This is a genomic window from Kocuria sp. BT304, from assembly GCF_003290245.1.
Lineage (GTDB): Bacteria > Actinomycetota > Actinomycetes > Actinomycetales > Micrococcaceae > Kocuria > Kocuria rhizophila_A.
The window spans coordinates 2,526,513-2,583,870 of record NZ_CP030039.1 but is presented as its reverse complement, the minus strand read 5'-3'; the positions used below and the strand labels follow the sequence as shown (position 1 = coordinate 2,583,870).

46 protein-coding genes, 3 rRNA genes and 1 riboswitch (2 of these 50 only partly in view) are annotated in these 57,358 nt (G+C 70.3%); of the genes, 26 read left to right on the top strand and 23 right to left on the bottom strand.

Going from position 1 to position 57,358, the window contains the following annotated elements; all coding sequences use genetic code 11:
- From DNL27_RS11320 to rrf, 6 genes are all read left to right on the top strand, one after another.
- Positions 1 to 247, top strand: the 3' end of a protein-coding gene (locus DNL27_RS11320; protein ID WP_112235600.1) for a 3-hydroxyacyl-CoA dehydrogenase NAD-binding domain-containing protein. 1,853 nt of this gene lie to the left of the window's left edge; the window shows 247 of its 2,100 coding nt (coding positions 1,854–2,100); the start codon falls outside the window, past its left edge; the stop codon is at positions 245 to 247.
- 29 nt (positions 248 to 276) lie between these two features.
- A complete protein-coding gene (locus tag DNL27_RS11315; protein ID WP_012399163.1) occupies positions 277 to 1,536 on the top strand; it encodes an acyl-CoA dehydrogenase family protein in 1,260 nt (419 codons plus the stop codon).
- A 43-nt stretch (positions 1,537 to 1,579) separates the two neighbouring features.
- Positions 1,580 to 3,295, top strand: coding sequence for an AMP-binding protein (locus DNL27_RS11310; RefSeq protein WP_112235599.1), 1,716 nt, complete (start codon positions 1,580 to 1,582; stop codon positions 3,293 to 3,295).
- A 439-nt stretch (positions 3,296 to 3,734) separates the two neighbouring features.
- Positions 3,735 to 5,265 (top strand): 16S ribosomal RNA (locus DNL27_RS11305).
- Positions 5,266 to 5,636: 371 nt separating this feature from the next.
- Positions 5,637 to 8,761, top strand: a 23S ribosomal RNA gene (locus DNL27_RS11300).
- Positions 8,762 to 8,937: 176 nt separating this feature from the next.
- Positions 8,938 to 9,054, top strand: a 5S ribosomal RNA gene (gene rrf / locus DNL27_RS11295).
- The 16S, 23S and 5S rRNA genes sit together here, the layout of an rRNA operon.
- 66 nt (positions 9,055 to 9,120) lie before the next feature.
- Here the strand turns inward: rrf and DNL27_RS11290 are convergent.
- The 5 genes from DNL27_RS11290 to DNL27_RS11270 all read right to left on the bottom strand — a co-directional run bounded on the left by DNL27_RS11290 (position 9,121) and on the right by DNL27_RS11270 (position 16,057).
- Complete coding sequence (locus DNL27_RS11290; RefSeq protein ID WP_112235598.1) at positions 9,121 to 10,365, bottom strand: cystathionine gamma-synthase; 1,245 nt, start codon at positions 10,363 to 10,365, stop codon at positions 9,121 to 9,123.
- 125 nt (positions 10,366 to 10,490) lie between these two features.
- Entirely contained in the window at positions 10,491 to 11,810 is a 1,320-nt protein-coding gene (locus DNL27_RS11285) for an aminotransferase class V-fold PLP-dependent enzyme (RefSeq protein WP_112235597.1), read from the bottom strand.
- A gap of 80 nt (positions 11,811 to 11,890) precedes the next feature.
- A complete protein-coding gene (gene metE / locus DNL27_RS11280; RefSeq protein WP_112235596.1) occupies positions 11,891 to 14,329 on the bottom strand; it encodes a 5-methyltetrahydropteroyltriglutamate--homocysteine S-methyltransferase in 2,439 nt (812 codons plus the stop codon).
- 162 nt (positions 14,330 to 14,491) lie between these two features.
- Positions 14,492 to 15,487: a methylenetetrahydrofolate reductase gene (locus DNL27_RS11275; protein WP_012399158.1), complete on the bottom strand. Its 996-nt coding sequence runs from the start codon at positions 15,485 to 15,487 to the stop codon at positions 14,492 to 14,494.
- Between the two features lie 44 nt (positions 15,488 to 15,531).
- Positions 15,532 to 15,648: riboswitch (SAM riboswitch) on the bottom strand.
- Between the two features lie 79 nt (positions 15,649 to 15,727).
- Positions 15,728 to 16,057, bottom strand: a complete 330-nt coding sequence (locus DNL27_RS11270) for a hypothetical protein (protein WP_012399157.1) — start codon at positions 16,055 to 16,057, stop codon at positions 15,728 to 15,730.
- Positions 16,058 to 16,295: 238 nt separating this feature from the next.
- Between DNL27_RS11270 and DNL27_RS11265 the strand changes: the two genes are divergently transcribed.
- From DNL27_RS11265 to DNL27_RS11205, 13 genes are all read left to right on the top strand, one after another.
- Positions 16,296 to 17,321: a hypothetical protein gene (locus DNL27_RS11265; protein WP_162627134.1), complete on the top strand. Its 1,026-nt coding sequence runs from the start codon at positions 16,296 to 16,298 to the stop codon at positions 17,319 to 17,321.
- Positions 17,322 to 17,366: 45 nt separating this feature from the next.
- Positions 17,367 to 18,236: a fructosamine kinase family protein gene (locus DNL27_RS11260; RefSeq protein WP_012399155.1), complete on the top strand. Its 870-nt coding sequence runs from the start codon at positions 17,367 to 17,369 to the stop codon at positions 18,234 to 18,236.
- Between the two features lie 156 nt (positions 18,237 to 18,392).
- Positions 18,393 to 19,022 (top strand): MarR family winged helix-turn-helix transcriptional regulator, encoded by a 630-nt coding sequence (locus DNL27_RS11255; RefSeq protein ID WP_012399154.1) that lies wholly within the window; start codon positions 18,393 to 18,395, stop codon positions 19,020 to 19,022.
- Positions 19,019 to 20,167, top strand: coding sequence for a polyprenyl synthetase family protein (locus DNL27_RS11250; protein WP_012399153.1), 1,149 nt, complete (start codon positions 19,019 to 19,021; stop codon positions 20,165 to 20,167). The genes DNL27_RS11255 and DNL27_RS11250 overlap by 4 nt, the downstream gene beginning before the upstream one ends.
- A gap of 11 nt (positions 20,168 to 20,178) precedes the next feature.
- Positions 20,179 to 21,078 (top strand): squalene/phytoene synthase family protein, encoded by a 900-nt coding sequence (locus DNL27_RS11245; protein ID WP_112235594.1) that lies wholly within the window; start codon positions 20,179 to 20,181, stop codon positions 21,076 to 21,078.
- Positions 21,075 to 22,940, top strand: coding sequence for a phytoene desaturase family protein (gene crtI, locus DNL27_RS11240; RefSeq protein ID WP_012399151.1), 1,866 nt, complete (start codon positions 21,075 to 21,077; stop codon positions 22,938 to 22,940). The genes DNL27_RS11245 and crtI overlap by 4 nt, the downstream gene beginning before the upstream one ends.
- Complete coding sequence (locus tag DNL27_RS11235) at positions 22,940 to 23,509, top strand: lycopene cyclase domain-containing protein (protein WP_112235593.1); 570 nt, start codon at positions 22,940 to 22,942, stop codon at positions 23,507 to 23,509. The genes crtI and DNL27_RS11235 overlap by 1 nt, the downstream gene beginning before the upstream one ends.
- Positions 23,506 to 23,859 carry a lycopene cyclase domain-containing protein gene (locus DNL27_RS11230; RefSeq protein WP_012399149.1) on the top strand — a complete coding sequence of 118 codons (354 nt, stop codon included), beginning with the start codon at positions 23,506 to 23,508 and terminating at the stop codon, positions 23,857 to 23,859. Before DNL27_RS11235 ends, DNL27_RS11230 begins: the two co-directional genes overlap by 4 nt.
- Positions 23,849 to 24,724: a prenyltransferase gene (locus DNL27_RS11225; protein WP_041297728.1), complete on the top strand. Its 876-nt coding sequence runs from the start codon at positions 23,849 to 23,851 to the stop codon at positions 24,722 to 24,724. The genes DNL27_RS11230 and DNL27_RS11225 overlap by 11 nt, the downstream gene beginning before the upstream one ends.
- 149 nt (positions 24,725 to 24,873) lie before the next feature.
- Entirely contained in the window at positions 24,874 to 25,236 is a 363-nt protein-coding gene (locus DNL27_RS11220; RefSeq protein ID WP_012399147.1) for a GntR family transcriptional regulator, read from the top strand.
- Positions 25,233 to 26,180 carry an ABC transporter ATP-binding protein gene (locus DNL27_RS11215; protein ID WP_112235592.1) on the top strand — a complete coding sequence of 316 codons (948 nt, stop codon included), beginning with the start codon at positions 25,233 to 25,235 and terminating at the stop codon, positions 26,178 to 26,180. The genes DNL27_RS11220 and DNL27_RS11215 overlap by 4 nt, the downstream gene beginning before the upstream one ends.
- Positions 26,180 to 26,893, top strand: coding sequence for a hypothetical protein (locus DNL27_RS11210; RefSeq protein WP_112235591.1), 714 nt, complete (start codon positions 26,180 to 26,182; stop codon positions 26,891 to 26,893). The genes DNL27_RS11215 and DNL27_RS11210 overlap by 1 nt, the downstream gene beginning before the upstream one ends.
- Before the next feature lie 140 nt (positions 26,894 to 27,033).
- The gene (locus tag DNL27_RS11205) at positions 27,034 to 27,849 is read left to right on the top strand and encodes an alpha/beta fold hydrolase (protein WP_112235590.1); all 816 of its coding nucleotides are present in this window, start codon (positions 27,034 to 27,036) and stop codon (positions 27,847 to 27,849) included.
- A 125-nt stretch (positions 27,850 to 27,974) separates the two neighbouring features.
- Here the strand turns inward: DNL27_RS11205 and DNL27_RS11200 are convergent, their stop codons facing one another.
- Positions 27,975 to 28,952, bottom strand: a complete 978-nt coding sequence (locus tag DNL27_RS11200) for an LLM class flavin-dependent oxidoreductase (protein ID WP_012399143.1) — start codon at positions 28,950 to 28,952, stop codon at positions 27,975 to 27,977.
- A gap of 281 nt (positions 28,953 to 29,233) precedes the next feature.
- Here DNL27_RS11200 and DNL27_RS11195 point away from each other — a divergent pair, with 281 nt between their 5' ends.
- The 4 genes from DNL27_RS11195 to DNL27_RS11180 all read left to right on the top strand — a co-directional run bounded on the left by DNL27_RS11195 (position 29,234) and on the right by DNL27_RS11180 (position 32,201).
- Positions 29,234 to 29,944 carry an alpha-ketoglutarate-dependent dioxygenase AlkB gene (locus DNL27_RS11195; RefSeq protein ID WP_012399142.1) on the top strand — a complete coding sequence of 237 codons (711 nt, stop codon included), beginning with the start codon at positions 29,234 to 29,236 and terminating at the stop codon, positions 29,942 to 29,944.
- Positions 29,945 to 30,085: 141 nt separating this feature from the next.
- Positions 30,086 to 30,613, top strand: coding sequence for a flavin reductase family protein (locus DNL27_RS11190; protein ID WP_112235589.1), 528 nt, complete (start codon positions 30,086 to 30,088; stop codon positions 30,611 to 30,613).
- A 221-nt stretch (positions 30,614 to 30,834) separates the two neighbouring features.
- A complete protein-coding gene (locus DNL27_RS11185) occupies positions 30,835 to 31,494 on the top strand; it encodes a flavin reductase family protein (RefSeq protein WP_204360293.1) in 660 nt (219 codons plus the stop codon).
- A gap of 152 nt (positions 31,495 to 31,646) precedes the next feature.
- Complete coding sequence (locus tag DNL27_RS11180) at positions 31,647 to 32,201, top strand: YceI family protein (protein ID WP_112235588.1); 555 nt, start codon at positions 31,647 to 31,649, stop codon at positions 32,199 to 32,201.
- Between the two features lie 111 nt (positions 32,202 to 32,312).
- Here the strand turns inward: DNL27_RS11180 and DNL27_RS11175 are convergent, their stop codons facing one another.
- The gene (locus DNL27_RS11175) at positions 32,313 to 32,639 is read right to left on the bottom strand and encodes a hypothetical protein (RefSeq protein WP_012399138.1); all 327 of its coding nucleotides are present in this window, start codon (positions 32,637 to 32,639) and stop codon (positions 32,313 to 32,315) included.
- Entirely contained in the window at positions 32,636 to 33,331 is a 696-nt protein-coding gene (locus DNL27_RS11170; protein ID WP_012399137.1) for a cell division protein CrgA, read from the bottom strand. The genes DNL27_RS11175 and DNL27_RS11170 overlap by 4 nt, the downstream gene beginning before the upstream one ends.
- A 188-nt stretch (positions 33,332 to 33,519) precedes the next feature.
- Between DNL27_RS11170 and DNL27_RS11165 the strand changes: the two genes are divergently transcribed.
- On the top strand, positions 33,520 to 34,161 hold the full coding sequence (locus DNL27_RS11165; RefSeq protein ID WP_012399136.1) for an aminodeoxychorismate/anthranilate synthase component II: 642 nt from the start codon (positions 33,520 to 33,522) through the stop codon (positions 34,159 to 34,161).
- A 125-nt stretch (positions 34,162 to 34,286) separates the two neighbouring features.
- On the opposite strand, the gene pknB is transcribed toward DNL27_RS11165, so the two are convergent.
- The 8 genes from pknB to DNL27_RS11125 form a co-directional block, all read right to left on the bottom strand.
- Entirely contained in the window at positions 34,287 to 36,224 is a 1,938-nt protein-coding gene (pknB, locus tag DNL27_RS11160; RefSeq protein WP_112235587.1) for a Stk1 family PASTA domain-containing Ser/Thr kinase, read from the bottom strand.
- A gap of 5 nt (positions 36,225 to 36,229) precedes the next feature.
- A complete protein-coding gene (locus tag DNL27_RS11155) occupies positions 36,230 to 37,966 on the bottom strand; it encodes a serine/threonine-protein kinase (RefSeq protein ID WP_112235586.1) in 1,737 nt (578 codons plus the stop codon).
- Positions 37,963 to 39,405 carry a penicillin-binding protein 2 gene (locus tag DNL27_RS11150; RefSeq protein ID WP_112235585.1) on the bottom strand — a complete coding sequence of 481 codons (1,443 nt, stop codon included), beginning with the start codon at positions 39,403 to 39,405 and terminating at the stop codon, positions 37,963 to 37,965. Before DNL27_RS11150 ends, DNL27_RS11155 begins: the two co-directional genes overlap by 4 nt.
- Positions 39,402 to 41,180: an FtsW/RodA/SpoVE family cell cycle protein gene (locus tag DNL27_RS11145; protein ID WP_112235584.1), complete on the bottom strand. Its 1,779-nt coding sequence runs from the start codon at positions 41,178 to 41,180 to the stop codon at positions 39,402 to 39,404. The genes DNL27_RS11150 and DNL27_RS11145 overlap by 4 nt, the downstream gene beginning before the upstream one ends.
- Complete coding sequence (locus DNL27_RS11140) at positions 41,177 to 42,760, bottom strand: PP2C family serine/threonine-protein phosphatase (RefSeq protein WP_112235583.1); 1,584 nt, start codon at positions 42,758 to 42,760, stop codon at positions 41,177 to 41,179. Before DNL27_RS11140 ends, DNL27_RS11145 begins: the two co-directional genes overlap by 4 nt.
- A gap of 3 nt (positions 42,761 to 42,763) precedes the next feature.
- Complete coding sequence (locus DNL27_RS11135; RefSeq protein WP_012399130.1) at positions 42,764 to 43,279, bottom strand: FHA domain-containing protein; 516 nt, start codon at positions 43,277 to 43,279, stop codon at positions 42,764 to 42,766.
- 1 nt (position 43,280) lies between these two features.
- The gene (locus DNL27_RS11130; RefSeq protein WP_112235582.1) at positions 43,281 to 44,102 is read right to left on the bottom strand and encodes a DUF3662 and FHA domain-containing protein; all 822 of its coding nucleotides are present in this window, start codon (positions 44,100 to 44,102) and stop codon (positions 43,281 to 43,283) included.
- 154 nt (positions 44,103 to 44,256) lie between these two features.
- Complete coding sequence (locus DNL27_RS11125; protein WP_112235581.1) at positions 44,257 to 46,395, bottom strand: NADPH-dependent 2,4-dienoyl-CoA reductase; 2,139 nt, start codon at positions 46,393 to 46,395, stop codon at positions 44,257 to 44,259.
- Between the two features lie 187 nt (positions 46,396 to 46,582).
- On the opposite strand from DNL27_RS11125, the gene DNL27_RS11120 reads away from it, so the two are divergent.
- Positions 46,583 to 47,200 carry a Dps family protein gene (locus DNL27_RS11120; protein WP_012399127.1) on the top strand — a complete coding sequence of 206 codons (618 nt, stop codon included), beginning with the start codon at positions 46,583 to 46,585 and terminating at the stop codon, positions 47,198 to 47,200.
- A 267-nt stretch (positions 47,201 to 47,467) separates the two neighbouring features.
- Here the strand turns inward: DNL27_RS11120 and DNL27_RS11115 are convergent, their stop codons facing one another.
- From DNL27_RS11115 to DNL27_RS11085, 7 genes are all read right to left on the bottom strand, one after another.
- Positions 47,468 to 49,165, bottom strand: coding sequence for a DASS family sodium-coupled anion symporter (locus DNL27_RS11115; protein ID WP_167528088.1), 1,698 nt, complete (start codon positions 49,163 to 49,165; stop codon positions 47,468 to 47,470).
- 313 nt (positions 49,166 to 49,478) lie between these two features.
- Positions 49,479 to 50,675, bottom strand: a complete 1,197-nt coding sequence (serA, locus tag DNL27_RS11110) for a phosphoglycerate dehydrogenase (protein WP_112235580.1) — start codon at positions 50,673 to 50,675, stop codon at positions 49,479 to 49,481.
- A 445-nt stretch (positions 50,676 to 51,120) separates the two neighbouring features.
- Complete coding sequence (locus DNL27_RS11105; RefSeq protein WP_112235579.1) at positions 51,121 to 52,236, bottom strand: glycosyltransferase; 1,116 nt, start codon at positions 52,234 to 52,236, stop codon at positions 51,121 to 51,123.
- 5 nt (positions 52,237 to 52,241) lie between these two features.
- Positions 52,242 to 52,778 (bottom strand): DapH/DapD/GlmU-related protein, encoded by a 537-nt coding sequence (locus DNL27_RS11100; RefSeq protein ID WP_012399122.1) that lies wholly within the window; start codon positions 52,776 to 52,778, stop codon positions 52,242 to 52,244.
- 87 nt (positions 52,779 to 52,865) lie between these two features.
- Positions 52,866 to 54,554, bottom strand: a complete 1,689-nt coding sequence (locus tag DNL27_RS11095; protein WP_162627133.1) for a hypothetical protein — start codon at positions 54,552 to 54,554, stop codon at positions 52,866 to 52,868.
- Positions 54,555 to 54,564: 10 nt separating this feature from the next.
- Positions 54,565 to 55,827, bottom strand: coding sequence for a hypothetical protein (locus DNL27_RS11090; protein WP_112235577.1), 1,263 nt, complete (start codon positions 55,825 to 55,827; stop codon positions 54,565 to 54,567).
- Positions 55,824 to 56,468 (bottom strand): hypothetical protein, encoded by a 645-nt coding sequence (locus DNL27_RS11085; protein WP_012399119.1) that lies wholly within the window; start codon positions 56,466 to 56,468, stop codon positions 55,824 to 55,826. The genes DNL27_RS11090 and DNL27_RS11085 overlap by 4 nt, the downstream gene beginning before the upstream one ends.
- 370 nt (positions 56,469 to 56,838) lie before the next feature.
- Between DNL27_RS11085 and DNL27_RS11080 the strand changes: the two genes are divergently transcribed.
- Positions 56,839 to 57,358 carry the 5' portion of a glycosyltransferase family 2 protein gene (locus DNL27_RS11080; protein ID WP_012399118.1) on the top strand. It continues 335 nt past the right edge of the window, so only the first 520 of its 855 coding nucleotides appear in the window; it begins with the start codon at positions 56,839 to 56,841; its stop codon lies beyond the right edge, outside the window.

Sequence of the window (57,358 nt, the reverse complement as noted above, 5' to 3'; positions counted from 1 at the left end):
CGGCGTCACGGCGCAGTCCGGCGACGGCGCCGGCGGCCAGCTGCTCACTCGCGTGCAGGACGCGCTCGCGGAGGAGATCGGCTACATGCTGGACGAGGGCGTGGTGGCCTCGGCCCGGGACATCGACCTCTGCATGATTCTCGGCGCCAACTACCCCTTCCACCTCGGCGGCATCACCCCGTACCTGGACCGCTGCGGCGCGGCCGAGCGCATCCGCGGTGCCCGGTTCGACGCCGCCCAGCAGTAGCAGCTTCCAGCAAGGATCGAGGAGTCATCATGAGCAAGGACAGCACGGAGACCACTGGCATCACCATCGAGCACCCCGAGGACTTCCCCACGGGCACGCTCGAGCCGCACTACGACCTCAACGAGCCCCTGGCCACGGACGAGGCCGGGATCTACGAGGGTGTCTCGGAAGAGGACCGCGCCCACCAGCTGCGGGCCCGCACATTCGTGCAGGAGGAAGTCCTGCCCGTTATCGCGGAGTACTGGGACCGTGGCGAGTACAACCTGGACCTCGTGCGGCGCATGGGCGAGATGGACCTGTTGCGCGATGGAGTGGAGGTCCCCGGGATGCCCCCCATGTCCAAGATGGCTGCGGGCCTGGTGGCCATGGAGCTCTCCCGCGGGGACGGCTCCATCTCCACCGTGTCCGGTGTGCAGGGTGGGCTGGCCATGCGGTCCATCGCCCTGTGCGGCAGCGAGGAGCAGAAGCAGCGGTGGCTGCCGGACATGGCCACGGGCAAGCTGCTCGGCGCGTTCGCGCTGACCGAGCCGGCGCACGGCTCGGACTCCATCGGGCTCGAGAGCCGGGCCACGCCGGTGGAGGGCGGCTACATCCTCAACGGCGCCAAGAAGTGGATCGGCAACGGCTCCATGGGCGGGATCACCGTGGTGTGGGCCCGCAGCGACGAGGACGGCGCGGTCCACGGCTTCGTGGTCCCCCAGGAGTCCGAGGGCTACACGGGCACCACCATGAAGGCCAAGCTCGCACTGCGCGCCATCCACCAGGCGGAGATCACGCTCGAGAACGTGTTCGTGCCCACCGAGAACGTGCTGCCCCACGCCAAGAACTTCCGCGACACCTCGGCCGTGCTGTTCGCCACCCGCATCGGGGTGGCGTGGGCCGCGGTGGGTCACGCCCAGGCGTGCTACGAGACCGCGGTGCACTATGCCATGCAGCGCCACCAGTTCGGGCGCCCGCTGGCGGCGTCGCAGATCGTGCAGGAGCGGCTCACCCGCATGCTCAGTGAGCTCACCCAGATCCAGACGCTGGTGATGGCCATGGCACGCAAGGAGGAGGCGGGCACACTGAGCGGGCCGCAGGCGTCCCTCGCCAAGTACACCGCCACCCGCACGGCCCGCCAGGTGGCCATGAACGCCCGCGACCTGCTGGGCGGCAACGGGATCCTCATGGAGAACCGGGTGGCACGGCACTTCGCGGACATTGAGGCCATCCACACGTACGAGGGCACGGAGACCGTCCAGGCCCTCATCATCGGCAAGTCCATCACGGGGATCTCCGCGTACAAGTGAGTCTCGCGGGGCGCACCCGGCCCGCCACCGATCCAGGAGCACCATGTTCGCGAACACCGAGCCGCTGACCCCCCTGCGCTTCCTGGAGCGCAGCGCGGAGGTCTTCCCCGACCGCCGCGCCGTGGTCCACGGTTCCCAGGAATGGAGCTACCGGCAGTTCGACCGGGACGTCCAGCGCTTCGCCGCGGCGCTGCGTCCTCTGCTGGCGGACGCTCCTGCGGAGTCCTCCGGCGCAACCGGCGAGGGCGACCGTTCGAACGGTGCGGGCCGGCGCGCCGCGGAGGAGGACTTCCAGGGGGCCGAGTTCCTGGAACGGGAGTGGCCCACCGTCGCAGTGGTGGCCCCCAACGTGCCGGCGGCTCTGATGGCGCACTACGCCGTGCCCGCGGCGGGGGCCGTGCTGGTCCCCCTCAATCCACGGCTCAGCGCCCGGGAGCTGCAGTACATCCTCGAGCACTGCGGAGCCCGGGTGGTGCTCGCGGACGTCTCGGTGCTGGACACGGTCGCGGAGGCGATGGGCGACCGCACCGGGGTCCGCCTCGTGCAGGTCCCCGACGAGCAGGCCGGGCTGCCGGCCGTCCGTGACGGCGCGGGCGCCGGAGTCCCCACGTTCGAGGAGTTCCTGGACGCCCCGGTGCGCCACGCAGGCAGCGCGGAGAAGACCGATGGCGGCGTCGTGCGCCGTGGCGTGGTGGACGAGAACGCTCCCATCACCCTGAACTACACGTCCGGGACCACCGGTCGGCCCAAGGGGGTGCTCTACTCTCACCGCGGCGCCTACCTCAACAGTCTGGGAGAGGTGTTCCACAACGGGTTCACCGGGGACACCCGCTACCTGTGGACCCTGCCCATGTTCCACTGCAACGGGTGGTGCACCACCTGGGCCGTGACGGCGGCGGGCGGGACGCACGTGTGCCTGCGCGCCGTGCGGGCGCAGGACGTGTGGAGCGCGTTCGACGAGCACGCCATCACCCACCTGTGCGGGGCCCCGGCGGTGTGCTCCACCATCGTGGACGCCCAGGAGGCCCACCCGCTCGACCGTCGCATCCGCATCACCACGGCGGGAGCTCCGCCGGCGCCGAGCATCATCGAACGGCTGGAGCAGGCGGGTTTCGACATCGTGCACGTCTACGGCCTCACCGAGGTGTTCGGCCCCATCACCATCTGCGAACCCCAGGAGCAGTGGGCGGAGCTGCCGGCCTCGGAGCGGGCGCGGCAGATGTCCCGACAGGGCGTCGCGATGATCCAGGCGGAGTCCGCACGGGTGGTGGATCCCGAGATGCAGGACGTCCCCGCGGACGGCGAGAGCCTCGGGGAGGTCGTGCTGCGCGGGAACAACGTGATGATCGGCTACTACCGGGACGTCACCGCCACCCGGAAGGCCTTCGACGGCGGGTGGTTCCACACCGGGGACCTGGGCGTCATGCACCCGAACGGGTACATCCAGCTCACGGACCGCGCCAAGGACGTGATCATCTCCGGGGGCGAGAACATCTCCTCCATCGAGGTGGAGCAGGCGCTCTACTCGCACCCGGACGTCCTGGACGTGGCCGTGGTGGGTGTGCCGCACGAGAAGTGGGGTGAACGGCCGGTGGCCCACGTGGTGCGGGCGGGCGGCTCCACCGTGAGCGAGGAGCAGCTCCGGGAGCACGTCCGGTCCCAACTGAGCGGGTTCAAGGTGCCGGACAGCGTCACCTTCACCGATGAGCTGCCCCGCACGGCCACGGGCAAGGTGCGCAAGAACCTGCTGCGGGACTGACCGGCAGGCTGGGGCCCCCGTTTTGCGCAGGTCAGCGGCCGTGTGTAATGTATTCCGAGTCGCCGCAAGGACGGACAGCGAAGAGCTGACCTGGACGGTCGACCAGCCCCCTTCCTCCACAGGAACCAACCGCGTGAGAACGCAGAGTTGCGGACCGGATGAGGAACGGATAAGCTAGTCGAGTTGCCAACAGGACAGCCACGAAGCTTCCGAATCGCGGCAACGCAAACTTCCAATCCAAAGCCCTGGATCAGGGTTTAGATGTGGTGTGTTGTTTGTCAACTCAATAGTGTGTCTAGTTTGTTGATACCAAAGTTTTATTTTTTGGTTGATGGCCCGATGCCTTTTCAGGTGTTTTCCCGTTTCCTGGGGGTGTTGGGTGTCAGCTGGGATCCTACCGGCCGCACGTAGGTGTGGTGGGTGGTTTCTGTTGAATTTTTTGACGGAGAGTTTGATCCTGGCTCAGGACGAACGCTGGCGGCGTGCTTAACACATGCAAGTCGAACGCTGAAGCTTGGTGCTTGCACTGGGTGGATGAGTGGCGAACGGGTGAGTAATACGTGAGTAACCTGCCCTTGACTCTGGGATAAGCCTGGGAAACTGGGTCTAATACTGGATACGACGGCGCATCGCATGGTGTGTTGTGGAAAGGGTTTTACTGGTTTTGGATGGGCTCACGGCCTATCAGCTTGTTGGTGGGGTAATGGCTCACCAAGGCGACGACGGGTAGCCGGCCTGAGAGGGTGACCGGCCACACTGGGACTGAGACACGGCCCAGACTCCTACGGGAGGCAGCAGTGGGGAATATTGCACAATGGGCGGAAGCCTGATGCAGCGACGCCGCGTGAGGGATGACGGCCTTCGGGTTGTAAACCTCTTTCAGCACGGAAGAAGCGAGAGTGACGGTACGTGCAGAAGAAGCGCCGGCTAACTACGTGCCAGCAGCCGCGGTAATACGTAGGGCGCAAGCGTTGTCCGGAATTATTGGGCGTAAAGAGCTCGTAGGCGGTTTGTCGCGTCTGCTGTGAAAGCCCGGGGCTTAACCCCGGGTGTGCAGTGGGTACGGGCAGACTTGAGTGCAGTAGGGGAGACTGGAATTCCTGGTGTAGCGGTGAAATGCGCAGATATCAGGAGGAACACCGATGGCGAAGGCAGGTCTCTGGGCTGTTACTGACGCTGAGGAGCGAAAGCATGGGGAGCGAACAGGATTAGATACCCTGGTAGTCCATGCCGTAAACGTTGGGCACTAGGTGTGGGGAACATTCCACGTTTTCCGCGCCGTAGCTAACGCATTAAGTGCCCCGCCTGGGGAGTACGGCCGCAAGGCTAAAACTCAAAGGAATTGACGGGGGCCCGCACAAGCGGCGGAGCATGCGGATTAATTCGATGCAACGCGAAGAACCTTACCAAGGCTTGACATACACCGGACCGGGCCAGAGATGGTCTTTCCCCCTTGTGGGGCTGGTGTACAGGTGGTGCATGGTTGTCGTCAGCTCGTGTCGTGAGATGTTGGGTTAAGTCCCGCAACGAGCGCAACCCTCGTTCTATGTTGCCAGCACGTGATGGTGGGGACTCATAGGAGACTGCCGGGGTCAACTCGGAGGAAGGTGGGGATGACGTCAAATCATCATGCCCCTTATGTCTTGGGCTTCACGCATGCTACAATGGCCAGTACAATGGGTTGCGATGCCGTGAGGTGGAGCTAATCCCAAAAAGCTGGTCTCAGTTCGGATCGTGGTCTGCAACTCGACCACGTGAAGTCGGAGTCGCTAGTAATCGCAGATCAGCAACGCTGCGGTGAATACGTTCCCGGGCCTTGTACACACCGCCCGTCAAGTCACGAAAGTTGGTAACACCCGAAGCCGGTGGCCTAACCCTTGTGGGGGGAGCCGTCGAAGGTGGGACTGGCGATTGGGACTAAGTCGTAACAAGGTAGCCGTACCGGAAGGTGCGGCTGGATCACCTCCTTTCTAAGGAGCACTGTGGCTGGCCGTGTGGCCGGCACCCACGATCCTCGTCATTTTCGGCGGGGTGTGGTTGATGCTCATGGGTGGAATATCAGCAAGCGGACACGCTGTGCCCTGACACGGGAACACGGCCGGACACGAGTTCTGGTGGTGGTGTTGGGGTGGCGGCGTGGTGGCACATTGTTGGGTTGTCGATCAACACGTCAGTGTTGGTTGGTTTCCCGCAGCATCACGAGACTGGGATGGTTTTCCTGGTGGGGTGGTGTTGGTGGGTTGTTGTTTGTCAACTACATAGTGGACGCGAGCATCTTTGACGCCGCGCACCTGGAAGGGTGTGTGGTGTGTTCTTTGATGATTTATTTGTGTTGTGTGGCGTATAAGTTGTTACGAGCACACGGTGGATGCCTTGGCATCAGGAGCTGATGAAGGACGTGGAAATCTGCGATAAGCCTCGGGGAGCTGATAAACGAGCTGTGATCCGAGGGTCTCCGAATGGGGTAACCCGGCTGCGTATCATGCGTGGTCACTCGTATCTGAATTCATAGGGTGCGAGGAGGAACGTGGGGAAGTGAAACATCTCAGTACCCATAGGAAGAGAAAACAACAGTGATTCCGTGAGTAGTGGCGAGCGAAAGCGGATGGTGGCTAAACCGGTTGTGTGTGATACCTGGCGAGGGTTGCATGATCGGGGTTGTGGGATGCGTTGTTCCTGGGGTCGCCACCCTGGGCGCTGTGGCGTGGTGGTAGTCGAACTGGTGGTGAGTGCCAGACCGTAGGGGGTGTGAGTCCCGTAGACGAAACTGTCATTGTCGTGGTGTGACGTTGTTCCCGAGTAGCACGGGGCCCGTGAAATCTCGTGTGAATCTGCCAGGACCACCTGGTAAGCCTGAATACTTCCTGATGACCGATAGCGGATCAGTACCGTGAGGGAATGGTGAAAAGTACCCCGGGAGGGGAGTGAAATAGTACCTGAAACCGTGTGCTTACAAGCCGTTGGAGCCTTTTGGGGTGACAGCGTGCCTTTTGAAGAATGAGCCTGCGAGTTAGTGTTACGTCGCGAGATTAACCCGTGTGGGGTAGTCGTAGCGAAAGCGAGTCTGAATAGGGCGTTGTGAGTGGCGTGATCTAGACCCGAAGCGGAGTGATCTACCCATGGCCAGGTTGAAGCGCGTGTAAGAGCGCGTGGAGGACCGAACCCACTTCAGTTGAAAATGGAGGGGATGAGCTGTGGGTAGGGGTGAAAGGCCAATCAAACTCCGTGATAGCTGGTTCTCCCCGAAATGCATTTAGGTGCAGCGTTGCGTGTTGCTTGCTGGAGGTAGAGCTACTGGATGGCTGATGGGCCCTACAAGGTTACTGACGTCAACCAAACTCCGAATGCCAGTCAAGTGTAAGCGTGGCAGTGAGACTGTGGGGGATAAGCTTCATAGTCGAAAGGGAAACAGCCCAGACCATCAACTAAGGCCCCTAAGCGTGTGCTAAGTGGGAAAGGATGTGGAGTTGCTGAGACAACCAGGAGGTTGGCTTAGAAGCAGCCACCCTTGAAAGAGTGCGTAATAGCTCACTGGTCAAGTGATTCCGCGCCGATAATGTAGCGGGGCTCAAGTACACCGCCGAAGTTGTGGCATGACACCGTTAGCTGAGCCGTTTGTGGTTGAGGTGGTGTTGTGGGTAGGGGAGCGTCGTTGGGGTAGTGAAGCTGCGGGGTGACCCAGTGGTGGAACCTCAACGAGTGAGAATGCAGGCATGAGTAGCGATAGACGGGTGAGAAACCCGTCCGCCGGATGATCAAGGGTTCCAGGGTCAAGCTAATCTGCCCTGGGTGAGTCGGGACCTAAGGCGAGGCCGACAGGCGTAGTCGATGGACAACGGGTTGATATTCCCGTACCGATGAAGAACCGACCCTACTGAGCCGGGGATACTAACCACCCGAGCCACCATGACCGTGACCCCTTGTGGGTCGCGGGGTGTGTGGTGAGGCTGGGACCTGATCCGGGGAGGTAAACGTGTTAACAGGTGTGACGCAGGAAGGTAGCCGAGCCAGGCGATGGTTGTCCTGGTCTAAGCATGTAGGGTGACCCGTTGGTAAATCCGCGGGTTGTGTGCCTGAGATGTGATGGGACTCTCTTAGGTGAGAGAATTCGGTGATCCTATGCTGCCAAGAAAAGCATCGACGTGAGGTTCTAGTCGCCCGTACCCCAAACCGACACAGGTGATCAGGTAGAGAATACTAAGGCGTTCGAGAGAATCATGGTTAAGGAACTCGGCAAAATGCCCCCGTAACTTCGGGAGAAGGGGGGCCCTGTCTGGTGAGCACACGTGCTGTGTGAGCTGGGTGGGGTCGCAGAGGCTAGGGGGAAGCGACTGTTTATCAAAAACACAGGTCCGTGCGAAGTCGTAAGACGATGTATACGGACTGACTCCTGCCCGGTGCTGGAAGGTTAAGAGGACCTGTTAGACCCTTCGGGGTCGAAGCGGAGAATTTAAGCCCCAGTAAACGGCGGTGGTAACTATAACCATCCTAAGGTAGCGAAATTCCTTGTCGGGTAAGTTCCGACCTGCACGAATGGAGTAACGACTTCCCTACTGTCTCAACCATGAACTCGGCGAAATTGCAGTACGAGTAAAGATGCTCGTTTCGCGCAGCAGGACGGAAAGACCCCGAGACCTTTACTATAGTTTGGTATTGGTGTTCGGTGTGGCTTGTGTAGGATAGGTGGGAGACTGTGAAGCTATCACGCTAGTGGTGGTGGAGTCGTTGTTGAAATACCACTCTGGTCACTCTGGACATCTAACTTCGGCCCGTGATCCGGGTCAGGGACAGTGCCTGATGGGTAGTTTAACTGGGGCGGTTGCCTCCTAAAGAGTAACGGAGGCGCCCAAAGGTTCCCTCAGCCTGGTCGGCAATCAGGTGTTGAGTGTAAGTGCACAAGGGAGCTTGACTGTGAGAGTGACAGCTCGAGCAGGGACGAAAGTCGGGACTAGTGATCCGGCGGTACATTGTGGAATGGCCGTCGCTCAACGGATAAAAGGTACCTCGGGGATAACAGGCTGATCTTGCCCAAGAGTCCATATCGACGGCATGGTTTGGCACCTCGATGTCGGCTCGTCGCATCCTGGGGCTGGAGTTGGTCCCAAGGGTTGGGCTGTTCGCCCATTAAAGCGGTACGCGAGCTGGGTTCAGAACGTCGTGAGACAGTTCGGTCCCTATCCGCTGCGTGCGTTGGAAATTTGTGGAGGCCTGTCCTTAGTACGAGAGGACCGGGACGGACGAACCTCTGGTATGTCAGTTGTTCCGCCAGGAGCATCGCTGATTAGCTACGTTCGGGATTGATAACCGCTGAAAGCATCTAAGCGGGAAGCTTGCTCCGAGATGAGATTTCCTGACCCCCTTTGTGGGGTGTGAGGTGCCCAGTAGACGACTGGGTTGATAGGCCAGGTGTGGAAGCGTTGTAAGGCGTGGAGCTGACTGGTACTAATACACCGAAGACTTATACACACACGATCTGTCATCAAGAGTGTGGTGTTCGCGTTCACTATGTGGTTGACCACCAACAACCCCGGCCCCCCGTTGTGGGGGGTGTGGGTGTGTGGTTGACAGAGGAATACAGGTTTGACCCGTGGTAGGCACGGGAACCAGGTTTCCGCCCCCGGTTGTGTGGGGTGGTGCAGGTTTCCGGTGGTTATAGCGTGGGGGAAACGCCCGGTCCCATCCCGAACCCGGTAGCTAAGACCCACAGCGCTGATGGTACTGCACTCGGTAGGGTGTGGGAGAGTAAGTCACCGCCGGAATTATTGTGAACAGGGTTGAGGCCCCACACCGTAAGGTGTGGGGCCTCCCCGCATTTAACACGCGGTCTATGCCGCCCGCTGGCGGGCACCACCAACAGAGGGCACATCCCGCCACCCCACCTGCGATGCGGCCCCGAGAGCCCGGTCCAGATCCGCCAGGTGATCGTCGATGCTCTCCAACCCCACGGACAACCGCACCAGGTCCTCGGGGACCTCGTACGCGGTGCCCACCCGCGAGGCGTGCGTCATGCTGTGCGGCACGCACGCCAGGGACTCCACCCCGCCCAGGCTCACGGACAGGTTGTAGAGCTCTGAGGCGGCCACGAACTCGTGCGCTGCTCGGAGCCCGCCGGCGGGCCGGAAAGAGATGATGCCCCCGAAACCGCCGTGCAGGGTCTGCGCCGCGAGGTCGTGCTGCGGGTGATCCTCCAGGCCGGGGTAGTGGACCTCCACCACGTCCTCTCGGGACCGCAGGAAGTGCGCGACCTCCAGAGCGTTGGAGCAGTGGCGCTCCATGCGCAGCGGCAACGTCTTGAGTCCGCGGGCAGCGAGGAACGCGTCGAAGGGCCCGGCCACGGCTCCGCACGCGAACTGCTGGAACGCGAGCCGTTCCGCGAGAGTCTCGCCGCGCCAGTGCGCGTCCCTCACCACCACGGCTCCGCCGAGCACGTCCGAGTGGCCGCCGATGTACTTGGTGGTGGAGTGGGCCACCGCGTGGGCGCCCAGCGTCAGCGGGTTCTGGAGGGCGGGGGTCGCGAAGGTGTTGTCCACCACGAGCAGCGCGCCGGCGTCGTCGGCCACTCGCGCCCACGCGGCGATGTCCGCCACCCGCAGCAGCGGGTTGGACGGGGTTTCCAGCCACAGCACGGCGGTGCTGCCGGGGCGGACGGTGCGGGCGGCGTCGTCCGCGGAGGCCGAGGGCACGATGCTGTGCGAGATCCCCCAGCCCGAGAGCACCCGGTCGACCAGGCGGAACGTGCCGCCGTAGACGTCCGCGGCGAGCACCACGTGGTCACCCGGCTGCAGGACTGCGCGCAGGAGGGCGTCCTCCGCGGCCATGCCGGAGGAGAACGCGAACGCGCGTGTCCCGTGCTCGAGCGAGGCCAGCTGCTCCTCGAAGCCGTTGCGCGTGGGGTTGGATCCGCGGCTGTACTCGTGGCCGCCCTCGCGGAACTGGTTCACGCCGTCCTGCACGAACGTGGAGGTCTGGTAGATCGGCGGGACCACGGCGCCCGTGGTCGGATCGGGGTGCTGGCCGTCGTGGATCGCCCGTGTGGCGAGGCCGCGCAGGGTGTCGGTGGAGCGTGTCATCGTGGGTCTCCTGGTAGGTGTGGTCCGGGGGCCTCGGTGGCCGCCGGGGTGAAAAATGGTCATCGCGGGCGGGAAGGTTCGCGCGTTCGAGGACAGTCCGTCGCCCGCGCGAACCGACTCGCAGCTCAGGGGGCCGCTACCGCGGTCCCCCGCCCAGCCGCGGTCTCCCACCCCGGGGCGGGCTCCGCAATCACCGAGAGCGCCCGGAACAGGTCCGCGGTGAGCTCCGCCTCGTCCTCGAGACCCACGGTGAAACGCAGGGTTCGTTCCGTGATGCCGCTGGCCCGGAACTGCTCGGGGGTGAGTCGGCAGTGGGTCATGCTCGCGGGGTGGGCCACGAGCGTCCGGACGTCGCCGATGTTGGCGGCCAGACGGATCAGCCGCAGGGAGTCCACCACGTCCTCGACCTGTGCGGGGGTGCCCGCGAGGTCCACGGAGAACACCCCTCCGGCGCCCCGGTACCCGCCGTGCCTCAGCAGCTCGCGCTGGCGGCCCGTGGCGGAGGCCGGGTGGTGCACCCGTTCCACGGCGGGATGGGCCGCGAGCGTTGCAGCCAGGCTCTCGGCCGTGGCCGACTGCCGCTCCACCCGCACTCCCAGGGTGGCCATGCCCTGCAGGATCTCGTGCGCGGTGGTGGCACCCAGGCACGGGCCAAGGTCGTTGAGGTACTTGCACCGCGCCACCCCCAGCACCGCGCGCTCGGCGCCGTAGGTCTCCACGGCGGAGCGTCCGCCCCAGCGGTGGCGCGGTTCGGTCAGCCACGGCCACCGAGCGGGATCCTTGGTGGGGTCGAAGCTCCCGGTGGCCACGAGCAGCCCGCCCAGCGGTCCGCCGTGCCCGGCCAGGTACTTGGTGGCCGAGTGCACCACGAAGTCCGCCCCGTGCTCCCCGGGGGTGTACAGGTGCGGGGTGGCCACGGTGTTGTCCACCACCACGGCCGCCCCGTGACGGTGGGCGATCTGGGCGATCGCCTCCAGCTCGGGCAGCTCGGTGAGCGGGTTGGCGATGGACTCCAGGAAGAACACGCGCGTGCCCTCCCGCACGGCGTCCTCCCACTCGCGCGGATCGCGGGGATCCGCGAAGCTCACCTCGAGCCCGGTGTCCTCGAGGGTGTCCGTGAGCAGGTCCACGGACCCGCCGTAGAGCCGTGAGGACACCACGGCGTGGGCGTCCCGCGCCGGTCCCGTGAGCGTGAGCAGGGCCAGCGCCACGGCCGCCTGGCCCGACGACGCCGCCACGGCACCCGCTCCGCCCTCGCGCCGGGCGATCTCGGCCTCCAGGGCCGCGACGTTCGGGTTGCCCGTCCGCGCGTACGTGTACCCACCGGCCCGCTGCGCGAACACGGCGCGGGCGTCCGCGAGGGTGTCGAACGCGTAGGCCGCGCTGTGGTGGATGGGCTGGATGATGGGCGTCCCCAGTGGTGGGGCAGCCGTGGTGGCGCTCATAACATTCTCCGTTCCTCGGTGCCGCGCGGCTCCCGGTGCGGGAGCCGCGCGGGTGGTGCTCCGGTGGTGGGCCGTGCGCCTCAGCGCGTGGCCGCGGCCCCCGCAGGGGCGGTGCCGGGCGGGACGGCCCGGGCGGCGTCGTTGCCCTGGCCGTCCCGGTCCGCGCGGGCGAGCTCGCCGCGCACCGTGACCGCGGCGGCCACCAGACGGTCCAGGGCGGCCCGCGTCTCGGGCCAGGCGCGGGTCTTCAGACCGCAGTCCGGGTTGACCCACACGCGGTCGGCACCGATGGCGTGCGCGGCGTGGCGCACGCGCCCGGCGACCTCCTCGAACGTGGGCACGCGCGGGGAGTGGATGTCCCACACGCCGGGACCCACGTCCCGCGGGAAGTCCGCGGCGGCGAGCCCGTCCACGATGCCCGAGCCGGAGCGGGAGGCCTCCAGGGTGGTGACGTCCGCGTCCAGGCCCTCGATCGCGTCCAGCACCGTCTCGAACTCCGAGTAGCACAGGTGCGTGTGGATCTGCGTGTCCGGGGCGGCGGCTCCGGTGGCCAGCCGGAACGACCCCACGGACCACTCCAGGTACGCCGGGCGGTCCGCCTCGCGCAGCGGCAGCAGCTCCCGCAGCGCTGGCTCGTCCACCTGGACCACGGCGGTCCCGGCGGCCTCGAGGTCCGTGATCTCGTCCCGCAGAGCCAGCGCCACCTGGTCCGCGACCTCCGCCGCGGGGGCGTCGTCCCGCACGAAGGACCACGCGAGGATCGTCACCGGACCCGTGAGCATGCCCTTCACAGGACGGTCCGTGAGCGACGCCGCGTACCCGGTCCAGTCCACGGTGATGGGCGCGGGCCGGGAGACGTCCCCAAACAGGATGGACGGGCGCGTGCACCGCGAGCCGTAGGACTGCACCCAGCCGTGACGCGTGGTCGCGAAGCCGTCCAGGGCCTCCGCGAAGTACTGCACCATGTCGTTGCGCTCCGGCTCGCCGTGCACCAGCACGTCCAGGCCCAGCTCCTCCTGCGCGCGCACCGTGCGGGCGATCTCCCGCCGGATCGCCTCCGTGTAGGCGGCGTCGTCCAGGCGCCCGGCGCGGTGGGCAGCGCGGGTCGCACGGATCTCGGTGGTCTGCGGGAACGAGCCGATGGTGGTGGTGGGCAGCAGCGGCAGCCGCAGCCGCTCGTGCTGCGCCGCCCGGCGCTCGACGGCGGAAGCCCGCACGCGGTCCTCGCCGCGCACCGCGGCGGTGCGCTCGCGGACCTCGGGCCGGTGCGTGGCCGGGTGGGCGGCGCGGGCCGCGCGGATCCGGGCGTCCGTCTCCAGGGTCTGCGTGATCGCCTCCCAGCCGTGCTCGACGCCGCGCGCGAGCTCGACCACCTCGGTGACCTTCTGGTCAGCGAACGCCACCCAGCTGCGCACGTCCGGGTCCAGCCCGGTCTCCTGGGTGACGTCGTGCGGGACGTGCAGCAGCGGCGTGGCCGTGCCCACCGCCACGGGGCCGCGGGCCGCGGCGCGCAACCGGTCCAGGGTGTCCGTGGCGCCCGCCAGGTCCGTGCGCCACACGGTGCGACCGCCCACGACGCCGGCCACGACCGGGCGCTCGCCCCACGCCCGCAGCGCCTCGGCACCGGGGACGTCCCCGCGGTCCAGGTCCACGGCCAGGGCCTCCGCATCCGTACGGGCCAGGGCCAGCAGGGCGTCCCCACCGGCATCCCCGTAGCCCACGGTCACGAGTGCGGCGGGGCGGTCCGCCGGGAACGTGAGCCGGCGGTAGGCGGACTCCACGGCGGCCACGATCTCGGTGCGCTCCACCGCCCAGCCGTCCGCGGCGAGAGCGGGCTCGTCCAGCTGCACCCACTGCACACCGGCCGCGGCGAGCTCCGAGAGGATCCGCACGTAGAGACCCACCACGTCCTCCAGGCGGCCCAGCGGATCCACGGGGGCGTCGTCGGTGGTCTCCGGGCGGGAGAGCATCAGCAGGGTCACCGGACCCACGAGCACGGGGCGGGTCCGCACCCCGGTGCGCCGGAGGGTGTCCAGGTAGCGGGCCACGAGGCTCTCCGGGTGCGCGCTGAGGGGGGTGTCCGGGCCGATCTCCGGGACGTAGTAGTGGTAGTTGGTGTCGAACCACTTGGTCATCTCCAGCGGCTCCAGCCGGTCCGTGCCCCGGGACAGCGCGGTGAGCAGGCCGATGCCCTCGGGGGTGTCCGGGGCGGCGGGGGAGTAGCCGTCCGCAGTGAAACGGGCCGGGACCGCGCCGAGGGCCAGGGCCGTGTCCAGCACGTGGTCCACGGCGAAGCCCTCGGACGGGATGGCGTGCTCGGCGCCGAGCCCGAGCTCCCGCAGCCGCAGGGTGGTGCGTTCGCGCAGGGCGCCGAGCGTGTCCACCACGGTGCTCGCGGGGTGCCGGGCGGGATCCTTCCAGTGGGCTTCGAGCGCACGCTTGAGCTCGCGGTCCGGGCCGATGCGCGGATAGCCCAGGATCGTGGCGGCGGGCAGGGTGGCGGGGTTCGTGACGGTCATGATCTCTCCTTGCGAGGGTCGGTCCGGGGTGGAAAAGGGTGTGGGGCAGCCGCACCGCGGGTGGGTCCGCGGCGGGACGGGTGGGTTGGTGACGATGCCGTGCCGGGCACCGGGCCTGCCGGGGCGTCTCCGATGTAGGCGGGGCGCCCGACGCTGCCCGGGTCAGGCCGCGGGGCTGCGGCCCCGGTACTCGCGGGCGGCGTCCCGCACGCGCAGGTGCTCCAGGATGGTCAGCGCCGCGTCCGGGCGGTTGAAGGTGTACAGGTGGAAGCCGGCGCAGCCGAGGTCCAGGAGGTCGTCGATCAGGGTCAACGTGGCGGCGGTGCCCCGGTGCCGCAGCTCGTCCGGGGAACCCGCGGTGAGGAACCGGGTGAGCCGCTCGGGCACGGGCACACCGGTGATCTCCGTCATCCGCTGCAACCGTTTCGGGTTGGTCAGCGGCATCAGGCCGGCCACCACGGGAATGTGGATCCCCTCGGAGCGCGCCCGCTCGAGGAACGCGGCGTAGTCCTCGGGCTCGTACAGCACCTGCGTGATCGCGTAGTCAGCGCCGGCCTCCTGCTTCTCCCACAGGGAAGCCAGGTCCGCCTCGAAGTCGCGGCCGCGCGCGGGGGAGGGGTAGCACGCCACCGACACGGACAGCGGCCGGGTGCCGGGGCGGAAGCCGTCCCCGAAACGACGCCGCTCGACGTCGCGGATGAGCCGCACCAGCTCCGAGGCCCGGCCGATCCCCCCGGGAGGGGTCACCCACTCACCCGCACCCAGGGGCGGGTCCCCGCGCAGTGCGAGGAGGTCCCGCACGCCGTCGTCCAGCAGATGCTCCACGGAGCGTTCCAGTCCGGCGCGGTCCGTGCCGCCGCACGTGAAGTGCGCCATCACGGGCGTGCGGGTGGTCCGGCGCAGGTGCCGCAGGGCCTCGCGGGAGACACCGCGCCCGCCCGAGTGTCCGTGCGTGACCGAGAAGAAGTCCGGTCCGGCCTGGGCCATGGCGTCGATGCTGCGCCACACGGTGTCCGGGTCCGTGGTGGGGCGCGGGGGGAACACCTCGAACGAGACGAGCGTGGAACGGCGGGGCCGGCGCACCAGCCAGGACGTGCCCGAGGGCGCGGCGCCCGCCGCGGTGAGGTCCTGGTGGACGGCGGTCAGGGGTGCGGACATATGAGAAAACCTCCGGCGGTAGGACGCCGGAGGTCGATTTCCGTGCGCCGTACTTGCCAGCCACGCGGTTGCGTGACGGCCGGATCGTCATCTGGGGCACCCCACTACAGCAGGAGGGTTGCCGCCCGGTTAGCCAGAGCTTTGCACCGGGACTCATGATCCTTTGTTGGCTGCGACAGTAGCACGGGCGGGGAGAGTGTCAAAAGGAGGCCGTGCGGCGTCGTGGGTCGGGGCGGGGGATCAGCGCGGGAGGGCGCCGCGGGTGCTGCCGGTGTGGTGCGGGTCCCGCGTGAAGCCGAGTACGATCCGCTCGGTGTCCAACAGGTCGGAGGAGTCCTCCGGGCCCGGGCACTGGTCCTCGTGGAAGAGCCGCACGAGGGACACGGTCACCGCGCACAGCGTGAACGAACCGGTGGTGACGGCCAGGAAGAACGGGGCATAGGGCGCGTGCACGGACCAGTCCGTGAACAGGAAGGACGCGGTGTAGACGCACGCGGTGAACACGCCGAGCACGGCGGAAAGCTGGTAGAGGCCGTTCTCCAGTCGGTGGTGACGCAGCAGCGGTGTCATGGATCCCTTGCGGTGCAGACGGTGCGGACGGTGTGCCGCGACGACTCGCGGTGACTCCGGAGGACATGAACGAGAACGAGAATGCGCGGGCCGGCAGTGCGCTCATCCTAGCAACCCGGGGTGTCGTCGCACGTGGGGCCGGTGTGGGCCGTTCTGGGGGCGGGGTTGGGCGCGCAACACGTTTTCATGTCTTCGAATGCACTTGGCCGGAGGCGATCCAGCTGTGAGACTCGTCACCATGACGACCTCCCGCGCCCTGCGCTGCCTGTCCGTGGCCACCCTCGTGCTCGCCCTGGGGGCGTGCGGGGCGCCGTCGGGAGGGGACGGTTCTTCTGGGGCCTCGTCCGCCGCGCCGTCGGGGGCCGGGGTCACGAGCGGGGCGACGCCGGGTCGCTCGGGCGACGCCGCGGCGTCGCCGTCCGCCACGAGTGTGCGGCCCAGCCCCTCGCCGGAGGCGGCGCAGGCCGCCGAGCTGACCCAGAGCTTCACCACGCCGGACGGGAGCATCGGGTTCCGCTACCCGCAGGGATGGACGGTGGGCGCACCGGACGCCTCGACGCCCGAGACCAGGGCGTGGCTCCTCAAGGACGCCGAGGGCGCCACCGTGCTCATGCTGGCCATCCGGCCGGACGGGCAGATCGCGAGCCCCGTGACACCCACGAGCACCACGTCCCACGGCACCCTGCCCGGCGCGCTGGACTCCCACGGTGACCCCGTGCGCATCGCCGTGGGGCCCTACCCCGGGCAGTCCGCGGGGGCCAACATGCTGGTGGCCTACGGCATCACGTCGAACACCGGGGCGGACCGGCTGTTCGGTCACATCTCCCGCGGGGACGGCACGATGGTGTCCTTCCAGGGCACCCAGCAGGGCGGGATCAACACCTCGGTGGACATGGCGGCGGAGGCGGACGCGTTCTCGAAGAGTCCCCGGTTCCGCGAGGAGATCCTCCCCGTGCTGTCCTCCTTCACCATGCGGCCCGTGGGCGCCACACCCGCCGCGACGGCGGCCCCCACCGGGGGCACCGGCGCGTGCCGGGGTGGGTCCTACGAGTACAGCGGGCTCGAGGGTGTGGACTGCGCCGAGGCGACCGCGATCCTCCAGGAGGTGGAGAGCGCCGGGCGCCCCGCCGGTGCCCGCGGCAAGGAGACGGACCGGTACCACTGCTTCTGGTCCAGCGCGGGGGAGAAGAGCTCCGGGGCACCGGACGTGCAGTGCAATGCGCAGACCTCCGGGCGGCACCTGTTCGATGCGAACGTGCGCTGAGCCCGCGCGCCCCAGCCCGTCGGAGGGCGGTGCTACACATGAGCCATGGCACACCTGGATGAGCTTCCCCCGGATCTCGTGACCGAGCTGCGCGTGAGCGCCGCGCATCCCCTGAGCGGAGGGGACAGCGCCAACGCGTTCCGCTTGGACACCCCGGACGGGCCCCTGTTCGCCAAGACCATGAGCTACGCCCCCGAGGGCGTGCTGCCGGTCGAGGCCGCCGCGCTCGAGGCCCTGCGCGCCGTGGCCCCGGACGAGGTGCGGATCCCCGCGGTGCGGCACGTCAGCGAGGACGCCCTCGTGCTGGAGTGGATCGACGAGGTCCAAGGAGAGCGCACCCGCGCCACCGAACGGAGCCTGGGGGTGGGCCTGGCGGGCATCCACCGTGCCCGGGCCCCGCACGTGGGGTGGCTTTCCCCGCAGCTGCCCGAGCGCATCGGGTCCATGACGGCGGACCTCACCCCCACCGACGACTGGGCGGACTTCCTGCTGGAGCGGCGCATCGAGCCCCTGCTGCGCGCGGCGGTGGACGCGGGCAACCTGGACCCGGCCGCCACCGGGGTGCTCGCGGAGCTCGCACCGCGCGCCGCCGAGCTCGCCGGGCCGCCCGAGCCCCCGAGCCTGCTGCACGGGGACCTCTGGGCGGGCAACCGGGTGGTGGACTCCGCGGGGGCCAACTGGCTCATCGACCCGTCCTCGTTCTACGGCCACCGCGAGTACGACCTCGCCATGATGCAGCTCTTCGGCGGTTTCGGACGGGACTGCTTTGCCGCCTACGACGACGCCCACCCCCTTGCCGACGGCTGGCAGCAGCGGGTGCCGTGGTACCAGCTGCCGCCGCTGCTCGTCCACGCCCTGCGTTTCGGCGGCGGGTACGGCGGGTCGGTCATGCGGGCGCTGCGCCAGCTCGCCTGAACGGTGCGAGCGCTCCCGCGCCCGACACGGCCCGTGAGGTTGGACACGCCACGCGCACGTACAGCATGATGCTAACTAGACGATCTAAGTACCCGGCAGGCGGGCACTCGGGAGTCGATTTCCGGAGAACTCAGGACGCGTGAGGCGAGGTGGGCAGTGGACGGCACCGAGCACGAGCGCGCCGCGGAGTCCGGGGCGCCCTCCTCCCACGTGGTTGCCGGACCGCACTCGCGCGCCCTGCGGCGGGTGGTCACGCTGAACCACGAGATCGGGTACCAGCTGCGGCGGATCATGGGTCTCAAGGACACCGACTACTCCGCCATGGCCCTGCTCATGCGCCACCCCATGGGACCCACGGACCTGGCGCGGGCCCTGCACATCACCACGGCCTCTGCCACCGCCATGGTGGACCGGCTGGTCCGCGCGGGCCACGTGGTGCGTGAACCCCACCGCGCGGACGGCCGCCGGATGACCGTGCGCGCCGTGGACCACTCCAGGGCGGAGGTCACCCGGCACGTGATGCCCATGGTCGAGATGGTGGAGGCCGAGCTCGCGGCCCTGGACGAGCGGGGCAGGCAGGCCGTCCTGCAATTCCTCACGGGCACGGCCGCGCGCATGGAAACCCACCTCACGGACCTGTGCGAGCGCCCCGCCCTGGACGCCTCCGACACTTCCGACGCCCACGGATCCGCCGAGGCCGGGCGCGGCACCGATCCGGGCAGAGGCGCCGGTGCGCCCGCCACGGGTCCCGGTCGCGCCGATGCCTCCCCCGGGGAGCCCTCATGAGCCGGGCCGTGCCGAACGCCTCCGCGTGCGCCGAGGAGCAGGGCGGGAGCCGCTCCACGCTGCCCCGCGAGGACGCCGAGTGGAGCGCCTTCCGCGCCGCGGTCACGCGGGAGCTGGAGGAGTTCTTCGCCGCCCCGACGCACCGTGTTCCCCGGAGCCCGGGCTTCCCGGTGCTGTGGGAGCGCACGGCCCAGCAGCTGGCGGGAGGCAAGCTCATCCGGCCCCGCCTGACGCTGATTGCGTGGCGCTCCTTCACCGCACCGGCCGGTGGGGCCGTGCCCTCGGTGCCGGACGCGCAGTGCGTGCGGCTGGCGGCGTCGTTCGAGATGCTCCATGCCGCGCTGCTCGTCCACGACGACGTCGTGGACCGTGACTGGCGCCGGCGCGGCCGCCCGACCGTGGGCGAGCTCTTCCGCCGGGACGCCGCCGCCGCGGGCGCGCCGGCCCACGAGGCCGAGCACGCGGGAGAGTCCGCCGCGATCCTCGCCGGGGACCTGCTGCTCGCGGGCGCGCTGCGCCTCGCGAGCACGTGCACCGGGGACCCCGCCACCTCGCGCGCGGTGGCCGACGTGGTGTTCGAGGCGGTCACCGCCTCGGCGGCCGGCGAGCTGGACGACCTGTTGCTGTCCCTGCACCGCTTCGGCGCGGAGCACCCCGGTGTGCAGGACATCCTGGACATGGAGCGGCTCAAGACGGCCACGTACTCCTTCGAGGCGCCGCTGCGGGCGGGGTCCCTGCTCGCGGGGGCGTCCGCGGAGGAGTCGGAGCAGCTCGCGCACGCGGGCGCACTGCTGGGTGTGGGCTACCAGGTGGTCGACGACGTCCTGGGCACCTTCGGGGACCCGGCGCTCACGGGCAAGTCCGTGGACGCGGACCTCCGGTCGGGCAAGGCCACGGTGCTGACCGCCCACGGGATGCAGGCCCCGCACGCCCGCCGCGTGCTCGAGGACCTCGCGGCGGGTGCCACCACGGTGGAGCGCGCCCGGGAGGCGCTCGCGGCGGCCGGTGCGCGGGAGGCCGCTGTGGACCTGGCCACGGACCTCGTGGACCGGGCCCGCGAGCTGCTCGACGGACTGCCCCTGCCCGGCCCGCAGCGCGAGCAGCTCGACGCGCTGTGCCACCACGTCCTGAACCGAGACTCGTAGTGAGGACCCCCATGAAGCTTCCGGCCGAGCGCGCACACACCCCGCTGCGCCTGTACACCGGGACGGCGCTGGCGTCCTCCGGGGTGGTGATCGGCGAGTACTCCACGTCCTTCTCGCTCGCGTGCCGCACCCTGCCCGGGCCGGTGCGCCGGGACATCGCCGGGATCTACGCGCTCGTGCGGGTTGCGGACGAGATCGTGGACGGCACCGCCCGCGCCGCCGGACTGGACGACCGCGCGGTGCGCCGGGCGCTGGACGGGTACGAGGCCGCCGTGGACCGGGCGCTCGAGACCGGGTTCTCCACGGACCTGGTGGTGCACGGCTTCGCGGACGTCGCCCGCCGCCACGGGTTCGGGCGGGAGCTCACGGAGCCGTTCTTCGCGTCCATGCGGGCGGACCTGGAGGTTGCGGAGCACGACGACGCCTCGCTGGAGGACTACATCTACGGCTCCGCGGAGGTGGTGGGTCTGATGTGCCTGGAGGTGTTCACGGACATGCCCGGAACCCGCGCGCAGACCCCCGAGCAGCGGGAGATGCTGCGCTCCACGGCCCGCCGCCTGGGAGCCGCGTTCCAGAAGGTCAACTTCCTGCGGGACCTCGGCGCGGACCACGACCAGCTGGGGCGCACCTACCTCCCGGGAGCCGATCCCGCCCACCTCACCGAGGACCGGAAGGCCGCCCTGCTCGCGGACCTCGACGCGGACCTCGACGCCGCCGTGCCCGGCATCCTCGCCCTGGACCGCCGCGCCCGCCGGGCGGTGTCCATGGCCCACGGGCTGTTCACCGAACTGGCCCGGCGCATCGAACGCGTGCCCGCGCGCGAGCTGAGCACCCGGCGGGTCAGCGTGCCCACCGCGGTGAAGCTGCAGATCGCGGCGCGCGCCATCGCGGACACGGAGGTCACGGCATGACGGACGGCAACCGGACGACCCGGCACCCGACCCGCCCGGAGAACGCGCACCGGGGCAGCCCGGACGGGGGCGCCCCGCGCACGGTGGTGGTCGGTGGGGGCTTCGCGGGCCTCGCCACGGCCGGGCTGCTCGCGCGGGACGGACACCGGGTCACCCTGCTGGAGCAGCGGGACACGCTCGGCGGGCGCTCCGGGCGGTGGTCCGCCGAGGGGTTCACGTTCGACACCGGACCCAGCTGGTACCTCATGCCCGAGGTCATCGACCGGTGGTTCACCCTCATGGGCTCGAGCGCGGACGAGCAGCTGGACCTGCGCCGCCTGGACCCCGGCTACCGCACGTTCTTCGAGCAGCACCTGGACGAGCCGCCCACGGACGTGCGCGCCGGGCACGCGGAGGAGCTCTTCGAGCGGCTGGATCCCGGGTCCTCAGAGGCGCTGCGCGCATACCTGGGTTCCGGCGCCGAGGTCTACGACCTGGCCAAGAAGCACTTCCTCTACACGAACTTCTCCCGCCCCACGGATCTGGCGCGCGCCGAAGTGCTGCGCAACCTTCCGCGGTTGGGCGGGCTGCTGAGCACGTCCATGCAGCGCTACGTGGCCGCACGGTTCCGGGATCCCCGGCAGCGCCAGATCCTGGGCTACCCCGCGGTCTTCCTGGGCGCATCCCCGGACACCGCGCCCGCGATGTACCACCTGATGAGCCACCTTGACCTCACGGACGGGGTGCAGTACCCCGTGGGCGGGTTCGCGGCGCTCGTGGACGCCATGGAGCGGCTCGTGCGCGCGGCCGGCGTGGAGATCGTCACGGGCGCGGAGGTCACCGGCATCGAGGTCGCCCCCGCCCCAGCCTCGTTGCGCTCCCGCGTGGGGGCCGCCCGCGCACGACGCCGCTCGGCCGGCTCCGTCACGGGCGTGACCTGGCGCGCGGCCGCCCCGGAGGAGGGGGTACGGGCCGGGCAGGACGGCGCGGCGGGCGCCCCCGGCGCACGAGGTGCCGTGAGGGACGCGGACGGGCCGGGCGGCGTCGTCGAGGGACCGGGCGTTGTTGCTGAGGGGCGGGGCACCCGAACCGACGCATCCGCCGAGGCGCGGGGCGCCGGAACAGATGCACCCGCCGGGCAGCCGGGGGACGGCGAGGAGCGCACGGTTACCGCGGACGTGGTGATCGGCGCCGCGGACCTGCACCACCTGCAGACCCGGCTGCTGCCGGACGACTTCCGCGCACCGGAGTCCCGCTGGACACACCGTGACCCGGGCCCGTCCGGGGTGCTCGTGTGCCTGGGCGTGCGGGGGAAGCTGCCGCAGCTCGTGCACCACAACCTGCTGTTCACCGCGGATTGGGACGACAACTTCGGGCGCATCGCGGACGGCACCCCGCTCGCGGAGCAGACCTCGATCTACGTGTCCATGACATCGGCCACCGACCCGGGCACCGCCCCGGAGGGGGACGAGAACCTGTTCATCCTGGTGCCCTCGCCCGCCGTGCCGGAGTGGGGCCGGGGCGGGGTGCGCACCCCGGACACGGACGAGCCGGGCTCCCCGCAGGTGGAGCGGGTGGCGGACGCCGCCATCGCGCAGCTGGCGCGCTGGGCGGAGATCCCGGACCTCGCGGAGCGGATCGTGGTGCGCCGCACCTACGGTCCCGGGGACTTCGAGGCGCAGTTCAACGCGTGGCGCGGCTCCATGCTGGGCCCGGGCCACACGCTGCGGCAGTCCGCGCTGTTCCGCCCCGGCGTCACGGACCCGGGGATCGAGGGCCTCTACTACGCGGGGTCCTCGGTGCGACCGGGGATCGGTGTGCCCATGTGCCTGATCTCCTCCGAGGTGGTGCGGGACGCCGTCCGCGAACGCGGGGGCCGCTGATGTACCTGGTGCTGCTGCTCGTGCTCCTGGGCTGCTTCGCGCTGATCGACCGCCGCTGGGCCCTGTGCTTCTGGTCCGGGCGTCCGTGGCGCGCGCTGCTGGTGCTGGTGGCGGGGGTGGCGTTCTTTCTCGCGTGGGACCTGGTGGGGATCGCCAACGGACTGTTCTGGCACGGTGAGAACTCGCTCACGCTCGGCGTGTTCGTGGCACCCGAGCTGCCCCTGGAGGAGGTCTTCTTCCTCGCGTTCCTGGGCTACCAGACCCTCGTCTACGTGCAGGGCGCACCCGTGCTGTGGCGCTGGCTGCGGTCCCGCGCGGCGGGGCACTCCAGCGGTCCCACGGGGCACGGGGGCCCGACGACGCCCCGGGGCTCGGAGGCATCCGCCGCTCCGACCGCCGCCGGTGATCCGGCAGCCCCCGGCACGCCGGCCACCCCCGGTGATCCGGTCCCCGCCGGTGGCCCGGGGCGGAGCTCGCCGCAGCGAGAGGGCTCTCGCACTGGAGCCGTGGACACTGGCGAGCCGGCAGCCGGGGCAGCCCGAGGGCCGGAGAGGGGGGACGTCTCGTGACGTACTGGGGTGTGAACGCGATCTTCCTGGGGATCGCCGTGGTGGTCCTCGCCGTGGCGGTGCTGCTGCGCCGCCCGGGGCGCCTGTTCTGGGGCTCGCTCGCGGGGGCCACGGTGCTGCTCGTGGTCCTCACGGCGGTCTTCGACAACGTTATGATCGCCTCCGGGATCATGACCTACACGGAGCACAACATCTCCGGGGTGCGGATCGGACTGGCCCCGCTCGAGGACTTCGCCTATCCCGTGGCCGGGGTGCTGCTGCTGCCCGCGCTGTGGCTGCTGCTGGGCCGGGAACGGGCGGGGGCGGCGTCGTTCCCCGGTGCCGAGGAGGGAAGTGGACGTGCTCACTAGGCTGTTCTGGGCCTCGCGGCCCCTGAGCTGGGTCAACACGGCCTACCCGTTCACCGCCGCGGTGCTGCTCACCGGCGGGCTGCCGTGGTGGCTCGTGGTGCTCGGCACCGTGTTCTTCCTGGTGCCCTACAACCTGGCGATGTACGGGATCAACGACGTCTTCGACTACGAGTCGGACCTGCGCAACCCCCGCAAGGGCGGCGTGGAGGGGGCCGTGGTGGACCGTGCGGCGCAGCGGCCCGTGCTGCTGGCCTCGTGCCTGGTCCCCGCGCCCTTCGTCCTGGTGCTCGGGGGCTACGCGGTGGTCACGGGCAACTGGGTGTCCATCGCGGTGCTCGCGGTCTCGCTGTTCGCCGTGGTGGCGTACTCGTGGGCCGGGCTGCGGTTCAAGGAACGCCCGTTCGTGGACGCGATGACGAGTGCCACCCACTTCGTCTCGCCCGCGGTCTACGGCCTGACGCTGGCGGGCGCCACGTTCACACCGGGACTGTGGGCGCTGCTGATCGGGTTCTTCCTGTGGGGCATGGCCTCCCAGATGTTCGGCGCGGTCCAGGACGTGGTCCCGGACCGGGAGGGCGGACTCGCGTCCGTGGCCACGGTGCTTGGTGCCCGGCCCACCGTGTGGGTGGCCGCGCTGCTCTACGCCCTGGCGGGCGGGCTCATGGTGTTCACCGAGTGGCCGGGCCAGCTCGCCGCACTGCTCGCGGTGCCGTACCTGCTCAACGTGCTGCGCTTCAGCGGTGTCACGGACACCGATTCCGGGCGGGCCAACGCGGGATGGAAGACCTTCCTGTGGTTGAACTACCTCACCGGTTTCCTGGTGACCATGCTGCTCATCTGGTGGGCCGCGATGCGCCCGGTGTGACCCCGGCCGGTCGCTCGACGCCGCTCGTCCCCTCGCGGGGGCGGGCGGCGTCGTCGTTCTCGTCCTGTTCCGATCCGTGAACCCTTGACCGCCTCGCCGGTTATGTGGTTCCTTAGTAGAGTAATGAACCAAGGAGCTGGAAGTTCTCCATGACACCCAGACAAGACGGTCGCCCGATCTTCATGGTCCTGGCCGATCAGATCGCGGACGACATCCTCCAGGGCAACTACCCGGTGGATTCCGCCGTGCCATCCACCAACGAACTCGCCGCGTTCTACCGCATCAACCCCGCGACGGCGGGGAAAGCGCTGGGACGCTTGGTGGATCAGGGAGTCTTGGAGCGGCGTCGTGGGATCGGGACGTTCGTGGCCGCGGATGGCCCGGACATCCTGCGAGCGCAGCGCCGGGAGGCGTTCCACGAAGACTTCATCCGACCTGCCGTGGCCGAGGCCCGGAGGCTCGGACTCACACTCGACGACATGGTCGCACTCATCAGCAAGGACTCGCCATGAGTTCTCCCGTACGACACACGGATCACCGCGAGAGCGCGCCGGGGCAGGCGAGCGGGGAGGGGATCCGGATCAGGAACCTGAACAAGTCCTTCGGTAAGAAGCACGTACTGCGGGACATCGCCGTGGATTTCGCGCCCGACCGGGTGCACGGGCTGCTCGGGGCCAACGGCGTGGGCAAGACCACGCTGATGTCCGTGATCCTCAATCACACGTTCCGCAGCTCTGGTGAGGTGCTGATCGACGGTGAGGATCCGCGGGAGAATGCGCGGTTGCTCGAACGCACGTGCTTCATCCACGAGGACCAGAAGTTCCACGACGACGACACACCGGCCTCTCTGCTGCGCATCCTGCCCACGTTCTACCCCGCGTGGGACACCGAGCTGGCCGAGCGCCTGGCGTCCCGGTTCAAGCTGCCGATGAGCACGCGCACCACCAAGCTCTCCCGCGGGCAGCGCAGCGCGCTGGCGATCGTCATCTCGCTGGCCGCACGGGCGCCGTACACCTTCATGGACGAGCCGTACCTGGGGCTCGACCCCGGGCACCGTGCCCTGTTCTACGAGGAGTTCGCCCGCGCCCTGGCCGAACACCCGCGCACCGTGATCCTCTCCACGCACCTGATCGACGAGGTGTCCGACCTGCTCGAGGACGTGGTCATGATCGAGGACGGCCGGGTCACGGTGGACGCGGACATCGACGACGCCCGGGACAGCGCGTTCGTGCTGCGCGGACTCGAACCCGTGGTCCGTGACGTCGTGGGCGCTCGCAGGGTCTTGCGCGAGCACCGACTCGGCAACATCCTCTCCGTCACCGTGGACGGTACCGCGACCGCCGAGGACCGGCGCCGCGCGGACGCCGCCAATGTCTCGGTGGAACCCGTCACCTTGCAGGAACTCGTGGCCGCGCGGGGCATGCGCGGCGCCGACGACGCAGAAATGAGTGTGTAATGCAGTACGCCCGCCGGAACCTCGCGCTGTACCTGACCAACCGACTCAACTCCTTCGTGGTGGCCCCGGCCATCCTGGTCCTGGTCGCGATCCTCACGGTCGGGATCGGGCTGATCATCGGCATCCGCACCGGTCTGCCCCTACCGCAGCCGGTCCAGGACGGATTCCAAGCCAACCTGGCTGTGTTCTGGGCCCTCCCGGGCTTCTTGATCTCCCACGGCGCGCTGACCGTCAACCGGTGTTTCGCCGGCGCACTCGCGTTCGGCAGCACCCGCCGGAACTTCTGGGCGGGCACGGCCATGGGGTTCATGATCACGTCCCTTGTGGTCGCATCCGTGGGTCTCGTGATCCTGGCCGTCGAGGCCGCGACCGGGTTCGGGCTGGGGATCAGTTTCCTCACCATTCACGCCTTGGGCGACGGCAGCCCCCTGATCGTGGCCGTGACACTGTTCCTGCTGAGTCCCATGAGCCTCTTCGCGGGCATGAGTTTCGGCGGGTTCTACCGCGCGGCCGGGGTGACCTGGACCGTGATCTCGATCGTGGCCGTGGTACTCGTGGCACTGGGTCTGCTCGCCGCGATCGTGGCCTGGCCGGACTTCTGGTTGGACCTCGCGAGCGAGCTCGGACGGTGGGACATCCCGCTCGGCCTCGTGGTCGTCACGCTGATCGCCGGTATCGCGAGCCGCGCGGTGGTGCGGTACGCGGAGATCTGAGCTCCCGGTACGACGCCGCTCGCTCCCTTCCCCGGGGTGGGCGGCGTCGTCGTGTGTGGGCTGTGTCGTGCGGGCGGTGCGTGGACTGCATCCCTGACATCACCCGCTCCGGGGCCCACCCCACCTGGCATCATGGCCCCATGAGCCGATCGGCATTCATCACGCACACCGCCCACGTCAACGACACCGAGCTGGCCTACACGGACGAGGGCCGGGGCGAGCCCGTGGTGCTGCTGCACGGCCACGCGTACGACCGCTCCATGTGGGACGGGCAGGTCGCGACTCTCACGGAGCAGGCTTGGCGCGTGATCGCCCCGGACCTGCGCGGGTTCGGCGAGTCCCAGGTCACCGAGGGGATCGTGTACACCGAGGAGTTCGCCGCGGACATCGTCGCGCTGCTGGACGAGCTCGGCCTGGAGACCGTGATCCTGTTGGGCTTCTCGATGTCCGGGCAGGTGGCCATGCAGATCGCCGCGTCGTACCCCGAACGGGTGGGCGCGCTGATCATCAACGACACGGTGCCCACGTCCGAGGACGCGGCGGGGCGGCGTGGTCGTCATGTGGCGGCGGACGGGATCATGCGGGACGGCATGGGGACCTACGCGCAGAACGTGCTGTCCAAGATGATCGCGGAGGAGAACGTGGAGCGGCTGCCGGAGGTCGCCGAGTGCGTGCGCGAGATGATCCGGACCGCCCCGCTCGAGGGCTCCACCGCGGCCATGCGCGGGCGCGCCGAACGCAACGACTTCACCGAGACGCTGCGCGCGTGGGAGAAGCCCGCGCTCGTGATCGTGGGGGACTCGGACGCGTTCGACAACGGCGCGGGCCAGGCCATGCGCGAGCTGCTGCGCCACGGTGAGCTCGCGGTGGTCCCTGCGAGCGGGCACACACCCAACATGGAGAACCCCGCGGAGTACGACGCCGCTCTGGGCGCCTTCCTCTCCCGCCTCGTCTGACCGGGCGGCTCGCGGGTGCCGCTCACGGGCGGAATGGCGGGCGAACATCTGAGTCCCGATAAAGCATCGGAATCGCGATCCGGGTGCTTTATCGGGGCATGGATGCACTCGGGGATGCCCGGCGCTCAGTTCCAGTTGTCGGCGAGCAACTCCATGGCTGTGAGGACGTCCGGCTGGCGGGTCGCCGTGGGGGAGATCATCAGCTCGTCCGCATCAGCGTGTTCTGCGAACCGGTGCAGGTAGTCCACCACGGTGTCCGGGGTGCCCGCGCCGGTGTAGCTGATCATGTGCAGGATCTGGGCGGCAGCGGGGGAGGCCATGACCATGTCCATCTCCTCGTCCGTGAACTCCCGGCCGCGGCCCACCATGGCCTTGACCCGGGAGCGCTGGGTCGCTTCCAGCTGACGGGCGGCGTCCTGCGCGTCCTCGGAAATGATCACGTTCACCGCGGCGATCACGTACGGCTCCGCGAGCTGTTCGGACGGCTGGAACTGGGACCGGTACGCGGCCACGGCGTCCACAAGGGCGTCCGGGGCGAAGTGCGATGCGAACGCATAGGGCAGCCCGTAGGCCGCGGCCAGCTGGGCCCCGAACAAGGACGAGCCCAGGATGGTCAGCGGCACGTCGGTCCCCGCACCCGGCATCGCCTGCACACCCGGGATGAGTGAGTTGCCGCTCAGGTAGCCCCGCAGTTCCTTGACGTCCTGGGGGAAGCTCTCGGCGGATTCGGGGGAACGACGCAGCGCGCGCAGCGTGCGCGGATCCGTCCCGGGAGCGCGGCCGAGCCCCAGGTCGATCCGGCCGGGATGCAGCTCCGCGAGGGTGCCGAACTGTTCCGCGATCGTGAGTGGGGAGTGGTTGGGCAGCATGACACCGCCCGAACCCAGCCGGATGCGTTCCGTGTGCGCGGCCACGTGGGCGATCAACACGGCCGGTGCGGAGGACGCGATCGTGGGCATGTTGTGGTGCTCCGCGTACCAGACCCGCGTGTATCCCAACCGCTCCGCGTGCCGGGCAAGGGTCACGGAATCCGCGAAACTCTCACCCACCGATTGGTTCTCGCGCACGGTGGCGAAGTCGATGACCGATAGGGGCAGTGCCATGAATGAAACCCTTTCCAGAGAAAACTTTCTGTGGGAATAACGGGCTCACGGGGCCCGATATTCCGCGGGCCGCTGCTCTCCCGGGTGTGCTGAACGGGTTGCTCGGGGTGGGAGGGGATGAGCGGGGGAGCGGGATGAGGGAGCGTCTACCGGCAGACTCGGGGCCACCACCGGACCCGGACTTGCCGGTTCAGTTCTCGGGGCGCCCTGCTCGGATCGCCCCAGCCGGCGCCCGGCGGCGCGCGTTGTGGGTGTCGGGGGTCGGTCATAGGCTCACGGGCATGGCCGAGTACGAGGTCACCGAGCTGTTCACCGTCCCCCGCGAGCCCATCGTGCTCGCGCCCGGGGCCGTGCACGTTCCCGATTGGCTCCCCGTCGCCCGGCAGCACGATCTCGTGGCCGCGTGCCGTGACTGGGTGCGCTCGGCCCCCATGCGTCACCAGGTGATGCCGGGCGGCGGTCGGATGTCCGTGCAGTCGGTCATGCTCGGCGTGAATCGGACCCCCTACCGCTACGGGGCCACCGGGGGAGCGGAGGTCGCGGCCCTGCCGGACTGGCTCGTGGACCTGGGTGCGCGGGCCGTGGCGGACGCGTACGGAATGGTGGACGCGGGAGATGTGGGCGTCCCCGAAGTCGAGGACGTCGTCCGCGGTTTCGTCCCCGACTCCGCGCTGGTCAACTACTACGACGGCGCCGCGCACATGGGGATGCACCAGGACAAGGACGAGTTCTCGGCGGCGCCCATCGTGTCCCTGTCCCTGGGGGACACGTGCACGTTCCGTTTCGGCAACACCGAGACCCGCACGGCTCCGTATCGGGACGTGGAACTGCGCTCGGGGGACCTGTTCGTGTTCGGCGGACCCTCCCGGTACGCGTTCCACGGCGTGCCCAAAGTGTTCCCCGGCACGGGTGGCCTGCACCTGGGGTTGAAGAACGGCGGGCGGTTGAACATCACGCTACGCATGACGGGTGGACACCGGCGAGCACACTGACGTGCTGAGAGCGACCCCGTCTGCCGGCACACGGGGTCGGGCGCCCCGCTCGAACGCGAGGGTCTGCGCGCGGCTCGGCCACGAGAACCGGTGCCCCGATCGGACCCGGGGCCGCGACGGGCGCGATGACACACTGGGGTCATGCAGAACGAGACCCTGGATCCCCGCCCCACGGACGTGCAGGTGGAGCGCTACCGCACCCTGGCCGCCGATCACGCGGTGGGGGTGGGCGTGGTGTGCTCGCGCTACCGGGGCAAGGACCACGCGATCACCGTCACGGCGTTCGCGGACGTCTCCTACGATCCGCCCACCATGCTCGTGTGCCTGTACGACATGGGGCGAATGTGCGAGGCCGTGGAGAGCTCCGGGTCCTGGACCCTGTCCCTGCTGAACGCGGATCAGCGGTCCGTGGCGAATTGGCTCGCGAGTCCGGGCAACCCCGTGGACGGACTGCTGGACACCGTCCCGTTCCACCGCACCGAGCGCACGGGGACACCTGTGATCGACGGGTGCCTGAGCTGGTTCGAGCTGGACTCCGTGTCCACCCACACCGCGGCAACCCACCTGGTGGTCGTGGGGCGTGTCACGGCCATGGGCCGAGGGGTGGACGCGGGTGCCGCGGACCGTCCCCTGATCCATTTCGCGAGGGAGTACAAGAGCATCGGGTGATCCCGGCCGCGGGTGGGCGTACGGTGAGAAGTGGGGGATCGCTCGTCGCACGGGGCGCAGCGGTGGTGTCCCCCAATGTGACGTCTCATTGCGCCGTGTGGCCCAGAATGTGGACTACGAAACCATGTGTTGGACATGGGATGCCTGGCAGGATTTAGCCTGTCCGGATAACGGCAGCCGGACCGCCAATCCGGGAACACAGCCGTGTGAGAGGACCCACCATGCCGGACCGCGTCAGCCAGAACACCTCAGCAGATCCCGAGACCCCCGACTCCGCTCAGGGGTTGGACGGTGTCCCGGCATCCGGGGGTGAGGCAGAACGGGTCGCCGCACAAGCCGTGGACCTCGTGGCCCCCACGGAGGCGCTGCACAGCGATCCGCGCCTGACGGAAGGGTTCAAGTCCGCGTTCGGTCAGCATCCCGCGGGCATCGCGATCATCACGGTCGCCGGGCCGGAAGGCCCCGTGGGCCTCACGGCGTCCTCCGTCTCCTCCATCTCCGCCGACCCCCCGATCCTCGGCTTCTCGCTGCAGGCCAAGCGCGGTTCGGCGGCCGTCGTGGCAACGGCCGATTCCTTCGTGGTGCATTTCCTGGATTCCGACAACGTGGAACTCGCACGTTCCTTCGCCATTTCGGGTGCACCCCGTTTCGGGGACGACATGGAGTGGACCACGCTGTCCACAGGCGAGCCCCGCTTGCTCGGGGTGCGCCGCGTGCTGCGGGCCATCCCGCTCGCGCGGATCAAGGCCGGGTCGGCGCTCGTGTTCAATGCCGCCGTCGTGGAGGTCCTGGGTGAAGAGGGCTCGGGCAGCCCGCTCGTGTACCACCAGCGGCAGTTCCACGGCCTCAGCGACAGCTCGGTGCTGGACCTGCACCTCTGACGGGCGGGCCTTCGCGGTACCGTGTGTGACGCTGTTCACCCAAAGTTTTCTTTAGAATAGGTTGACGCATCAAACAGCGGGTCGTAAATTAGTTTCCGAAGCAACCAATTGGGCCGCCCGACGACGGCCCCCCCGATGCCAAGGAGAAACGAATGACCACGCTCGAAGGTATGACCCCCGGAACCTGGACCCTGGACCCCGCCCACACGGAGGTCGCATTCTCCGTCCGCCACGCCGGTATCTCCAAGGTGCGCGGTGTGTTCAGCGACGTCTCCGGTGAACTCAACGTGGCCGAGGACGCTTCGCAGTCCAACGGCCAGGTGGTCGTGGGGATGAACTCCGTGGACACCAAGAACGAGACCCGCGACAACCACGTGCGCTCGGCCGAGTTCTTCGACGTGGAGAACCACCCGCAGATGACCTACAAGATCACCGGCCTGGAGCTCAACGACGGTGAGGGCACCGTGACCGGCGAGCTCACCCTGCGTGGCGTGACCAAGCCCGTGAAGCTGGACGCCGAGTTCAACGGCGTGGCCGTGGACGCCTTCGGCACCACGCGCGCGGGCTTCACCGCCTCCACCTCGATCTCCCGCAAGGAGTTCAACGTGACCTGGAACGCCGCCCTCGAGGCCGGCGGGGTCATGGTCTCCGACAAGGTGCGCATCGACCTGGACGTGGAGTTCACCGCTCCGGAGTCCGCCAACTGAACGACTCGCACCTGAGCATCTCGCGCCCGAGCGACTCGCTCCCCACGTGAACAGTGCCCCACCGGTTGTCCGACCGGCGGGGCACTTGCGTTCCGTGGGGCAGGGGCGCGGCTAGTGCAAGGACTGCACGATGAAGTAGATCAGCGGGACCAGCACGAGCCCCAGCAGGGCGATGCGGCGCACCCGCACCTCCATGCGCGCGGGGTTGATGTGGTGCCTCTCGCGGCCGCTCCGCTCGCTGTCCGCAGGCTGGGCGGCGTCCTCCGCAAGGGGGCCGGGGCGCTCGCCCTGCGCGCCCGCGGGAGCTGCGGCGCCGTCCGGGGTCCGCCCTGGCTCCGAGCCCGGGAAGGACGAGGGTGCCGGGTGCTGCCCCGCGTGCCGTCCCGGTTCCTGCGGGTCCTGGGCCGGGCTCTCGTGCGGGCCGGGTGCCCGGTTCATCGCCACTGCGTGGTCATGATGAGCCCGGAGAGCATGAAGCCCAGCCCGATCACGAGGTTCCACACGCCGATCCCCGGGATGGGGACCACGCCCTGGAACAGGTAGTAGGTGATGATCCACAGCAGACCCAGGATCATCAGCCCGATCATGATCACCTTGAACCACAGCGGCGTGGGCTGGTAGTCGTCCGCGCGGCGGGCACGGGCCTCGGCCTTCGCGGCCTTGGCCTCCCGGCGCTCGGCGTCCCGGCGTGCCTTGATGCGGGCCTTCGTCTGCGCGGGGGTCTCCTCCGGCGCGTCTGCGGGAGAGGTGGCCTCGCCCGCGGGAGCCGGTGCGGCGGCGTCGTGCTCCGCAGCGGACGACGACGACGCCGTGCCCGCCGCACGCGCCGCCCGGCCGCGCTTCTTCCGGGAGGCGGACTGCGCGTCCGGTGCCCCGTCGGTCTCCGGGGCGTCGTCGAGCTCCGTGGTGTCCTCGGCGGGGGCCGTGTCCGTCACCGCGTCCCGCGCGGCCACGGAGGTGGAGCCGGCGTTGCGCGTGGCCGTGCGCTCGAACGAGGCAGCGGCACTGTTGCGGGGCAGGATCTCGGCGGCCAGCGCCGCGAGCTCACGGTCACGCTCCGTGAGGGTGAACTGCTGTGTTTCGTCCGGGGCGTTGCGGGATCGACCGAAGCGCTTCTTGGGCTGCGACACTGCTGATCATTCCTCCTGGGGGGCCGGGAACGGCCCGGCGCCGTGCGGGCGGAGCCGCGCGCTGCGCGGGCCCCGCCGGTGTGTTCCGGGGCCCTGCCCCGGCGTGACATCGGCGTTCAGTCTATCCGTCCGCGCGGGCGTAGACTTGCGCGAGTTCTTTCAACCGGTGAACCCGCAGGAGTTCTTGAGTGTCTGTGAAGATCCTCGTCGTGGACAACTACGACAGCTTTGTCTACACGCTGGTGGGCTACCTCCAGCAGCTGGGCGCCCAGACCACCGTGGTCCGCAACGACGACCTCGACGTCCCCGCCGCCACGGCCCTCGCGGGCGAGCACCAGGGCGTGCTGCTCTCACCGGGGCCCGGAGCCCCCGCGGACGCGGGCGTGTGCTCGGACCTGATCCGCTGGGCGGAGCGCACCCGCACCCCGCTGCTCGGGGTGTGCCTGGGCCACCAGGCCCTGGGCGAGGTCTACGGCGCCCGCGTGGGCCACGCCCAGCAGCTCATGCACGGCAAGACCTCCCGGCTGGTGCACCAGGGGGAGAGCGTGTTCGCCTCCGTGCCCTCGCCGTTCACCGCCACCCGCTACCACTCGCTCGCGGTGGCCGCGGACACCGTCCCGGACTGCCTGGAGGTCACCGCCACCACGGACGACGGCGAGGTGGTCATGGGGCTGCGGCACCGCACCGCGCCGCTGCACGGCGTGCAGTTCCACCCCGAGTCCGTGCTCACCGAGGGCGGCTACCTCATGCTCGGCAACTGGCTCGAAGAGGTCGGCCAGCACGGCGCGGCCGCTGCCGCCGCGGGGCTGTCCCCGCTCATGACCGCCTGAGACCCCCGCCCGGTCATCGGCGGGTGCGGGGGCCGGGGGCCCGGGCTCACGGGGCGCACGCCCAGCCAGTCACGGCTCACCTCCCCAGGAGGTGCGACGCCGGGAGGCACAACACCCTGAACGGCTCAGCCGTGGTCCCCGCGCGTCTTCGAGGCGCCTGCCGTGGGCCGGGGCTCCGGCGTGGCGGTGGCCGTCTCCGCCGGAGCGCTCGGCTCCGTGGTCTCCTCCGGGGTCCGTGACGGCGTGGGAGTGGGGGAAGGCGCCGTCTTCCTGGCCACCGTGATGGTGATCGTGGAGCCCTGGCTCACCGAGGACCCCGCGGGGGCGGACTGCTCCAGCACCGTGCCGGTCTCGGCGTCCTCCGTCTCGCGGATCTCCACGGCGGCGTTGAGCCGGACGTCGTCCGCCCGCAGCGCCCGCTCCGCGTCCGCGCGGCTGCGGCCCACGACATCCGGGACCGTGACCTTGCCCGTGGAGACCTGAAGCTTCACCGCGCTGGCCCTGGCCACCGAGCTCCCGGGTGCCGGGTCCGCGGAGATCACCGCGTTGGCGGGCACCGTGGCGCTGTTGACCGTGCTGACCGGGCCCACCGTGAGTCCCGCGTGCTGGATGGACTCCCGCGCGTACTCGAGGGACTGGCCCACGATGTCCTCGGGGACCGTGACCGTGGCCGGGCCCTTGGAGACCACCACGGACACCGTGGCGTTGCGGTCCACCTCGGTGCCGGCGGCGGGATCCATGCGGATCACGTGCTTGTCGGGCACGCTGTCGCTGTGCTCCTTGGTGAAGGTGGGATTCAGCCCGGCGTCCCGCAGCGTGTTCTCCGCGGTGGTGCTGTCCATGCCCACCACCTGGGGGATGCTCACGCGCGCCACCTGCTCCACCTGCGAGCCCTGCCACCACTGCACTCCCAGCACCGTGCCCACACCCAGCAGCGAGAGCAGCAGTACCAGCACCAGTGCGGTCACCCAGCCGCGGCGACCCCGCGAGGGGGCCGCGGTGGCGGGCTCGGGGGCGGCGGCGTCGTCGTCCGGCTCGAAGGGGCCGGGCTGGGCCGGGGAGGTCTCGGTGGTCTCCGTGTCCTCGCTGCGTCCGGCGGCGGTGACGGCCGCGGCAGGGGCGCCCGTGCCCACGGCGGGCAGGGTCTTGGTGTGGGAGTCCACCGCGGTGGCGGTGCCGATCGGCTGGGTGGCACCCAGGTCCGAGGACAGCTGCGCCTCGAGCTCGCGCAGGGCGCGGCGCATCTGCCCGGCGTCCGCGAAGCGGTCCTGCGGGTTCTTGGCCAGCGCCCGCTCCATGAAGCGGTCCACGGCGGGCGGCAGCTGCGGGTTCAGGGCCGACGGCGCGGGCGGCGCGTCCCGCACGTGCTGCGCGGCGATCGCCACGGAGGACTCGCCCACGAACGGCGCGCGCCCCGTGAGCATCTCGAACAGCACGCACGCCGCCGAGTAGAGGTCCGAGCGGGGGTCCACCGCGGCCCCGCGGGCCTGCTCGGGGGACAGGTACTGCGCGGTGCCGAGCACGGCCTGGGACTGCGTGAGCGCGGCCTGGGTGTCCTCCACGGCGCGCGCGATGCCGAAGTCCATGACCTTGACGCCGCCGTCCGGGGTGACCTTGACGTTCGCGGGCTTGATGTCCCGGTGCACGATCCCTGCGCGGTGGCTGAAGGACAGCGCGTCCAGGATGCCGAGCATGTACTCCACGGCTTCGTGGGGCGTGACGCCCGGTCCGTGGATGAGCTCCCGCAGCGTCTGCCCCGGGACGTACTCCATGACGATGTAGGGCCGCAGCACACCGTCCGGGCCCTGAGGCCGGATCTCACCGGTGTCGTAGATGGCCACGATCGAGTGGTGGTTCAGGGACGCGACCGCGTGGGCCTCGCGCTGGAAGCGCTCGTGGAAGGACTCGTCCGCCGCGAGCTCGGGACGCAGGATCTTGATGGCCACCCGGCGCCCCAGCCGCACGTCCTGACCCACGTGCACCGTGGCCATGCCACCGCGGCCGATGACCTCACCGACCTCGTAGCGCTCGTTGACCAGCTCCGGGAGCTGAGGCGACCCCATGGCCCCTACCCGTCCGAACCGGTGCCGGGGGACGGCGCCGCCACGGCGCCGGAGTCCTGCGGGGCGGTGGAGCCCTCGGTGGTGCCGCCGGCCTGCGCGCCCTGGTCCCCGGTGCCGGCCGAGGGCTCGTTGCCGGGTGCCGCGCCCTGCGTGGCGCCGTCACCGTTGGGGGCGGCCGGGGGCACCGAGTTGCCGGGGATCGAGGGGCCCGGCTGCTCGGGCGCCTCGCTGCGCTGCGGGGTGGACGACGGCGCACTGCCGCCGTCCGTGCCCGTGCCCTTGCTGGGCTGGGCGGCGGGCTCCCACGCGACGTACATGACCACGGTGGAGCCGACCTCCACCTCCGTGCCGCCGGCGGGGTCCGAGGAGACCACCGTGTTCGCGGTGCGCCCGGTGTCGCGCTGCAGACGCTTGTCCACGTTCACGCCCAGGGCCACGATCTCGTTGGAGACCTGGTCCGCGTCCTTGCCCACGATGTCCCGGGGAAGGGTCACGGTGCTCGCCCTGGTGGGGCTCACGGTCGAGGAGGTCACGGTTCCCGGCGCGGGGGAGTCCTCGGTGTCCCGCGTGGTCAGGAACCACACGCCCGCCACGGCCGCGACCACCAGCAGCGCGAGCAGCGGCAGCAGCCACGCCCACACGGAGCGCTTGGACGTGCCCGACGCCGCGGAGCCGCCGGTCCGCCGGGACTGGTCCACGGCGTCGAACTGCGCGGTGGAGGGGTGGGCGCTGTACTCGGGGTCGGGGCGCGCAGCGGCCGCCGCGGAGCCCGTGCCCACGGTCGAGGACACGGCGGTGCCGGGCATGGCACGCGTGCTCGGCCCGGACACCGGCGCCATCGCCTCGGTGGGCTGCTCGTCCTGCGTGCTGGCCTCCGAGAGCCACGGGGCCATCCCGGGCACCATGGCCACCGCGGACTTGAGGTCCCCGCGGCGCAGCGCGTCCACGGCGTTGGCGAGCTTGCCCGCGTTCTCCGGACGGTCCTCCGGGTCCTTCGCGAGCATGGACATGATCAGCGCACGCACCGGCTCCGGCACGGAGTCCGGCAGGGGCGGGGGGTTGTCGTTGACCTGCGCCAGGGCGATCGCGATCTGCGACTCCCCGGTGAACGGCCGGCGCCCCGCGAGCAGCTCGTAGCCGATGATGCCGAGGGAGTAGATGTCTGAGGAGCCCGTGGCGGTCTGCCCGGTGGCCTGCTCGGGAGCCAGGTACTGGGCGGTGCCCATCACCTGCCCGGTGGCCGTGAGCGGCACCTGGTCCGCGAGGCGCGCGATGCCAAAGTCCGTGACCTTGACCCGGTTGTCCGGGGTGATGATCAGGTTCCCGGGCTTCACGTCCCGGTGCACCAGGCCCTGCGCGTGCGCGGCGGCCAGCGCGCGGGCGGTCTGGCCGATGTAGTTGAGCACGGTGTCCGCGTCCCGCGTCTTCTGCCGGTCGATGATGTTGGACAGCGGCTCACCCGGGACCAGCTCCATGACCAGGAACGCGGAGCCCTCGTCCTCGCCGTAGTCGAAGACGTTGGCCACCCCGGGGTGGTTGAGCAGGGCGGTGTGCCGCGCCTCGGCACGGAAGCGCTGCAGGAACGTGGGATCGCCGTTGTACTCGTCCTTGAGGATCTTCACGGCCACGATGCGGCCCAGGACCTGGTCCTTGGCCTTCCACACCTCGCCCATGCCACCGATGGCAATTCGTTCCGTGAGCGCGTAGCGACCGCCCAGAATGGTGTTCGACGATGGTCTCACTTGTTCAACACCGCCTCGAAGAGTTGCCGTGCGCTGGGGCTGGTCAGGGTGGACCCTGTGGTGACGTCCACGTCCTCGATCACCACGGCCACCGCCAATTGGGGGTCATCGGCGGGCGCGAATCCAGTGAACCATGAATCGTTCAATCCGTCCTTGCCGATCTCCGCCGTGCCGGTCTTGCCGGCCACCTTGACGCCCGGGACGGCGGCACCGCGGGCGATGCCGTTGTCCACCACGGAGGTCATGAGGTCGGTGACGGTGTGGGCGGTGTCCGCGTCCGTGGAGCGGCGCAGCTGCTCGGCCTTGAACTGGTCGATCACGGACAGGTCCGAGGAGCGCACGTTCTTGACCAGGCTGGGCTTCATCATCACGCCGTCGTTGGCGATCGCCGCGGACGTCATGGCCACCTGCAGGGGAGTGGTGCGGACGTCGTACTGCCCGATGGAGGACAGTGCGAGCTGCGCCTGGTTCATGTCCTGGGGGAACACGGAGGGGGTCACGTCCAGCGGAATGCTCAGCTTCTGGCCGTAGCCGAAGTTCTCCGCGGTCTGGCGGATCTTGTCCTGGCCGAGGTCCATGGCCAGCTGCGCGAACGGCGTGTTGCAGGACTGCTCCAGGGCGAACTGCAGGTTGACCTGCGTGCGTGCGGAGCAGCCGCCCTGCCGGTAGTTGGGCAGGGTCACGGTGGTGTCCGGCAGGGGCAGCTCACCGGGGTTCTGCAGGGTGGAGTCCGTGGTGTACTTGCCGGACTCCAGGGCCGCCACGGTGTCGATGAGCTTGAACGTGGAGCCCGGGGAGTAGAGGTCCCCGCCGATCGCTCGGTTCACGAGCGGCTTGTCCGGGTCCGCGTTGAGCTGGTCCGCGGCGGCCACCACCTTGTCAGTGTTGTGGGAGGACATGGCGTTGGCGTCGTAGCTCTTGCGGGAGACCATGGCCTTGATCTCGCCGGTCTTGGGGTCCACGGCCACGATCGAGCCGTTGTGGCCCTCCAGGGCGTCGTAGGCCACCTTCTGCAGCGTGGAGTCCAGCGTGAGCTCCACGGAGGCGCCCTTGGGCTGGTCCCCGGAGAACAGGGACATCACGCGGTCGTAGAACTGGTCGTCCGAGGCCCCCGAGAGCTCGTCGCCCAGGGTGGACTCGAGTCCGGTGGCGCCGTAGACCAGGGAGAAGTAGCCCGTGAGGTTGGAGTACAGCGGGGAGTCCGCGTACACGCGCTGGTGCTCGAAGTCGTCGTCCGCGGGAACGGACTTGGCGATCTCCTTGCCGTCCACCAGGATCGAGCCGCGGTCCTGGCCGAACTGCTCGTACAGCGTGCGGTTGTTCCACGGGTTGGCCTGCAGGGCGTTCGCCGCGAAGAACTGCACGTAGGTCAGGGTCAGCAGCAGCACCATGACGATGGCCGCGACCATCAGCCACATCCTGCGGATCGCCTTGTTCACGGGGTCCCCCCTTCCTGCTCGGCCGCGCCCTCGGCCGGCTTCGTGCTGCTCCCACGGGACTCGTCCCCGGACGACGACGCCGCCCCGGTGCCCGCTCCACGCGCGCCGTCCTGCGCGCCGGACCGGCCCGCGGAACGCTCACCGGAGCGCTCCCCCGCACCCGGTGCACCGGAGCGGTGGGTGATGCGGGACATCACCTCGGTGGCCGAGCCGGTGTCCGAGGACTCCAGCGGGGAGGCGTGCTCGGGCACGCCGGAGGAGGTCAGAGAGGTGGCCGGCGTGAGCTCCGTGGGAGCGTCGGCGTCCGCCACGGCGGGGCCGTTGTCCCGGTCCGGGGTGCGGTCCTGGGCGCGCTGCTCCTCGCGGGCGCGGCGGCGTCGTTCGAAGGAGGCGAGGTCCTCGTCCGTGGCGGGGCCGGTGGCCACCGGGCGGCGGGCGCTGTGGGAGATGGCCAGCAGGATGGCCACGATGATCCAGTTGGACAGCAGGGACGAACCGCCGGCGGACATGAACGGCGTGGTCAGACCGGTCAGCGGCAGCAGGCGGGTCACGCCGCCCACCACGATGAACAGCTGCAGCACCATGAGCGCGGACAGCCCGGCCGCGAGCAGCTTGCCGAACGCGTCCCGGGTGCCCAGGGCCGCGCGCAGCCCGCGCGTGGCGAAGAGCAGGAACATCACCAGGATCGCGCCGAGCCCGATGAGCCCGAGCTCCTCGCCGAAGGCCGTGATGATCATGTCCGAGTTGGAGTAGGAGACCAGGTCCGGGCGGCCCTGGCCCAGGCCCTGGCCGAACAGCCCGCCCGAGGCGAGGCCGAAGAGCCCCTGCACGATCTGCGCGGAGCCGCCGGGGGAGCGGTTGTAGACCTCGGGGTCGAAGGCGTCGAGCCACGCGTCCAGGCGCAGGCTCACGTGGGAGAACACGCGGCTGGCCGCGAAGCCGCCCACGAGCATCAGCACCACGCCCAGCACGATCCAGCCGAGGCGACCGGTGGCCAGGTAGACCATGGCCAGGAACAGGCCGAAGAACATGATGGCGGTGCCCATGTCCTTCTGCAGCACCAGCACGCCGATCGCGATGACCCACGCGGCGAGCATGGGCGCGACGTCCTTGAAGCGGGGCAGCCGCACGGGGCCGATCTTGCGCCCGGCCAGCAGGATGAGGTCCCGGTTGGTGGAGAGGTAGCCCGCGAAGAACACGGCCAGCGTGATCTTGGCGATCTCACCGGGCTGGAAGGTGCGCCCGGCGATCGAGATCCACAGCCGCGCGCCGTTGATCTCCACACCGAGGCCCGGGACCATGGGCAGCACCAGCAGCACCGCGGAGAGCAGCAGCATGGTGTAGGTGACGTTGCGCAGCCGCCGATGGTCCTTGAGGAGCCACAGCACCGCGCAGCACACGGCCATGGCCACGGCGGTCCACACCACCTGGGTGTTGGCGGCGGTCTGGCCGGTGGAGAGGTCGATGCGGTGGATCATCGCCAGGCCCAGCCCGTTGAGGGCCACCGCCAGGGGCAGCAGGTAGGGGTCCGCGTAGCGCGCGCGGATCCACAGCACCACGTGCACCAGCAGGGCGCCCACGCCGAGCACGGAGCCGCTCACGATGATGTGCCCGGGATCCTTGTCCAGCTGCTCGGGGTCCACCAGGATGTTCGCGCCCACCCCGATGCACAGGGCGAGCAGCAGCAGCAGGAGCTCGGTGACCCGGCGCGGCCGGGGGCGCACGGTGCGCTCGTGACCGGGTGCGGCGGCGGGGTTCGCGGCGGGCCTGCTCACGAGTCACCACCTCCCGAGGTGGACGCGGAGGAGCTCGGGGAGCCTGAGCCGCTCGCGCTGGACGAGGGGTCCGGGGTGGGGGTCGTGACGGTCACGCGACCGGTGGGGTGCGGGCCGGGCCCGCTGGAGGTCTTCAGCTCGGACACGATCTTCTCGGCCTCGTCCCGGCTGCCCGCCGGAATCGTGGCGCGCACGCGCTCCTGGGCGTACTGGGGCAGGGATTCCACGCGCACGTCCGTGGTGGAGTCCAGATCGCTCAGCGAGATGGGCCCGAGGCTCTGGGAGACGCCCTGGTACACGGCCACCCTGCCCTGGTCCTCGCCCACGTAGTACTGGGAGGAGGTCCAGGCGCGGGCTCCCCAGCCGCCCAGCATGAGGGCCACGGCGAGCACCACGGCGCCCGCCACCCACACCGCACGACGCCGCGTGGACGGCGGTGCGGGATCCTCGCCCTTGCGCCGCAGCAGGCTGCGGACCTCGGCGGGATCGGTGGTCTCGTCCAGGGTGGACGTGGAGAGCATGGTGGCGCGGCGGGCCATGGCCGAGTCCGAGACGGTGGGGATCCGCCCGGTCTGGGTGGCGTTGGCGGCCGCGCCCACGAGCAGGTGGGGGCGCTCGGCCAGGTCCTGGCGCAGCACGGAGGCCGAGGACTGCGCGGGTTCCGGCGGTGCCGGCGGCTCCTGGCGGCCGGGTTCACGGTAGTCGACGCCGCCCCCGGCCACGGGGGAGTCCATGGGGCCGTCCCAGTGCTTTTCGACGGTCTCCACGCGCAGCCGCTCGTCCGAGGTGCGGGACTCGTCCGGGATGGCGCCGTGGCCCTCGCCGGTCATGGGGTGCGCCTCGTCCCCCGGGGGGATCTCGTCCACCTGCACGACCACCACGGTCACGTTGTCCGGGGCGCCCCGGTCCAGGGTGAGCTCCACGAGGGAGTTCACGATCTGGTTGAGGTCCCCGGTGGAGCGCATCACGTTCTCGATGGTCCGGGCGTTGACCACGGCGTTGAGCCCGTCCGAGCACAGCAGCCAGCGCTCGCCCACGCCCGGGCGGACGACGCGGACCTCCAACTCGGGGGAAGCGTCCACGTCCCCGAGCACGCGCATCAGCACGTTCTTGTGGGGGTGGGTCTCCGCCTCCTCGGGCTGCAGCCGGCCCTCGTCGATCAGGCGCTGCACGAAGGTGTGGTCCGTGGTGACCTGCTGGAAGCCCTCCGTCTCGGAGAGCCGGTAGGCGCGGGAGTCCCCGATGTGGGCCACGGAGATCTCGTCCCCGTCGATCAACAGGGCGGTCACGGTGGTGCCCATCCCGCCCAGGCGGGGGTTGGACTGCACGAGCTTCGCGAGGTTCTGGTTCGCGTTCTGGATCTCGTCCGCGAGCACGGTCTCGGCCTCGCCCCGGTGGCCCGCGTGGTCCAGGTGGGTCAGGTCGATCACCGCGGACGCGGAGGCCACGTCACCGCCCACGTGCCCGCCCATGCCGTCGGCCACCACCGCGAGGTAGCGCCCGGCGTAGGCGGAGTCGTCGTTCTTGGAGCGCACGCGGCCCACGTCGGAGCGCGCGGCGTAGCGGAAGGCGATGGGCATGGGCTACGGCCTCAGTTCCATCACGGTGCGGCCCACCCGGAACTGCACGCCCGGGTCCACGGCGGTGGCGCGGGAGAGCTTCTGGCCCTGCACGAACGTGCCGTTGGTCGAGCCGAGGTCCTCCAGGAACCAGCGGGAGCCCTGCGGGAACAGCCGGGCGTGGCGGCCGGAGGCGTAGTCGTCCTCGAGCGGGACCGTGGCCTCGGGGGAGCGCCCGAGCATCACCGGGGCCGAGCCCAGCTGGTAGCTACTGCCCGCGAGCGGGCCCTCCAGGACCACGAGCTGCTGGGGCCGGTGGCGCGAGCCGCCCGTGGTCGGTGCGGGCTGCCGTGCGGGTTCGGCACGGCGTGCCTCGGGCTCCTCGGGGACCACCGCGGTGCGCGTGCGGCCGCGCGAGGCGGAGCGGGCCCTGCCGCTCACGGTGAGGTCACGCGCCTGGGAGAAGACCACGGCGGCGATGAAGATCCACAGCAGCGCCAGGAAGCCGAAGCGCAGCAGGGTCACGGTCAGTTCGGACACGTCAGCGCCTCTCCTTCGGGACGAGCAGGCGGAAGACCAGCCTGGTGCGTCCCATGGTGATCACGGAGCCGTCCACGAGCTGCGCCCGCCCCTGGATCCGCTGGCCGTCCACGTACGAACCGTTCGTGGAGCCGAGGTCCACGGCCAGGAAGGTGGGGCCCTGGCGGCGGATCTCCAGGTGCTTGCGGGAGACCCCGGTGTCCTCCACGGTGATGTCCGCCTCCGCGGAGCGGCCCACGCTCACGCTGTCCGCGTTGAGGGAGAACCGCTCGGTGCCCACCTCGATCACGGGCACGCGGGGCACGCCGTCCGAGGGGGCCACGGTGCGCGGCCGGTCGTGCTCGCCGGGGAGGGGCTGCCGGGGCTGGCTGGCCCGGGCGTGCGGGGCGGGAGCCGGGGGCTGCGGCGCACGCGCGGAGGTCCCGGCGTCCACGGGGGCCTGCGGGGTGCTCGTGCGCTCGAACGAGGACAGGATGCGGAACTCCCCGGCCTCCAGCTCGGACTGGCGCACGAAGCTCACGCGCACCGCGCCCTGCAGCGTGTAGGCCTGGGAACGGGCGTGGCGGATGACCACGTCGCACAGCTCCTCGGCCAGCTGCACGCCCCACTCCTGGGCACGCGGGAAGTCGTCGTCGGAGAACTCCACCGTGAACACGTTCGGGGCCATGGTGCGCCCGCCGGAGACGGTGAAGGACTCCTGGTCCAGCTCGCGGCGCAGCGCACTGGCGATCTCCACGGCCTCCACGCGCTTGCGGGAACCTGCGGTGAAAGCGGTGCGGACGGCCTTCTCGATCCCGTTCTCGAGCCCGGTCCAGAAACCCATCCCGCCTCCTTCCTCGGTCAGCCAGCGGCGGTGTGCTGCGTGCTGCCGCTGGGGGAGCGGTGCGGCACGCGGTCGTGGACAGTTCCCTGAATACTAACCGGCTCGGCTGGGTGGGCGGTGACAGCGCGGACGACGACGCCGCGCGCGCTGGGCCTCAGGGCAGGGACGCGGCGAGCTCCACGGCCTCCTTGATGGCCCGCTTGGCATCGAGCTCCGAGGCCACGTGCGCGCCTCCCACCACGTGCACCGGGCGGTCCCCGGTGAGCTCGGACGCGAGCTCTGCGCGGGACTCCTGCCCCGCGCACAGCACCACGGTGTCCGCGGGAACGAGCAGCTCCACGAGGCCGGGCGCCTCGGCCACCACGGTGGCCTGCGCCCCGCCGGGGGCCTCGTGGCGGGCGGCGGGCGCGCCACCGGAACGCGGCGGCGTCGTGCCCCCGGACGCACGGGAGGCCGCTGCCCCCTGCGGTTCGGCGGGCTCGGGTGCCGGGACGAGCACGTGCAGGCCCTGCTCGTCGATGCGCTGGTACTGCACGCCCGTGACGAACTCGACGTCCGCCATGCGCAGCTCGGCGCGGTGGATCCACCCCGTGGTGGTGCCCAGCCGCGCGCCCGGCTTGCCCGGGGTGCGCTGCAGCACGGTGACCCGGCGCAGCGGGGCCGCGGGCTCGGGGCGCAGCAGCCCGCCGCGCGCCTCGAGCGTGCGGTCCACGCCCCACTCCCGGTAGAAGTCCGCGTGGGGGTCGTGCGTGAGGAAGTGGGCGACGTCGAATCCGATGCCGCCGCCGCCGATGATCGCCACGCGCTCGCCCACGGGCGCTCCCGCGAGCACCTCCTTGTAGCCGAGCACCGAGGGACCGTCCTCACCGGGGATCCCGGGGACGCGCGGGCTCACGCCGGTGGCGAGCACCACCCGGTCCGCGAAGTCGAGGTCCGCGGCCGTGGCGGTGCGGCCCGTGTGCACAGTGACCCCGAGCTCCGCGAGGCGCGTGCGGAAGTAGCGGATGGTATGGGCGTAGTCCTCCTTGCCCGGGATGAGCCGGGCGAGCTGGAACTGGCCGCCGATCTCGGTGTGCTCCTCGAAGACAGTCACGCGGTGCCCCCGCTGGGCGGCCGCCTCCGCGAAGGCCAGGCCCGCGGGGCCGGCGCCCACCACGGCGATCCGCTCGGCGGTGCGGGTGGGGCCCAGGACCAGCTCGTCCTCGCGCATGGCCCGCGGGTTGACCAGGCAGGACATCCGCTTGCCGGAGAACGTGTGGTCCAGGCACGCCTGGTTGCACGCGATGCACGTGTTGATCTCGTCCGGGCGCTCGGCGCGGGCCTTGGCCACGAACTGCGGGTCCGCGAGGAACGGGCGGGCCAGGCACACGAGGTCCGCGTCCCCGCGCTCGATCACGGCCTCGCCGATCTCGGGGGTGTTCATGCGGTTCACGGCCGCCACGGGCACGCTCAGGTGCTCGCGCAGGGCACGGCTGACCCACGTAAAGCCCGCGGGCGGGACGCTCGTGGCGATCGTGGGGATCCTGGCCTCGTGCCACCCGATGCCGGTGTTGATCACCGACGCGCCCGCCGCCTCGACCTCCCGCCCCAGGGCCAGCACCTGGTCGAACTCCTGGGCGTCCTGGACCAGGTCCAGGGCGGAGAGCCGGTACATGATGAGGAACTCCGGTCCGGTGGCCTCGCGCACCCGGCGCACGACCTCCACCGCGAAGCGCCGGCGGGCCTCGGGGGAACCGCCCCAGCGGTCCGTGCGCCGGTTGGTGTGCTCCACCAGGAACTCGTTGATCAGGTACCCCTCCGAGCCCATGATCTCCACGCCGTCGTAGCCGGCCCGCTGCGCGAGGAGTGCGGCGTGCGCGAAGTCCTCGACCGTGCGCTCGACGTCCTCGGTGCTCAGCTCGCGCGGGGTCACCCTGTTGATCGGGGCGCGCACGGGCGAGGGCGCCACGGCGTCCGCGTGCATCGCGTACCGGCCGCTGTGCATCAGCTGCAGGGCGATCAGCCCGCCCTCCGCGTGCACGGCGTCCGTGACGGTGCGGTGCGGGGGCAGCTGCTCCTCGGCGCTCAGGTGGGCCCCGCCCTCGCGTGCGGCGCCCTCCTCGTTGGGGGACACACCGCCCGTGACGATCAGCCCCGCGCCGCCGCGCACGCGCTCCACGTAGAAGCGTGCGAGCTCGTGCTCACCGCCCGGGGTCTCCTCGAGGCCCGTGTGCATGGAACCCATGATCACGCGGTGCGGAAGGGTCAGGGAGCCCACGCGCAGCGGGGACAGAAGATGGGGGTAGGCGCTCATCCGATACTCCAGGTCTCAGGTATTTCTCCCCACCCTAGGGCTCGTGAGCTGGATCACCAATCCCGGGGAGGGGCGGGACGTCGTGCGCATCCTGGTGCGCTCGCCGTCGGCTTGTTATTCTGAATTCATCACATAAGTCGGGCCCGGTGCGATCCCGCGCCGGTGCACGACCCACCAGGAGGTTGTCATGGCCAAGAAGTCCACGCGGACCGCCGCGTTCACCGTCCCCGGTCTCTCCACCGAGCAGGGCCACGCCGTGGCCGAGATCCTGCAGCAGCGCCTGCACGCGCTCAACGACCTGCAGCTGACCCTCAAGCACGCCCACTGGAACGTGGTGGGCCCCAACTTCATCGCGGTGCACGAGATGCTGGACCCGCAGATCGACGAGGTCCGCGGCTACGTGGACGAGCTCGCCGAGCGCATGGCCACCATGGGCGTGTCCCCCAACGGGCTCCCCGGGGCCATCGTGGCCGAGCGCACGTGGGACGACTACGACGTCAACCGCGCCCCGGGCGTGGAGCACCTCGCGGCCCTGGACCTCGTGTACGACGGCGTGATCACCGACCACCGCGAGGCGCTCGCCCGCGTGAGCGACGTGGACCCCATCACCGAGGACATGCTGATCAGCCAGGTCCGCGGCCTCGAGCTGTTCCAGTGGTTCATGCGCTCGCACATCGAGTCCGGCTCGGGCGTGCTCGAGCACGCGGGCGCCCGCACCGAGAAGGCCGCGGCGAAGTCCGTGGCCGGTGGCAAGGGCGCCGCCAAGAGCTCCCGCGCCTCGGGCAAGGCCTCCAAGAAGAAGTAGGTCCCCCAGGTCCGCCCAGGACCCGCCACGGCCCCGGGAGTCGCCCCGCGCGACCCCGGGGCCTTCGCGTGCGTGCACGCCCGCGGAACGGGCTGCACGCCCCGCACTGCCTCGCGGGGCCTCTCTCCCTGCACCCCCTGCCCCCGCGCGCACGGGCCGGCTGGTCTCCGTGCGCGCCCCGGCCCCGGCACGCCCCCGCGCCCCGCACGACGACGCCGCCGGGCACCCGCAGATGCGCGGCGGCGTCGTGGGCCCGGCGGGACGGGCTCAGAAGGCGAGGCCGAAGACCCACACGCCGAGCGTCATGGTGGTGATGGTGATCAGCACCAGCGCGATGAGGTTGAGCCACGCACCGCCGCGGATCATCTGACTGACCGCCACGTACCCGGAGCCGAACGCGATGGCGTTGGGCGGGGTGGCCACCGGGAGCATGAACGCGCACGTGGCGGCCAGTGCCACCGGGATGGCCAGCAGCATGGGGTCCACGCCGATGCCCATGGCCACGCCGCCAGCCACCGGCAGGAACGTGGCCGCGGTGGCCGTGTTGGACGTGAGCTCCGTGAGCAGCAGGATCCCGCCGGCCATGAGCAGCACCAGCAGCACCACGGGCAGCCCGCCCAGGCCCTGGGCCTTCTCCCCGATCCACTCGGTGAGCCCCGAGCCCGAGAACTGCGCGGACAGCGCCAGGCCGCCGCCGAAGAGCAGCAGCACGCCCCACGGCAGCTTGACCGCGGACTCCCAGTCCAGCAGCCGCACGCCGGGGGCGGCACCGGCCGGGCACAGGAACAGCAGCAGGCCCACGACCATGGCGATCCCGGCGTCCGAGATCATCGGCTTGTCGAACAGCACCGGCACCAGGATCCACGCGAGGGCCGCGAGCACGAACAACGTGAGCACACGCTTCTCGCCGGAGGACATGGGGCCGAGCTTGTGCAGCTCCTCCGCGATCAGCTCACGGCCGCCGGGGATCTCGCTGATCTCCGGCTTGAACAGGACCCGGGTGAGCAGCAGCCAGCACAGGGCCAGCAGCACCACGGCCAGCGGGACGCCCACGAGCATCCACTGCCCGAAGCCGATGGTGATCCCGTGCGCGTCCGAGAGGTAGCCCGCCATGAGCGTGTTGGGCGGGGTGCCGATGATCGTGCCGAGCGAGCCGATCGACGCCGCGTACGCGATCCCCAGCATCAGCGAGGTGCCGAAGTTGGACTTGACCACGTCCTCCTTGACCTGCTCGTCCTGCAGGTCCACCTCACCGGCCGGGCCGTCGACGCCGCCGGGGCCGATGGTGCCGTCCGTCCTCGCGGTGCCGTCCGTCGTCGCGCTGGCCTCCCCGCCCGCGGCGGGGGAGGCCTCCGTGGCGTCCCCCGAGCCGATCCTGGTGACCAGCAGCAGCACGGACACGCCGATCGGCAGCATCATCACGGCCGTGGCGGTGTTGGAGACCCACATGGACAGGAAGCCCGTGGCCACCATGAACCCGGCGACCATCTGGGAGGGTTTGGTGCCCATGACCTTGACGGTGAGCAGGGCGATCCGGCGGTGCAGGTTCCAGCGCTGCATGGCCAGGGCCAGCAGGAACCCGCCCATGAACAGGAAGATGATGTTGTTGCCGTAGGAGGCGCCCACCTTGTCGAAGGTGATCTCCTCGCCGAGGGTGGGGAACACCACCAGGGGCAGCAGCGCCGTGGCCGGCAGGGGCAGGGCCTCGGTCATCCACCACGCGCCCATCAGCACGGCAGTGGCCGCGGTGAGCTTGGCGTTGTGGGGGACCTCCTGGGGCATGAGCACGTAGATCAGCGCGGCGAGGGCCGCCCCGCCCAGCAGCCCGAGCAGCCGGATGGTGCGGGTGTGGCGCTTCTCCGCCGGTGCCCGCTCCCCGGGGGACTGGAAGTTCACCTCCTCGCCGCGGTGCGGGTCCGGGTCGAGGTTCTTCAGGTGCGCGCCGGGCACGGATGGATGGCTCATGGCCGCCTCCACATCGTCGTGGGGAAAGGGGATCCCCTCCAGCGTAGGGGCGCACGGGGGAGGGGCCCCGCGGAGCGCGCCGGGCGAGGCCCTCGTGACAGGTTGTGAACGCGCCGACCCGGGCGGCGGTGCACTCGGAACAATGACCCGGCCGGAGGCCGACCGCGCCCGCCGCCCGTGGGCCCGCGGGTGCCGCGGCCGGGTGAGAGGGCCGGGAGGTGCCTGCGAGGCAGGGCGGCGCCCCCATGAACGGACCCCGCCGCCCGGGGTCGGGCGACGGGGTCGCGGTGCGCGGGCGGCGTCGTGCGCGGTGTCAGGAGACGGTGGCCACCCGGACGGTCTCCGGCAGGGCCTTGACCGCGGCCACGACGTCCTCGGTGACCCCGTTGCCGCAGTCCGTGACCAGGTAGCCCATCTGGGCCTTGGTCACCAGCTGCTGGCGGTCCACGTTGATCCCGTGCTCGCCCAGCACCGAGTTCACGCGCGCCAGCACACCGGGCACGTTGCTGTGGACGTGCAGCAGGCGGGTGCCGTGGATGGTGGGGTCCAGCTGCACCTCTGGGAAGTTCACGGACAGGCTGGTGGTGCCGTAGCGGCAGTAGTCGATCAGCTTGCCCGAGACGAAGCCGCCGATGTTCTCCTGGGCCTCCGCGGTGGAACCGCCCACGTGCGGGGTGAGGATCACGTTGGGCAGGCCCTGCAGCTCGGAGACGAACGGCTCGCCGGCCGCCTTGGGCTCCGAGGGGTAGACGTCCAGCCCGGCGCCGGCCAGGTGCCCGGACACGAGGGCCTCGTGCAGGGCCTCCAGATCCACCACGTGGCCGCGGGAGAGGTTGAGGAAGATGGAGCGCGGGCGCATCCGGCGGAACTGCTCGCGGCCGAACATGGCGGTGTTGGACTCCCGCCCGTCGACGTGCAGTGTGACCGTCTCCACCGTGGTCAGCAGCTGCTCCAGGGAGTCGCACTTGGTGGCGTTGCCCATGGCCAGGCGGTCCACGATGTCGTAGTAGTAGACGTCCATGCCGAACGCCTCGGCCACCACCGAGAGCTGCTTGCCGATGTTGCCGTAGCCCACGATGCCGAGCGTGCGGCCGCGGACCTCGTGGGAGCCCTCGGCGGACTTGAGCCACACGCCCTGGTGCATGGCGGTGTTCTTGTCCGTGAGGTGGCGGGCCAGGGCGATGATCTCCCCGAGGGCCAGCTCCACCACGGAGCGGGTGTTGGAGAACGGGGCGTTGAACACGGCCGTGGCGGTGTCGGTGGCCGCCGTGAGGTCGATCTGATTGGTGCCGATGCAGAACGCGCCCACGGCCAGCAGCTCGGGATGGGCCTCCAGGACCTCGCGCGTGACCCGGGTCTTGGAGCGGATCCCCAGCAGGTCCACACCGTCCAGCGCCTCGACCAGCTCCCCGGGGTCCAGCGCGCCCTTGCGGGTCTCGACCTCGAATCCCCGGCTGCGCAGGGCGTCGACGGCGTCCGAATGGATGTTCTCGAGCAGTAAGGCCTTCACCCGTCCATCCTAAGGCCAGGGTTCCGGGCCCCCCGGCGTGGGTCCTCCTGCGACAGCGCGGGGCCACGAGCATCGGGCGGGGCACGACGTCCCGCCCGGGTGGAACGGGCTCGATCAGCCGGCCACCCCGAAGGCCTTCAGGAAGTCGAGCACGATGCCGGCGATGGTGCCGAGGTTCTGGATGACGGAGGTGAAGATGTCCATGGTGCGTGTCCTTCTTGTTGGTCATCCAGTGACAGTCACCGGGTCACCCCGCGAGCGGAGGCCGTGCGGCATCCGTTCCGACCCGGTGGTAACTACGCTACGGAGCCACCGCCGCCCTGCGACACCGCCGAACGGCCAGACCTGCGCTGGACTGTCGACCAGGCCTTTCCTGGCCGATCGGCCAGCCCCCTGTCCCCCGCTCGGGGGACGTTTTCCGACCGGTGGGTCGGGAATGGTGCGCTCAGTCACCGTACGCGGACAGCAGCCCCTCCACCACGGCGCCCATTCCGTACTCGCGCGCAATGGTCTCCCGGGCCGTGCGGCCCGTGCGTCGGCGCAGGTCGGGATCGGAGAGCAGCTCGGACAGGGCGCGCTCGAGGTCCTGCTGCGAGTCGTCCACGACCACCCCGGAGCCCGTGCGGCGCACCGTGTCCGCCAGACCGCACGTGTCCGTGATCACCACGGGCAGCCCCGAGGACATGGCCTCCAGCACGGACATGGGGTACGGCTCGTCCACCGAGGGCAGCACGTAGAGGTCCGAGTCCCGCATCCACCGCGCGGCACCGGCCGAGTCCACCGGCCCGGCCCACGTGAGGCGGTCCCCCAGGGCGGCGTCCTCGATGGCGCGGCGCACCGCGTCCCCCTGGCCCTCGTCCGGGCCCACCAGGGTGAACGTGGCGTGCGGGAAGCGGCCCGCGAGCGCCCGGGCGGCGGCCACGAACGCGAGCGGGCGTTTGCGCTCCTGCAGCCGGGCGAGGAACAGCACCCGGCACGTCTCATCCTCGCGCACCGCGCGGGGCTGGGTGCTCACGGGCATGCCGTTGTGCAACTCCACGAGGTTCACGGGACCGCCGGCCACCTGCGCCACCTCCTGGCGTTCCCCCGGTGTGAGGTGGAAGATCCGGTGGGCGTCCCGCAGCACGCGGCGGGTCAGCACGGCGTCGAGCGGGCCTGCCAGCGGGTTCTCCGACGGGTCGATCATCCCGTGGGTCTGCAGCACCGTCCGGGTCCCTGCGCGCTGCGCGAGCCGCGCGGAGGGCAGGGTCAGCAGGTCACGGGCCATGTGCACGTGCACCACGTCCGCGCTCGGGGCCACCCGGCGCACCCACGAGAGCATCGCGGGGGACGTCAGCCCCGCGAATCCCGCGCCCGGCAGCACGTAGTGCGGTGGGAACAGCGCCGTGCGCACGCCGTCGCGCTCCGTGGGCAGCGGGGTGCCCAGCTCGGAACCGGTGGCGGCGAGCACGACGTCGTGACCGGCGTCGGCCAGCGCGCGGCACTGGTTGAAGGCCACCGTGGTGGGCCCGCCGTACGCGTTGGTGCCCGAGACGAGGGCCACGATCTGCAGGATCCGCATGCCGCTCACGCCCTCGCGGCCACGGGGGCCAGCACGCGCTCGCCGGCCGGGACGTCACGGGTGACCAGGGCGGTGGCACCCACCACGGCGCCCTCGCCCACGGTCACGCCGCGCAGGACCGTGGCGCGCAGGGCGATCCACGCGCCGTCGGCCACGGTGACGGGCGCGTTGTCGAACTCGAACGCGGGGTCGTCCGCGCGGTGGCTGCCAGTGCACAGCATGGCACCCTGCGAGATGCACACGTCCGAGCCGATCGTGACGGGCTCCAGGTTCAGCAGCCAGGCGCCGACGCCGATCCACGAGTTCTCGCCCACGCTCAGTTTCCAGGGCCAGTGGATCCGTACGTCGTGGCGGATCAGGGTACCCTCCCCGATTTGCGCGCCGAACGCGCGCAGGATGCGCGTGCGCACCCGTGGGGGGCACAGCACGGAGCGCTGCAGCGGCTCCGCGACGAGCGCCCACGCCGCGCACTGCAGGGTGCTGCGGCCCTTGTCGTAGCCACGGCCCGTGAAGGTGGCCAGGCGGCGTCGCTGGTGTGTCATGTTCTCTCCCCTGTGTTGATCGGTCGGTCGTGCATGGCGGTTGCCGGGGCGGTCCGGCCGGCCCACCGGTGGCGGGCCCGGGACGGCCTACCCGCCGGAGGCCCCGTGGTGGACGGGTGCCGAGTAGGCGATCCGCCCCTCGTGGGTGACCACCCTGGCGATCGTGAACCCGCCCGGGACGGTGCTCACCTCCTGGCCGCCCACGATGCTCCCGGGCGGGTCCTCGTAGCCCACGCCGGTGGCGTCGAGCGCGAGACCGGCGGGCCAGGTGTTGTGGAGCAGCTCCACGGACCGCACGGCCCGCGTGGTCGTGACGTGCATCCCGGAGGGCCCCGGGCCCTCTCCGCGCTCGAGTCTCGCCACCCCGGAGAAGTCCGTGGTCTCGTGGCTGCCGAGGGAGTAGTAGCGGCGGCGGTCCGGTGACGGCACGGCGGGGTCCGCCTCGTCGTAGACGACCACCGGGGCGCCGCGGACGCCGGCGGTTCTCGCCCCCTTCTCGTCGAGAAGGTCCACCACGGCCACGACGTGCTCACCTCCGCGCAGGTCCAGGGTCCGTTCGACCACGGCGGCCGTGACACCGCCCGCGGCCACCGGCTCCGAGACGGCCTCGGCGAGGGTCCGGCCGGCGGCGGAGGTGACCCTCGTGCGCACCCTCACGGCCGTGTGGCCGTGGTTGATCACGAGACCCTCCACCAGCAGCTCCCGGCCGGCGAGCAGGTACTGCGGGGAGCTCGCGTACGCGCGGGCCTCGGAGTCCTCCTGGGCCGCGCCCCGGAAGACCGCGGAGTGGTGCGCCAGCAGGTCCGCGCGCGTGCGGCCCCAGTCGGTGGTGGGCTGGACCGACGTGTGCTCCACGGCGTCGTTCCAGGTGACGGCGGTCAGCCAGGCGGGGTGGGCGGCCAGCTGGCTCTCCAGGTGGCGGCGCCAGAGCTCGGTGCCCCGCGCGTCCACGTAGCCGCCGCGAGCGGTCTGCCGGTCGTAGCCGGGCAGCGAGCCCCCGGCGAAGGGAAGATCGTGGGCGGCGGCCCAGGAGACGACGTCGTGGAGGACCTCGGTCTCCTTGTCCTCGAACAGCCACAGCGCGTCGAAGGACCCGGCGTACGGGTCCACGAGCGAGGTGTCCAGGGTGTCGCCGTGCTGGCTCGCCTGGGTCTTCAGCTCCGCGACCAGGAACACGTCGGTGCCCCGGTCGTGGAGCGTGCCGCGCAGCGTGTTCCAGTCACCGGGGGAGAGGGACCGGGCGTTGTAGACCCAGACGACCAGGGCGTCCCCCGAACGGGCCGCGGAGGGGTGCTCGGCCGCGGCCGCCGCGTACTGCTCCACCATGGAGGTGGCGCGGCGCAGGGACGAGACCTGCAGGCACGGGGCCACCGAGAAGCCCGCGGACGACGAGTTCTGCCACGACGGATCGGCGGCCGACATCCAGTCCGCCACGAAGTCCGTGCCGGAGTTGACCCCGTCCAGCAGCAGGATCTGCATCCCGGTGAGCCCCGCGGCCCGGGCCTGCGTGAGCTGGCCGGCGAGGAGGCGCTCGTACCCCGTGCCCGCCGGGGCGAGGGAGAGCGGCCGCTCGCTGCCGTAGTGGACGTCCGGGTCCGCGGCCAGGGGCAGTCCCTGGGGCACCATGTGCGCCCACACCTGGCGCCGCTCCAGTGCGCTGGGGGCGGGATCCCGCGGCGCCGGAGCCCCTCCCGGTGCGCACGACGCCGTGACACCCACTGCGGTCACGGCGGCGAGCGCGATGAACCCGCGGCGGGTGGTGCGGGCCGGGGTCACCGGTGTCCCGTCATGCCCGGCCCGCACCGGCGAGGGGTCCTCTCAGAACGGGGCCGCGCGGCGCCCGGGACCGCAGGGCCCTGCGCCGCAGGAACGCGGCGGTGAGCGGGCGCAGCGCCCGTTCGAGCACCGTGGCCAGAATCATCATGGAGACGATCCGGCTCACCGCCCGGGTGTTGTACTGGGTGATCATGACCACGGTGAGCATGGCCATCCCGAGCAGTGCGGACAGGAACAGCACCATGGTGGGGTGCGGGTTCGTCCCCACGCTGCGCAGGCAGCCGCGCACCACCAGTCCCCACGCGAGCGTGAACAGCATGAGGCTGAATCCGCCGAAGCTCGCCCACTCGCCCAGGGCCGAGTACGGGATGAACTCGTGGACACGCATCGAGAACAGGATGTCGTCCCAGCCCACCAGCCGCCCCGGCCCCGGGTTCAGGGAGATCAGCATGTCCTGCGCCGTGATGCCGTACTCGTGGCTCGTGAACACGAGCAGCGGCACGCTGAAGCCGAAACTGTTGGTGGTGGTCAGCAGGGACTCGCTGAAGAACGAGGGTTCCGGGAGCACCTTGGCCATGGCGTGCGCGTACGGGATCAGGCCGTGCTCCGTGAGGTCGCGGCAGTACAGCGGGATGGGCAGCAGCACCACCGTGATGGCGGCGGTGCCGAGCCACCCGAGCCAGGACACCCTGCCCCCGGCCAGAAACCTGCCCACCACGTAGAGCACCACCACGCCTGCGAAGACACGGGTGGCGCACGCGAAGAGCAGGACGAGCCAGGACACCATGGCGATCCGGCCCAGCAGCGGGTGCCGCACCGAGAGGAAGCCCGCCGCGAGGACGGCCATGGGCTGGGCGACGCTCGAGGCGGACACGATCGCCGGCGGCGCCATGAAGATCAGGTACTGGGGCGCCTCCAGGATGTAGCGGCCTTTGGTGAGCAGCAGCGCGGCCATGGTCCCGAACGTGATCAGGACCCAGAGCCACGTGAGGGGACGCACCTGCCGCCCGATGGTGCTCAGCAGCGTGGGCCAGGACGGGGTGCGCCCCGGGAACGGGAACACGAGCGCGAGCACGAGCCCCAGGACGGCCCAGGAGATCAGGCGCACGGCGTCGGCGTGGTTGTACGCCGCCCACACCGGCGTGAAGGGGCTCGGCACGGTCACCACGGAGTGGTCCAGGAAGTAGACCGTGGAGGCCCAGCTGATCAGCAGGAAGACGATCAGGGTCAGGACCGGGACCCGGTCCATGGAGATGGCATCGCGCCACTTCATGACGAGAACGAGCCGGTCTGACCTGCGGCGCTCTGTGCGTCGTGGTGGCGGGGTGCGGAGCGTCGGCGCGTGAGGGCCTGGGCTCCGGCGATGCCCAGGATGCCGCCCACCGTGCCGCCGATCAGGGCCCACCGGCTGGCGCTGGGCTTGTCGCTCGTGACCGCGGCGGCGCCCTTCTGGACGATCGAGACGTCCACCTGGGGCGTGCCGTCGCTCTGCGGCGAGAACTGGCGGATGGAGTCCCGCAGGCCCGCGGCGAGGTCGTCGGCGACGGCGGCGCTGCGGTCCCGGTCGGTGTCCGAGTACGCCAGCTTCACGAGGCTCGACCCCGTGGGCACCTCCACGGTGAGGTCCTTGGAGATCTCGTCCGTGGACCGGCCGTGGTCCCCCGCAGTCTCCAGGACGCTGGCGGTCATCGCCAGGTTGTTGTAGGTGGGCATGTTGCTCAGGATGTACTGGGACACCGTCTCCGTCTGACCGCTGGGCAGACTCTGCGCCGGTGTGACCATCACGGTGGTCGTGGACGTGAAGCTCTCGGGCCGCAGCACGGCCACCCCTCCTCCGACGGCCGCCCCCAGGACGGCGGCGCCCAGGACGATCCCCAGGAACCTGACGATGACGTTCTTGACACGTGCGCTCACGTGATTCCCCCCAATTCTTTCCGTTCCCGTCAGCCCGACAGGAACTCCCCTCACGAAATGTCATCGCAAAGGGGGACAAATATTTACCCAATTACCCCTAAACGGGGGACAACCTGGAATTCCTGACCACCTCGTGCGGATTCCCCCGGAACGCCGAGAAATTCAGCGAACCTGACGGACCCACGGCGGTGCTCCCCTGAATCCACGGGGATTCTGCGCCCGGCAGTACCCCCGCCCTTCTGTCCCGCCTTTCCCATGATAGCCTCATTATCGCGCTGCGTTTCTATGACAACGAATTTGTCCGCAGTAGTTCACCCTGGGGAGCCGGGAACGGTGGGGTGATCCGTGGTTATCAGGGGAGAGTGCCACCATGCCGAGACTGACCGTCATCATGCCCGCCTACCACGCGGGCGCAACCGTGGAGAGCGCCATGCGGTCCACGCTGCGGGCCATGCCCCGGGACGCGGAGCTCGTGGTGTCCGTGGACGGCCCGGACGCCGAGACGGAACGTGCCGCCCGCCGGGTGTCGGACCGCCGCGTCGTCGTCCGGGAGAACCCGGAGAACGTGGGGACCGTGGTCCGCATGCGGGAGGCGCTGGAGACCACGGACAGCGAGCTGGTGGCCCGCACGGACGCGGACGACCTCTCCCTGCCGTGGCGCTTCGCCGTGAGCATGCGGGCGCTGCGGCACGCGGACATCGTGTGCGGCAGCGGGATCCGCTTCGGCCGGGGCATGCTGCCGCGGCCCTCCTACCCCCGCAACCTCACGAGCACCGAGCTCGGGCTGCTGCTGCCGTTCGTGAACCCGTTGTTCCACTCGAGCATGCTCGCCCGGCGGGAGACCCTCGAGGCCGCGGACGCCTACGCCCGGCCCAACACGGCGGAGGACT

Excerpts from the sequence above, each read along its gene's own strand:
- DNL27_RS11315 (WP_012399163.1), top strand. The coding sequence starts at position 277 with ATGAGCAAGGACAGCACGGAGACCACTGGCATCACCATCGAGCACCCC.
- DNL27_RS11310 (WP_112235599.1), top strand. The coding sequence starts at position 1,580 with ATGTTCGCGAACACCGAGCCGCTGACCCCCCTGCGCTTCCTGGAGCGC.
- DNL27_RS11290 (WP_112235598.1), bottom strand. The coding sequence starts at position 10,365 with ATGACACGCTCCACCGACACCCTGCGCGGCCTCGCCACACGGGCGATC.
- DNL27_RS11285 (WP_112235597.1), bottom strand. The coding sequence starts at position 11,810 with ATGAGCGCCACCACGGCTGCCCCACCACTGGGGACGCCCATCATCCAG.
- metE (WP_112235596.1), bottom strand. The coding sequence starts at position 14,329 with ATGACCGTCACGAACCCCGCCACCCTGCCCGCCGCCACGATCCTGGGC.
- DNL27_RS11275 (WP_012399158.1), bottom strand. The coding sequence starts at position 15,487 with ATGTCCGCACCCCTGACCGCCGTCCACCAGGACCTCACCGCGGCGGGC.
- DNL27_RS11270 (WP_012399157.1), bottom strand. The coding sequence starts at position 16,057 with ATGACACCGCTGCTGCGTCACCACCGACTGGAGAACGGCCTCTACCAG.
- DNL27_RS11265 (WP_162627134.1), top strand. The coding sequence starts at position 16,296 with ATGACGACCTCCCGCGCCCTGCGCTGCCTGTCCGTGGCCACCCTCGTG.
- DNL27_RS11260 (WP_012399155.1), top strand. The coding sequence starts at position 17,367 with ATGGCACACCTGGATGAGCTTCCCCCGGATCTCGTGACCGAGCTGCGC.
- DNL27_RS11250 (WP_012399153.1), top strand. The coding sequence starts at position 19,019 with ATGAGCCGGGCCGTGCCGAACGCCTCCGCGTGCGCCGAGGAGCAGGGC.
- DNL27_RS11245 (WP_112235594.1), top strand. The coding sequence starts at position 20,179 with ATGAAGCTTCCGGCCGAGCGCGCACACACCCCGCTGCGCCTGTACACC.
- crtI (WP_012399151.1), top strand. The coding sequence starts at position 21,075 with ATGACGGACGGCAACCGGACGACCCGGCACCCGACCCGCCCGGAGAAC.
- DNL27_RS11235 (WP_112235593.1), top strand. The coding sequence starts at position 22,940 with ATGTACCTGGTGCTGCTGCTCGTGCTCCTGGGCTGCTTCGCGCTGATC.
- DNL27_RS11220 (WP_012399147.1), top strand. The coding sequence starts at position 24,874 with ATGACACCCAGACAAGACGGTCGCCCGATCTTCATGGTCCTGGCCGAT.
- DNL27_RS11215 (WP_112235592.1), top strand. The coding sequence starts at position 25,233 with ATGAGTTCTCCCGTACGACACACGGATCACCGCGAGAGCGCGCCGGGG.
- DNL27_RS11210 (WP_112235591.1), top strand. The coding sequence starts at position 26,180 with ATGCAGTACGCCCGCCGGAACCTCGCGCTGTACCTGACCAACCGACTC.
- DNL27_RS11205 (WP_112235590.1), top strand. The coding sequence starts at position 27,034 with ATGAGCCGATCGGCATTCATCACGCACACCGCCCACGTCAACGACACC.
- DNL27_RS11200 (WP_012399143.1), bottom strand. The coding sequence starts at position 28,952 with ATGGCACTGCCCCTATCGGTCATCGACTTCGCCACCGTGCGCGAGAAC.
- DNL27_RS11195 (WP_012399142.1), top strand. The coding sequence starts at position 29,234 with ATGGCCGAGTACGAGGTCACCGAGCTGTTCACCGTCCCCCGCGAGCCC.
- DNL27_RS11190 (WP_112235589.1), top strand. The coding sequence starts at position 30,086 with ATGCAGAACGAGACCCTGGATCCCCGCCCCACGGACGTGCAGGTGGAG.
- DNL27_RS11185 (WP_204360293.1), top strand. The coding sequence starts at position 30,835 with ATGCCGGACCGCGTCAGCCAGAACACCTCAGCAGATCCCGAGACCCCC.
- DNL27_RS11180 (WP_112235588.1), top strand. The coding sequence starts at position 31,647 with ATGACCACGCTCGAAGGTATGACCCCCGGAACCTGGACCCTGGACCCC.
- DNL27_RS11175 (WP_012399138.1), bottom strand. The coding sequence starts at position 32,639 with ATGAACCGGGCACCCGGCCCGCACGAGAGCCCGGCCCAGGACCCGCAG.
- pknB (WP_112235587.1), bottom strand. The coding sequence starts at position 36,224 with ATGGGGTCGCCTCAGCTCCCGGAGCTGGTCAACGAGCGCTACGAGGTC.
- DNL27_RS11140 (WP_112235583.1), bottom strand. The coding sequence starts at position 42,760 with ATGCCCATCGCCTTCCGCTACGCCGCGCGCTCCGACGTGGGCCGCGTG.
- DNL27_RS11130 (WP_112235582.1), bottom strand. The coding sequence starts at position 44,102 with ATGGGTTTCTGGACCGGGCTCGAGAACGGGATCGAGAAGGCCGTCCGC.
- DNL27_RS11125 (WP_112235581.1), bottom strand. The coding sequence starts at position 46,395 with ATGAGCGCCTACCCCCATCTTCTGTCCCCGCTGCGCGTGGGCTCCCTG.
- DNL27_RS11120 (WP_012399127.1), top strand. The coding sequence starts at position 46,583 with ATGGCCAAGAAGTCCACGCGGACCGCCGCGTTCACCGTCCCCGGTCTC.
- DNL27_RS11115 (WP_167528088.1), bottom strand. The coding sequence starts at position 49,165 with ATGAGCCATCCATCCGTGCCCGGCGCGCACCTGAAGAACCTCGACCCG.
- DNL27_RS11105 (WP_112235579.1), bottom strand. The coding sequence starts at position 52,236 with ATGCGGATCCTGCAGATCGTGGCCCTCGTCTCGGGCACCAACGCGTAC.
- DNL27_RS11100 (WP_012399122.1), bottom strand. The coding sequence starts at position 52,778 with ATGACACACCAGCGACGCCGCCTGGCCACCTTCACGGGCCGTGGCTAC.
- DNL27_RS11090 (WP_112235577.1), bottom strand. The coding sequence starts at position 55,827 with ATGAAGTGGCGCGATGCCATCTCCATGGACCGGGTCCCGGTCCTGACC.